Source organism: Scytonema hankhaensis NUACC26 (assembly GCF_045865695.1).
GTDB lineage: Bacteria > Cyanobacteriota > Cyanobacteriia > Cyanobacteriales > Nostocaceae > Scytonema.
The window spans coordinates 57,672-115,342 of the sequence record NZ_BAACAP010000240.1 but is presented as its reverse complement, the minus strand read 5'-3'; the positions used below and the strand labels follow the sequence as shown (position 1 = coordinate 115,342).

Here is a 57,671-nt window from a genome sequence, read left to right as displayed (position 1 = left end):
TCCCCGAACCACTACGCCCTACAATGGCTACTGTTTGCTCCGGATGGATTTCAAAGCTTAAATTTTGTAGAATGTTAGTTTCATTTTGTGAGTTATAGCGGAAAGTTACGTTCTCAAAGCGAATGTGACCGCGAAATTGTCCTATGGGCTGACGGGGATGATTTTCTAAGTCTTCTTCTGGTTCAGCTTCCAAAACGTCATTGATGCGTTCGGTAGAAATCATGATTTCTTGCAATCCATTCCATAGCAACGCTAAACGTTGGAACGGACCGAGCACATTGCCCAATAACATATTGAAAGCAACAAGTTGTCCGATGGTCAGTTGTTGGTGAATCACTAACGACGCTCCATACCACATCAACGCTGTACTGGACAGAAGATTAATTGAGGAACTGATAATCTGTAAGCGGTTGCCAATAATTTGTGCAAAAAAACCCTTTTTAACGACATTATTTAACAATTCTTCCCATTTCCAGCGTACTGTCTGCTCTACTCCCATGGACCGAATAGAGCGAATTCCTGTCAGGCTTTGAATTAAGTAACTACTTTCTTCGGCTCCTGCATGAAACATCTCGTTGGAAATCCGGCGTAAGATACCCGTACTAGCGAGTACCAGAATACAAAATGGCGGTACAGTCAACAGCGCCAGCAATGCCATCTGCCAACTGTACACGAACATGATGACCAAATAAATGCTTAGCGTTAGCAAGTCAAGAATGACCGACAGTGTCTCGCCAGTAAGGAAGCGCTGAATTTTGTGATTCTCTTGAATGCGGGAGGTGATGTCGCCGACGTAACGCGACTCGAAAAATGATAAAGGTAGGCGCAAGGTATGTTTAATAAAACCAACCACCAACGCTACACCGACGCGCTTAGCAGTGTGATCCAGGAGATACTGGCGCACTGCATTCACAACAATGTTAAAAAAACCAAAAACTAGCATCCCTAGAGCGATCGCATTTAAAGTTGAGATGCTTCCTTGGACAATAACTCGGTCAAGCAACATCTGGGTGAATATTGGTGAAACCAGTCCAGACAACTGAATCAGCACTGAGGCGACGAATATTTCTACCAGTACCCAAAAGTGTGGTCTAACTAGCTCGTAAAACTTCCAAAAGCCCTTAATCTCTTCCTTGGAGTCTTTTAATAGGGCTGTTGGTTGTAGTAACAAAGCATAGCCACTCCAATCTGCTTTAAATTCAGCAGCAGTTAAAGTGCGTATTCCGATGGCGGGATCGGCTATAATGACCCGCTTGCGAGTGATTTCATAGATGACAACAAAGTGTTTGCCTTCCCAGTGGGCGATCGCTGGTAGGGGTTGCTGTGCTAACTTTTCAAAAGTCCCTTTGACTGGACGAGTTGCAAAGCCGAGGCTTTCTGCTGCGGTGGCTAAGTTCCGTAGTGATACCCCATCTCGACTCGTGTTCGCTAAATCCCGCAGTCGATTGAGACTAAACCGTTTACCCCAATAACGACTAATCATGACAAGGCAAGCTGCACCACAATCAGAAGCGCTATGTTGTTCAAAGAACGGGTATTGTTTGCTAACACGTCCCCACCAATGCTCTGCTCTAATTTTAGGGCTGGGGAAATAGGGCTTGAGCCTTTTTTGCTTTGGTTGTGACTCTGGAATGCGTTGTGGAAAGGGAATAACATTGCCAACAGAAGTACTGCGTTCCGATCTAGATCTAGTAGGGCGTTGTTTAAACTCCTTTGCATTAACTGGGCGATCTTGAGGAGCGACACACTCCGCTAATTGCTGCCAATGTTCTAGTGCAGGAAGCCAATTGGCATCCCTAACAATATACGCAATGGTTGGTTGCGCGACTTCCCAACTGTCTTGTTGTGGCGCTGGATAGATTTTGCCTGGTGTTAAAAGCGATCCCCGAGAATGACGCAGTTCTCCTTTGAGCAACAGCAAACACTTACAATCTTTTGGTAGAGTGGCTTGTTGATTGTGACTTAAATCGTGTCGCTCAAACAACGATAAAGCTTTAAGCATTCCTGGTACATCTGATATACTGTCAGCCTCTTGCCAGTTTTGGCGGCATAACATAACCAAATCCCATAGCTCTGCGCGTTTGAACAGGCGATCGTTAATGGTAGGATTGCGATCGCTCAAAGCCTGTAGTGTCTCTTGTTTCAGGTAGCAAAGCTTGAGGTTAGTCGAAGCTCTTGCTGCATATGGCTGAAAATCTTCTTGTGGAAACAGGGTTGTTTCACCAAAAGACGATCCCGCACTCAGGGTTGCAATTAAGTTCTCAGTACTGTCTAATAGTCTGACTTTCCCTGACAGAACTATATATATTCCTGGATGAGTCGTTGTTGTTTGCCAGAACTGCTTTGTGGCTGGTGGTTCTACTATTTCTACCATTGCCAAACAGCCAGCCAGTTCTTGGGAAGTCAATGTCTCACCCAAAGTTTTAGCGACCAACTGACTCAGCAGTTGTTCGGAAAACACTGATGGCATTACCTCACCTCCACCAAAAGTAGTCATCTTTGGTCTAAATCAGATCGAACAACCAATGTCAACCATGTTTTGGTTGGAGAGTCAGTAGCGGATTGTAATGCTACCAGTTCTTGGGCGATCGATACATTTACCGATCTTTTGCTCGAAAGGCTCTAACAAAGCCTTATAAGCAAAGTCGTAACCTTCAAAAAGTTGTCGTTGAGTGGAAGAGTGTGACATAATTGTTACCAGTTGCCGTCATGGTGTAACGCGGGCATAGTCGGTCTGCGACAGCTGTTGCTGAAACCTAAGCGCAAATGTTTCACAGCTGTACATTTGATTAGCTCTCGAAAGCTAATCGATTCGGTTACCTTTGATGTGTAATAGCCCTGGAAAGTCCCCCCTGTGTTTAGGAGTATAGGGGGGTTATTCCTGGGTTATCTCATACCTTTGGAGTTCCCCCCTAGTGTTTTAGGAGTATAGGGGGTCAATCCTAGATTTCCTTATCTATGAGTGTTAATAAGTTTAACTTCAAAGAAAAGGAAAGCCAATCAAGGCATCAACACATCAAATGATTTTTAGATTTTGTGAAGTCAGCAGAACCTGTATTCGGAAATCCACTAAATAGAAAGTTATAATACCTATTCCATAAGTGGTAGAAAGCGCCCCTAGTAAAATTTGTTAATAGCATGGCTTTATATCTATGAAAAACATCAAGATTACCAATGCTCTGACAAACAGTGAACTGTTAATAAATGATTGCAAAAGTTACAAAAAGTATCAGACAAGATATATTTTAACTGCTGTTAAGGCTCTTAACCTGCTTCACAAATCTAGTTATCTAAATATACCTAATAAGTATTACTAGGTACATTAAGTTTTATGGCAAAAAGATAAAAATCTAAATTGTGTAACTGGAATTACAGAACTTGCTAAAGCAAAGCAGATACCCTTGTCAGAGAAGAGGCAAACACTGTGAGTGGGAATCCATCCATGAATATGGAGGAGAGCGAGCGGGGAATTAGGGTAAGGAGAAAACTTCCACGAACAAACTCGGGAGCTTATGACCTAATTACACGGACGCGGGGCTTCCCCAAATACTGATTTTCTTTACGAACTTTTCTCCTTGTCCTCTACACCCTCGCGTAATTCGGTCAACTTTTGAAAAATTGCAGCCTTATCTTAGTTTGTACTAATTTTATTTTTCACTATTTAGTCAGGAGTTTCTCATCAAAAACCCTATCTTTACGAAAAATTTATAATTAATTTATTAGTTATTCATATTATTAATATTTGTATATTACAGTAACATCTCTTGCCGATAAAAAGATAAATTTATATTCCGATATATCATATTAAAATTTTTTGATATAAGTTAGGGAATTTTAGAAATTATCAATGACTTGTGAAGAAACCTAGGTACTGTAGGGTGGACAAAGCCCACCGTATAAGCTTTTGAGAGCATTGCCCACCCTACGTGTAATTTAAAAATCAAAGAGGACTTCTATGTAAAATTGAAAATAACCCGTACTAAAAAAATTATTTGTAGCGGGAGTTATAATCTAAGTTTATTTTTAAACATCTATCTATAGTCATAAATAGGGAAGTAGATTCTCACCCAATACTTGTCGGGTTTTGCCTTTTTTTCCTCCCCTGCAATCCCTGCTAAATACGTAGTAGGGTGGGCTATGCCACACATTAGCTGTTGTGTGGCATAGCTCTACCTACTTAACCGAGTAGTATTGGATTCTTATCTATCAGATAGAACGGGCTAGGGCGTGTTGTCAAAGTGTTAGCTCCCCCTAAATCCCCCTTAAAAAGGGGGCTTTAAGAGTATCCTCGTCTAACCAGGAATCATGGTATCAACTTGAACCAGTTCAAACTCACAAGCTCTAGAAGTCAGTTCAGCAGAGAATGGTTCAAAAGTCACAAGTGGTAAAAGTGCGGGATTTTGCAATAATTCTTTTGCCAGCAGGAATCCAGTAATTGTCCAAGTTTGATACTTTCTAGCTTGTTTCCCGATTAATCGACCTTTTTTACCGTCGTAGTACTCCGGCCACTCATCATAGTGCAATCTTTCTTGTGCAATTTCAAGAGCTCTATTTGCCAGTTCCGGTCTATTTGTTTTCACAGCTGCTGCTGATAGCAACCACAATAAAACAGGCCAACTTCCGCCATTATGATAAGACCAAGGAATATTTTTAGGATCGCATCCAGTCACAATTTTATACTCTTCGTCTTTTAAAGCAGGGAAACAAATCTTCACGGGCATATCTCCTATCAAGTCCTCCCAACGTTCGTCAAAGAGATTCATGATGGCTTGCGATTGTTCTTCACTTGCCAGATCTGAGATGACAGCCACTAAATTTCCTAAAGTAAAGAAGCGAGTATCTAGCTGAGAAGGTCCTACATTGCCTACAAGATAACCCCCTTTTCTGGGTAACCATTTGTCCAATTCATAGTAAGGCAGAGAATCAGCATATATATTGAAGAGGTTGATTGCTTCTTTGCCGTATTCCTCACTCTTGAAGCGATAAATCTTGTTCAGACAATTTAAATCCATCCAATAATGTTGACGGATGTGAACCCGTAAGAGTGGTAAGCGATTATCAATAGCCTCCACAATATCTTCATTACCTTGGCAAATGAGGAGTTCTCTTGCCGAACGTAATGCAGTAAAAAATAAAGACTGAATTTCCAAAGGATGACCGTAAATACCCATACGACGGTCTATCATACAAGCACCGTCTGGAACTAATAAAGTTGGGTACATATCAAACCTTGTTGCCAAGCACAGTTCCATAATTAACCGGATACCGTATTGAAATTCAGGTTGATAGGCTAAAGAAAAATCTTTTGTAGCAACTACATATGCACGTAATATAATTATCCACCAAAGGCAGGAATCGACTGGTGTGACTCTAGCGATCGCATGTTCGCCAAAATCGGGTACTAGATATTCTTCTTCACCCTCTGAAACGACTTTGAAGCTAGCTGGTATCAACCCTCGACCCGGTTTGTAAGCATTTAACTGCCTTTCCTTGGGCTGTAACTTTAAGGTTTCTTCTAGAAAATTACGGACAATATCTGTTCTTCCTTTAATCAGAAAAATTAGAGCTGATGATACAAAATCGCGAACAAAACATTGGTCATAATTTAACGCTTCTACTGAACTATCATAGGCAGCTACTGTCCCTACAGGACGCCCTTTATAGTAAAGAATGGAATTTTCTATCGCTTTCCAAGCCTCTTTCTCTATGTTATCAATAGGAACAAAGTCATCTAAATACATTGCAAGAACAACTCCAGTAGTTTAGTAAATGAGTAGTTTGGGATATTGTGGTGTCTACTGCTATTTAGATCATAACAATGATGATTCGTTCAATAGCAAATACAACACTATGCTGGGAATTAATAGCAACAGCAACAGCTTCAAATACCGTCCTTTTGGCAGTATAGTTGACAGTTATTTGCTTTTTTAAATAGTCTAACTGTGAGTTAAAGCTATTTTTTCATATCAAATGATTTAGTCATGATATGTTGTTATATCCAAGCGTCAAAAATATTTTTTGCCGAACAAAAAACATATCTTAAATACTATGTCATTATTGAATGAATTAGTGACTTTATTTAAGTAAAATTACTTAAAACGAGCGAGTTTATTGAGAGCTAAAATGAAATAATATGTCCATGCCTATAAATAAAAATCTATAACGAATTTTTGTAGGATGCAATATGATTTTGGAAATTCATAACTCTTTGTGCTTAAAAAAATACACATTCTACCTCAAATATGACAGAATTAGGAATTTTAGCGATCGCAAGGGTTCTATTGATTTTTGCCTAGCAAATTTTCTCCTAATTGAAGAATACCTGTTAATAGGTAGCTAGAGTAATCCTATTGAATACTCCTCTCAACGCAGGAAACCCGCGAATGAGGATAGCTCCCCTACAAGACTTAATATTTTTCATGAATGCTTTGGGATAACTATATGTTTTTTGTCAAATGTTAATTGCTAACAGCGAACAATTGACCTCTACTTCCAAGAAAGGATAGAAGAAGTCTATTGTACAGCTTTTCTTGAATACAAAATGTGACATAGAAGCCCACAGCAAAATCACAAATTGTGCTATCCAACCACTGTTTCGATCTTAGTAGTACAAGCGCTCTTTCGACTTTGGCTACATCACATCTCGATAATGGGGAACAAAAACTGTAGCTAACTACACAGATTTTACACCAAATGTACCTGTTGGGCTATATCAACAATATAAATTTTTCATGATTCTGAGTAACATACTTGTAAATTTTATACATCAATTATAATTGGCGATCGCCATGATGCCTCAGTAAAAATCCGTAGATTATTCCGGATTCTTGTTAAAATTTCTGTAACTTATGATATTGGATTTCTTATATCTACACAATTGAGAAGATCGGTAAAGTTCAGGTTTACTGTCAAATCTTGTTATTCAACCAGATGATAATATAAGAGTTCTCAATTAATATATAAAACAAAGAATCATTTTGCAACAATTAGTAGGTAGGGCTAAAGCCCACCATTAAACGTCACAGTTGTATTTATTCATTTAAAATATGTTTAATAATTTCTAAAACTAAAGTACTACAGAGCGGTAGAAATAAGGCAAACATGAGTAACAGACAACAAGCTTTCAATAAGAGCTTTTACGCCTTGAGTACTTTGCCTCCTGACTTCTGCCTTCTTGCAGTAGTTTAACTTGTCAGATTTACAAAAAGATTGCAAAGGTTAAAGCCATGTTAAAAACTTTTCCGGCTCGCAAAACTGAATCTGTAGAAAATTTGCTCAAACTGTGGTTGCAGCGTTTTACCCTCAATAAATTTTATCTCTCTATAGGAAATCCACTCAGTTCCAATGAGCTATTACAAGCTAACTCTTTAAAAGGCAGAGCTATTACAGCTGTAAAGCTAAAAGATACAGTATTAGATGTTAATTGCCAAATGGCATGGATTCAAACAAAAGCTCTTTACAATTATATTTCTAACATTCTCGACCTAAATGAAGCAAGGCGAATCACTCAATTTGCCTTTCGCGTATACCGGAAACTCCTAGAGGTATACCAACAACATTCTATAGATGAGACTATACACGCAGCAGAACAGAAAACCGCTTTACCCATATGGGGCTTAGCAGAACTCGAACAGTTGTTATACGAACTAGAACCAATATTGACGATCTTTCAGGAACAACACGTCATATCCAAAGACTGGCGTGCGCTTGGTTTTATGACTTCGCAGTTGAACTTCAGCAACCAGTTAATCTTAAAAAAACTTGCACCAGCCGAAAAAGTTTTGCTCGCTCCCTATCTCAAGTTTGTCGAAGAACAAGTTGCAATGCCCTGGCAAAGAGTATGTCACTCCGCCGCCAAGCACGAGCAAAACTCCCCTATGGTAGCACTTGTTGAACAAATGCTACCTGAATCTGAGAATATAGCTCGAACTGTTTACCGCCAACTCACTGAATTATTGCCCAACCATCGAAGCCGTAGGGGTGGTTTAGCAGATCCAGGAATCACACACTCTTGTATTCGAGACTTGAGTATGTTCCAAGCTTACCTCTGGCTGTGCTTTTTAGAAAGAAGCGTTGCTCCCATAAAACAAGAACTCCTTCCTTTGTGTGTGATGGTTGTTCAAGGTGTAGAAATTCAATGGGAGATGACAGAGAAATGGTGTCAACTCCTTGGAGAAGAAATTGTCAGCCGCATTCAACCAGAACAGAGAGAGTTATTAGAACCTTACACTCAAGCACTACAGCAAATATTTTTTGAGGAACGTCAGCGTTTGCATTTTCCATTAAAAGTGGAACCAGTTTCCGAATGGTAGGAGTCAAAAAGGGACGAATGCAATCGCCCCTATGTGTAAAACTATTTGACCCAACGATTGGTGACTTCAGCAATACGTTGTCCAAAACGTTCGGCTGTCAAGCGATCGCCAGAATCAAGCACAGCTTCTTTACCACTCATATCAAGCTGACTTTGACCCATTGCGCCAAGAAATCCTCCTAGTCGATTGACTCCATCATCCTTACCAAGTAAAAAGCTTTGCAAGTCCCCCAAATTCACCCAAATCATACCATGTTGAGCCGCATTAGTAACTAAATATAAGAGAGTTCCTTGTTTATCACCACTTGGCGAGCTAGAGTGAGTGAAACCAGCAGCAAGCTTGTCTTTCCATCCATGATGGAACCAAATACTACTAGCTGCATCAATAAACGCTTTGAATTGAGCCGCGACACCACCCATGTAAGTTGGCGAACCAAACACAATAGCATCAGACCGATTCAGCTTTTCTATAATTGCATCATCTTTCCAGCGACCATTCACGATTTGCTCGCCAACAATCCGTAAAAGTTCGACAGTTGTGCCTTCAACCTTACCAGCACCTTCAGCAACAGCTTGTGCCATCAGATGAGTATGACCGGAGCCAGAAAAGTAGACAATCGAAACGGTAGGCATGGGATACTTTACTCAATTATGATTACTGATGCACATCATAATTATTCTTGATGGTAGAGTAAATACTCCTTTCCCGCTCTAAAATTCCACTCCAGTATGTAGGGTGGGCAATGCCCACCAATAGCAAACGGTAGGCATTGCCCACCCTACTTGTTTAACTAATCATAAGAGCACCGAAGGGAGTGGCAGCGATGTGTTGACAAATACTTTTTAGCGCTTTCAATTGGGTGCAATACATAAAAAAGTTATGGAACCGCTGATGAACGCAGCCCGTAGCAGATAAATTTGTACTTCATTCAAGTGAAAATTGCTATATTTCTTGTAGTTCCCTAAGTTGTCCGTGTTTAATTGCTGTTCCAAAGATGAATGATACCCTCTGTGCTAGCACTATTATTCAACCAAATGAATCCAAGGCAAAGCAGAATGAACCGTGTTAAATAGACGTTTATCACCTGTGTAGAAGTTTGCTTGGAATCGTTGAGCTAATGCTAAATAATGAGCATCATAAGCAGCAGGGAGGTTAAATTGTTGCGCGACTTGACTTTTTGTTGCTAATTTTATCTATCATGTTATGGTTGATAGATAAAGGTTATTGACCATATTTTTATACAAACTTTACATATGCCTAGCAAATATAGACACAAAACGACATCAGTCACACTCATCAACTATCACTTTGTTTGGATACCAAAGAGAAGGAAAAAAGTACTACATGGACTAGTTGCAAGACGACTAGAAGAGTTGCTTTATGAAAAAACATTCATAGCTAGATTGTGAAATCGTAGCCCTTGAAATCATGGAAGACCATGTTCATCTATTTTTGAGTTGCTCACCAACACTTGCGCCGGATCAAATAATGTTTCGGTTAAAGGGGTACACATCAAGGATTCTTAGACAAGAATTTCCTCATTTGTTAAAACTACCTTCGATGTGGACGCTTATGTTACTTTTGCGGTACTGCTGGTGATGCATCATCGGAAACAATTAAAAAATACATTGCCAACCAGAAAACACGTTAAAAGCTGGATTGCCCCTTTAGGGGCTACGCATTCATGAGCGAAAATGCGGTGTGGCTTTGCCTCCCGCATTATTCGCGTCCCACACCTGAAGGACTGTTGAAACACTACGTCACACTTCGTGTTTCAACCTTGTGGGCTTTCTGCTTTTAATGTTGTAAATTCAGAGCATTACTAAGATATTGTTGGGCTTCTGCGTTCTGTAACTGTTTTGCCAGTTGCATTCGATAAAATACATTTGTAACTTCGTAACATAAGAGGGTGGGAGCAATAATTTTGGTTTTGGTTTGCTCCCATGTATCCCATAATCTTAGATAGAGTGATGTTTCTGAAGGATTATTACAGCAGTTTCGAGGTAAATGAAGTACATGAGTAGGGGCGCAATGCCTTGCGCCCTTACAAGAATTTGTACCTCAGTTAGTTACAATCTGCTGTGATTAACTTAACTACGAAAGAGCGCATCTACACAAATCAATTGCATAGTCATAAGTTTTCTTTATTAGAAAACAAACCTGTCATCAATTCTCGCTCTCTTTCTTCTCGCATTTGATGAATAATTTCATCAATATCTGGTTTGAAGGGTTGCTCGCTACGCCTTTGCTGAATAGCTTGAGCATTAGCTAAGATTGTTGAGCGTAAGTTTTGCCAATTCGATTGATGTGTTAATTTTTGGTTTAATAACTCTCGTTCTTCAGGAGACAAAGCTTTGATTACATTAGCTAAAGATTCAACAAGCTGAATATTCATAATATATTTCCTGTCTTATTATCAAAGCGAAAGAAGTAAATATCCTTCTACTGTTCAACTCATCTTGATAATCGCTAAGGTTTGTAGATTTTTCCATTAGGCATCTTTGCCCCAGTAAGAGCGGAGCTAGCCAAGTCTACTCCACCCAATTTTACCCGGATATAAAGGCATAATAATTGCCTTGCTGTAATTTTTTTCTCTCGTGGAATCTCGCTTCATCTATTTGGGAAGAATAATAACAGAAATAATTTGAAAATTTAGAGAAATGACTTATATCTCATCTGAGTTACCTTCAAATTACATTATTCGTCCAATTCAACTGACAGACTTCGATGTCTTATCGCTGAGAATGATGCCTAACGATCCTCGTCGTTTGCCCTCTTGGGTATCTACAAAGATGATATTAACTCTTTACAAAATTAAAGAGGGTATAGTTCTGGCTGCTTTGCCTGGTAGTTTACTTTATGTGCTGATTTTATTTTATGGAAGTCTCGATCTACCAATTAATTGGTTATGGATATGGGTTAGTTGGTTAATTCTCTTAGGAATTTGTATCTATTATGCCCTAACTCATCCCCATGATTGGCTGTTTATAAAGTAAATCTTCAATTGCCAAATGTATTGTATGGGTTGGGTCGAATGAAGTTGGGTTTCGTTCCTCAACTTATATATGTTGGGTTTCGTTCCTCAACCCAACCTACTAACTAACCCGCTTTTACCAAAACCTCATCCCCTTCAACCTTGGCTGTATACGTAGGTATAGGCTTGTCAGCCGGACCATTAAGAACTTTTCCATCAGCAGCAAATTTAGAACCATGACACGGACAAACAAAAGAATTTTCATCTTTTTTCCATCCGACATCACAACCTGCATGAGTGCAAACGGGATTGACAGCTAGGACTTGACTCGTGTTTTTTGGATCTCGAATTACCAACACTTTGCTACCAGCAAATTTCTCATTGAGAATTTGACCATTTTTGTCTAAATCTGCTACTGTACCAACAGCCTGAAACCCATCAGCACGAGGAGGGCTTGCAGGTGACTGAGTGTTTTGAGAAGTACAGGAAGTGATGACTCCTGGTAAAGAACTCGCAACGCCTGCTACACCAACCCAACCGATAAATTCACGACGTTCCACTGAAATACCTGCCTTGGTTAATTGATTTTCTAAAGAGCTCTTGGATACATTGAGCTACTTTAGCTTAGCTCGATCGCACAGAGTATTGTAATTAACGCTTAATTTAAGTTTCACAACGTTCTCTTTGCTGGAAGCGCAATCGTTAAAATCCATGAAATATTCCTTAATGTTTCTCAAGTTTGTGTAAAGTAAAGGTTTGGGATATCTTATGTTTCTAGTTAATAAATTACTCTTAATATGACCTCGCTGTCCCCTCACAATAAAGCCAAAGCTCTCAAACCCGGTAGTCGTCGCCCTGCAAAGGAACTGTGTAGTGAATGCGGGCTGTGCGATACATACTATATTCATTATGTCAAGGAAGCTTGCGCGTTCATTAATCAGCAAATAGATACTCTCGAACAACAAACCCACACGCGATCGCGCAACCTAGAAAATCCCGACGAAATCTACTTTGGCGTCCACCAAGATATGATGGCGGCGCGGAAAAAGCAACCCATTCCCGGTGCTCAATGGACTGGTATTGTCAGCACCATAGCAATTGAAATGCTAAATCGCGGTCTTGTGGAAGGTGTTGTTTGCGTCCAAAATACCAAAGAAGATCGCTTTGGTCCCATGCCTATCATCGCTCGTACCCCAGAGGAAATACTAGCAGCAAAAGTTAACAAACCAACTCTTTCACCTAACCTTTCCATTCTCGAACAAGTAGAAAAATCTGGGCTAAAGCGACTGTTAGTCATTGGCGTTGGTTGTCAAATTCAGGCATTACGGGCTGTGGAAAAACAACTCGGCTTAGAAAAACTTTACGTTTTGGGAACTCCTTGTGTAGATAACGTCAGCCGTGAAGGATTGCAAAAATTCTTAGAAACCACCAGTAAATCCCCCGATACTGTTGTACATTATGAATTTATGCAAGACTTTCGAGTTCATTTTAAACATGAAGATGGCTCGATTGAAACAGTGCCATTTTTCGGGCTAAAAACTAACAAACTTAAAGATGTTTTTGCCCCTTCTTGTATGAGTTGCTTTGATTATGTCAATTCTCTTGCCGATTTAGTTGTGGGGTATATGGGAGCACCTTTCGGTTGGCAATGGATTGTTGTGAGAAACGAAAAAGGTCAACAAATGCTCGACTTGGTAAAAGAGCAACTCGAAACTCAAGCAGTTATGTCAAAAGGCGATCGCAAAGCTGCAGTCCAACAAAGTATACCAGCCTACGATAAAGGTGTTACCCTTCCCATGTGGGCAGCAAAACTGATGGGCGTTGTTATTGAAAAAATTGGTCCTAAAGGTCTAGAATATGCCCGATTTTCCATAGATTCCCACTTTACCCGCAACTATTTGTATGTCAAGCGAAATCATCCAGAGAAATTAGAATCACACGTTCCAGAATTTGCCAAGCGTATTGTTGGGCAATATCAGTTACCAGAGTCATAGGCTAATAATTCTTTAACTTGCACAACCTCAGTCAGACTAACTCTTGCTCTTGTGGGACGGGCGTCCTCGCCCGTTCTGCTTCAAACCATAATTTTATTTTGATTACAAGACCATTTTACAAAATTTTATATGTAGCTATTAAATGCTGATTCTTTTCTTAAATATCAGTAAAAAATATTGTAATACTGAATTATTTATAAAATTATTTATCAAATCATGCTGTTGGTGGGCATTGCCCACCCTACATTCATAAATATTCTGCCACCAAATCATGCTGTTGGTGGGCATTGCCCACCCTACATTCATAAATATTCTGCCACCAAATCATGCTATTGGTGGGCATTGCCCACCCTACATTCATAAATATTCTGCCACCAAATCATGCTGTTGGTCGGCATTGCCCACCCTACGCTTATAGATAATCTTCTGGCGATCGAGGAGTAATTTATAGAGTAATTAACACTGTCATTAACTAAGCTTAACTTTCAAAGTCTATTCTCTGTTTGGAAGAGTTCAGTGAGTAGGTGTAATAATAAGGATTCTTATTTTAAAAAGTGAGAAATCGAGGAATTTTGTCATCCATAATCAGTGATTGGTCTAGATATGGAAAATTGACAAATCTTATCAATCTTTATTCTAAGGATTGCATGAAATCTACTCATATTTTTAGATGCAGATATTAGAGAGGAGACTATGGCTTTCTCAAGAAGAAAATTTTTTGCCCTAGCAGGTACAACTGCTGCAACTCTAGTTATTGGAGAGAACTTAAAAGGTCTTCATGCAATAGCACAAGGAGCATCGTCACAAGCTTATGGTTATGGACCTCTCATCAAAGACCCTAATGGCTTGCTAGACTTACCTGCTGGATTCCAGTACAGAGCCTTTTCTCGCACAGGCGATCTTATGAGCGATGGTAATCCTGTACCTGGCGGTCATGATGGAATGGCAGCTTTCCCAGGACCAAATCGTTCTGTCATCCTAGTTCGCAACCACGAACTCAGCCCAAACTCCTCAACTGGAGTTATCGGTAACAAATATGACGAGCTTTGTAAGGGTGGTACAACAACATTGGTTGTTAACCCGAACCGCGAGCTTGTTAAAGATTATGCAACACTTGCAGGAACGTATCGTAACTGTGCTGGAGGTCTCACTCCTTGGGGATCGTGGATTAGTTGTGAAGAAAATACTTCCACTCCAGAAACAACTCCACCTACGATAGAACAGCCTGCTAATTCTGGTATTTTCGTACCTAACCCAAACAGAGTTACCAAACGCCACGGGTATAACTTTGAAGTTCCAGCACTTTTAAAACCCAAAAACGGTACTGTAGACCCCGTACCTTTGGTAGAAATGGGTCGATTCAACCACGAAGCTGTGGCTGTAGATCCCAGAACAGGAATTGTCTATCAAACAGAAGATTCAGGAGATAGCCTCTTCTATCGCTTTATTCCTAACAAACCGGGCTACTTGCAAGAAGGCGGTGTTTTAGAAGCTCTTGCGATCGTCGGTTTATTTCAAGAAAACACCAAGACTGGTTTCCCTGTAGGTAAGAAGTACCAAGCCGAATGGGTTCGTATTGAAGATTACGATCCTTATGACGACACCGTGCGGAAAGAAGGTTTTGCCAAAGGAGCCGCACAATTTGCTCGTGGTGAAGGTATATGGTATGGCAACGGAGAGTTCTATTTCTGTTGCACGAGTGGCGGTGCTAATAGTGGCGGTCAGGTATGGCGTTACATCCCTGGTAGAACTGCTAAAGAGGGTGGCACTATTGAACTATTTGTGGAGCCAAACGATAAAAGTATACTAGATATGCCCGACAACATTGTTGTTGCTCCTTTTGGAGACCTGATCCTTTGTGAAGATGGTGATGACGAGCAATTTGTTGTTGGGGTAACTCCTGAAGGTGGACTTTATCAGTTTGCTCGCAACGCATTAAATGATAATGAGTTTGCTGGTGCTTGTTTCTCGCCAGATAATCAGACTTTGTTCGTGAATATCCAAACTCCTGGTATCACTTTTGCTATCTGGGGACCTTGGAATAAATAATTATTCAATTTTGGATTTGGGATTGAGAAAGTCTTGATTGACCACCTCGTTCCCAGGCGGAGCCTTGGAATGCCTTTTAAAAGGCTCCGCCTCCAATACTTGTCGGTTAAGCGTTTTTTTCTTCCCCTGCTTGCCTTAATGGAAAATTTTCTTAGATCTTGCAGTATTGACTCCGCTCTCTTCAATCTGCCAAGCGAGGCTCCGCCTCGCAGACTGCATTCCCAGGCGGAGCCTGGGAACGAGAGAAGGGGTCCGATCCCCTCGAAATAACCCTCTAATGATAACTACTTGCTTGACGGGTAAACATGAGGTGGTACTGTCCGCCCAAAGCCATCAGATCTTCATGAGTTCCGACTTCTATAATTTGACCGCGTTCCATAACAACAACTCGGTCTGCTATTTTAGCCATTGCAAGGCGGTGACTCACAACAACTGCCATTCTTCCTTTGGCTATCTTACGAAAAATACCGTAAATTTCATTTTCTGTTTTCGGGTCTAGATTGGCTGTCGGTTCATCAAGCACGATCAATTCTGCTTGGGACATTCGGAGTAAAGCACGCGCAATAGCTAAACGCTGCCATTGTCCGCCAGATAAATCTACGCCTCCTTCTAACTGCTTGCCTAAAAGAGTTTCTAGTCCTTGCTCTAGCTTCTCGACAACTTCAGCCATACCCGCTTCTGCAATTGCTTGTTGAATAGTCCGTTCATTTTCAAGTTGGTCAAGATTGCCAAAGGCAACATTTTCTCTTACTGTTGTGGGAAAACGAGCATAATCTTGCATCACAACCGCAATACGGGAGCGTAAATCTTCTAGTGAGAGCGATCGCAAATCTTGTCCGTTCCAAAAAACCTTACCATGGCTCGGATCGTAAAGGCGACATAACAGTTTAGCAAGAGTTGTTTTGCCTGCACCGTTTTCACCCACTAGCACAATCATCTCGTTAGGATGAATTGTCAAGTTAATTTCATTGAGAATAGGGCGATCGCTATTAGGATAGGTAAACGAAAGATTTTTGATTTGAATGCCAGATACACTCGAATGTGTGGTATAATTATACGAATCGTTATTCTCCTCAGATAACTGGGGCTGTAACTCCATAATTTGAAAAATTGGTGTAGTTGCGAGCGCTACATCATACAATTCTCCACCACCATCTATCAGTGCGAACAAACTCCTTCTCAATTGCAGAATCACGCCGCTATAAAGCGCTAAATCTCCCAAAGTATAGGTGTTATTTAGCACTCCTATAACTACGTATGCATAGGGTAGTGCGACACCCAATCCACTCAGCAACGACCAAGCAAATATCATTATCGTACCTTGACGGCGAATTTGTTCCATTGCCTGAAACATAGTGTTGAAGAGTCTTTGCCAGCGTTCGAGAAGTACTGTTTGCAGATGAAATAGGCGTACTTCTTTTGCGTATGTTTCCCCAATTAATACTGTCTTATACAAGTCCATTTCACGCGCAAGAGAAGCTTGAGTTTTTTCCACTCTCCAACTTTGCTTGCGGTATTTTAAATCTACATAGGCTGCTGGAGTTGTACACAGTAATAAAATTAGAGGTATCCACCACGTTAAAGCTCCAGAAAGTACAACGGCTGGAATAAAGATTAAAATACCTTGTAACGTTTGCACTAAGCGGAATATGAGTTCTCGAAGTCGCTGTACTCCCTTTTCTGTCAAAGTGACTAAATTGAGCAACTCTGGTGTTTCAAACAAAGCAATATCCTTAAAATTGGAAACTTTGTCCAGCATTAATCCTTCCACCACACCTTTAACGCGATCGCTCAAGGAAGTAAATGTAAAGCTGGTAATTGTGGAAATTGAATCACCTAATAAATTTAGGAGTAGCAAAGCCACTATACTTACCAGTAATTGAGGTTGAGAGAGTATTAAATTAATAGCATTCCCAGTAGTTCCCCTAGTAATGATACGAGTTGCTTCATCAATAATTAATTTATTAAGCCAAAGAACTATAGCGGGAATAACACCTCCAAGTAACATGAGAATTGTAATATTGCGTACTTGTGCTGGGGCTGCTTGAAGTACAATAGCTATACTACGACGAAACGCTTGTAAAGGATTTAACTCAATAATTTGCATATACAGTAGATTGCAACTAAGTGAGGTACAGATTATTGTAAGGGCGCTCTTGCCGCCGCGCCCCTACCGATATACTTCATTTTCATAATTACTATCTACATAGGTGATTTTATTGAATACAGGACTCACCATGCAATAATCCCCTAACAGAGATTAAAATTTTGATACCTATGGCAGCGTTAAAAACTTCTCCTAAACTTTCTTTTACAAGGTTTTTTCAGCAACTCGATCCTCTCTCTAAATTTGTCTTTATCAGCCTTGGGCTTTTTAGCACGGGCTTACTTACCTTTAGTCTGTGGAGGCTGGCAGGGCGCTTGACAGCACCTGAAATCATTCTTGCGGCTGGCGATACGGAAGGTGAAAGCTATATTATCAGTCAGGCAATTGAGAAAGTTGTTGAAAGTAGGTCTAATATCAAAATTACAGTAAGGGAAACTGGAGGTACTTCCCAAAGTTTGGAAATGCTAAAAATAGGTCAAGTGCAGATGGCTGCTGCACAAGCAGATGTTGCTTCTGAAGAAATGGATGTGTCCACTCGCAAAACGAAACCATCAAAGTCAGAGGGGAAAAATGCTGGATTGAGAACCGTAGCTGTTTTATATCAAGATTTATTTCAGTTAGTTGTTAGAGATCCTAGCATTAAGGAATTTACTCAATTAAGGGGAAAAATTGTTGCTTTGCCCGCACAAGGAGGTCAATATAAATCTTTTCAGAAAATAGCAAAGCATTATGGTTTAACTGATATTACAATTACCGGAAATTTAAAAGGTCAACAAGATTATAATGATACAAAAGCAGAAAAAGACTTTGAATCTGGAAGAGCAAACGCTTTGTTTCGCGTTCGTGCTGTTGGAAATAGAGGGATCGCTACACTTGTAGAGAATTACGATGGCAGATTAGTTGCTATTCCACAAGCAGAAGCTATGAAAATTAAGCATCCTGCTTTTGAAAGTACCACAATTCCTCAAGGTGCATATAGGGGAAATCCTGCCGTACCGGATAAAGATTTACCAACTGTAGCAGTCTCAAGACTTTTAGTTGCAAGCGATACGGTTGATAAAAGTGTAATTCGAGAAATCACTGGCATTATATTTGAGAACCGGCAAGCGATCGCAGATGCTGTTTCCCAAGAACATCCTGAAGTCAAACCCCTCATTGCTAACATCAAAGACCCCAGAGAATCAAAGAGTGCAGGTCTTCCCCCACTGCATCCGGGTGCGCTAGCTTTTTATGAGCGCAATCAGCGTTCTTTTGTTCAAGAGAACGCTGATTATTTAGCTTTAATTTTAACAGTTATTCTGCTTGCTTTATCCTGGATTCGACAGGTAAAATCCTGGATGGAAAGTAGCAGAAAAAATGAAGCCGATGAATACATTCAATCAGCCATTAATTTAATGAAAGCCAGTGCGGGCAATTTAGAGAATAACCAAAAGCAGCTTGATGAAATCTTCAAAAAAGCTGCTGATGCCCTAATTGATGAAAGAATTTCCCAAGAATCCTTCCGGACATTTAACGAAGCTTACAAAACTTCGCGAGAAGCAATAGAGCGTGAAAGAGAATTCAACCAAGAACAAATCGAGCAAAAGCAGAGAGAACTTTCTGCCAGTTACATCAAAGCAATAGTTGAGCTATTAAGAAATAGTAATGTTAGTAAGGATATACTTCAGCAAAAAGTAGACACTATTCTTAAAGAAGTTGCAGAGAAATTGGTTATAGAAGAAATTTCCCAAGAATCATTCCGAACCTTTATTGAAGCTTATAAAACCACAAGAGACGCGATTGTTGGTAGGTTGGGTTGAGGAACGAAACCCAACAATTTGAGTCAATGTTAGGTTTCGTGCCACAATTTTCCAACATGAGCGATCGCTCGTTAATGTAAACTCAACAATTCGAGTCAATGTTGGGTTTCGTGCCGCAATTTTCCAACAATTCGAGTCAATGTTGGGTTTCGTTCCTCAACCCAACCTACGTTGATTGGTCACTGCCTCAATCGCTGCTTCTAAAGCGATCGCAACATGAGTCCAATGCGTTCCGCCTTGACAGTATACGACATAGGGTTCTCGTAAAGGACCGTCGGCGGAAAATTCAGAGGTGCTACCCTCAATAAAAGTTCCCCCAGCCATAACGACTTTACTTTCATAACCGGGCATTTCATCTGGAACGGGGTCGAGATAGGAACCTATGGGTGAATTTTGTTGTATTGCTTTACAAAACGCAATTAATTTCTTGGCAGAACCTAATTTAATGGCTTGAATCACATCCCGACGGGGAACAAGGGGTGCTGGATTGACGGGGTAACCCAATTTGTCAAACACGTATCCAGTCAAGTGGGTTCCTTTCATGGCTTCTCCGACCATCTGTGGGGCAAGAAATAGCCCTTGAAAGAGCAATCGATTTTGGTCGAGGGTTGCACCGCCGTAACTGCCAATTCCGGGTGCTGTGAGGCGACAAGCACTGGCTTCTACCAAGTCAGCACGTCCGGCAACGTAACCACCAGCTGTTACAATGGTTCCACCGGGATTTTTAATTAACGACCCTGCCATGAGGTCTGCACCAACGTGTGTCGGTTCTTGAGTTTCAATAAATTCGCCATAGCAGTTGTCAACAAAGCAAACTGTGTTGAGATTTTGCTGTTTGACTATGCTAATAATTTTTTCAATATCGGCAATTGATAGGCTAGGACGCCAAGAATAGCCACAAGAGCGCTGAATGAGTACTAAACGGGTACTGTCGTCTACCGCACGGCTTAAAGCTTCCCAATCTATCGTTCCTTCCCCAGTCAGATCCAACTGTCGATAACGGATGCCAAACTCTATAAGGGAACCTTGTCCGTTCCCACGCAGTCCAATAACTTCTTCCAGTGTATCGTAGGGTGCGCCCACCACAGCTAGCATTTCATCACCGGGGCGCAGGACACCAAATAAGGCACAGGCGATGGCATGGGTTCCTGAAACAAACTGTACCCGCACAGCTGCCGCCTCAGCGCCCATAACTTGGGCGAAAACCTTATCCAAAGTTTCTCGCCCTAAATCGTCGTGTCCGTATCCCGTAACACCTGCAAAATGGTGCGATCCTACACGATAATAGCGGAAGGCGTCTAGCACTCGTTGAAGATTTTGCTTGACCTGAGCGTCAATTCCAGAAAAAATTTGTAACAGTGCCTGTTCTGCTTCACGCAGCTGTTCCAAGCTGTTCATCGGTTCCTCTTTTTAAGAAAACATAAAAAACTTGCGGATTTTTGAATCGCGCAGATTAGGCTGAACAATTCCTACTTCGGGTTATTGCATGACACTCGCTACTCCAACCAAACACCAAATTCACTGGGTCAATACCCTCTTCTTCATTGGTTTGCACATCGGAGCATCGTTTGCCCTGCTTCCCAGTAACTTTAGCTGGAAAGCGTTGGGTTTTGCTTTCGTTCTTTACTGGGTGAGTGGTGGTTTAGGGATTACTCTAGGATTCCACCGTCTTGTTACCCACCGTAGTTTTCAAACTCCCAAGTGGCTGGAGTATTTCTTAGTCTTTTGTGGGACACTTGCCTGTCAAGGGGGACCTATTGAATGGGTAGGGACTCACCGCATGCACCATTTACACTCTGATACGGAGAAAGATCCCCATGATTCCAACAGGGGCTTCTGGTGGAGTCACATGGGTTGGTTAATTTATCAAAGAAAAGAAGATGAAGCAGAAATCCCTCGCTTTACTAAAGACATTGCAGACGATCCAGTTTATCAGTTTTTAGAAAAAAATATGATTTTTCTCCAGCTTGCCCTCGGTGCAGTTCTTCTGCTTTTGGGTGGCTGGTCTTTTGTTGTCTGGGGAATTTTTGTTCGCATCGTTTTTGTTTACCATTGCACCTGGCTAGTCAATAGCGCTACCCATAAATTTGGTTACCAAAGCCATGAATCGGGTGACAATTCCACAAATTGTTGGTGGGTAGCGCTCTTGGTGTTTGGCGAAGGATGGCACAACAACCACCACGCTTATCAGTACTCCGCTCGTCATGGTTTGCAATGGTGGGAACTAGACGTTACTTGGATAACAATCCAATTGCTTCAATTTCTCGGTCTAGCTACAAATGTCAAATTGGCAAATAAGTAAACATAAAGTGTGAAGGATAAAGGATAAAAGTTAATTTTCGATCTTGTAGGTGAGAAACCTATATGAGCTAGAATACTAGGCTCTCAGTAAATCTTTTATCCTTCATCCTTGATTTTTCATCCTTTTTTTGCGCTTTGGTGGATTAGATTGTTATAATCCGAACGCTAGTTTTACAAAACTTTGCGTCAAGGCGCTTTTTTGGTGACTTGGTAGTGAAGGTGCTTTTTTAGGTATTCATGATTACATCAACAGCAAACAGCCACAAACCAAATTCTGAGTTGGGTCGCTCCGAACTGACGCTAAAAGATATTATCAAAAGCTTGCCCCAGGACTGTTTTCAACAGAATTCCCGAAAGGCTTGGATACAATTAGTAACTAACATCTTGATGGTTGGCTTGGGTTATGCCAGTCTGGTATTTTCTCCTTGGTATCTCCTCCCCTTTGCATGGTTTTTCACGGGGACTGCCTTGACAGGTTTTTTCACGATTGGGCATGATTGCGGTCATCGTTCATTTGCCAAAAGCCGTTGGATTAACGATTTGGTAGGTCACGTAATGATGATGCCGTTGATTTACCCCTTCCACAGTTGGCGCATCGGTCATAATTATCACCACACCCACACTAATAAATTGGACGAAGATAACGCTTGGCATCCCATTAGAACAGAAGTTTACGAGAGTTGGGGAAAAGTGTCACAATGGGCTTTTGAATGGTTCATGCGCCTGAAATTATGGTGGATAGCTTCGATTTTTCACTGGGCGGTGACCCATTTTGACTGGTCTAAGTTTCAAGAGAAAGACCGACCCAATGTCAAGCTTTCTGTAGGGGTCGTCGTTCTGTTTGCTGCGATCGCATTCCCAATTCTAATTGCCACGACTGGTATTTGGGGATTTATCAAATTTTGGTTTATCCCTTGGCTAGTTTACCACTTTTGGATGAGTACTTTTACCTATGTTCACCACACTACCTCAGATATTCCTTTCGTTCCAGAATCTAAATGGAATGCTGTGACTGCTCAGCTTCACGGAACAGTCCACTGCGATTATCCTCGTTGGATAGAATTTCTTTGTCACGATATCAACGTTCACGTTCCCCATCACGTGTCAACCGCAATTCCCTCATACAATTTGCGTCGTGCATACGCCAGCATAAAAGAGAAGTGGAGTCCTTATCTGCATTCCGAATCTCAATTTTCTTGGTCTTTAATGAAAGAAATTACAGATGAATGTCATTTGTACGTTGTTGATGACGGCTATCTATCTTTCAAAGACTATCGTCAATCACCTGACCAGTGACCAGTGACCAGTGACCAGTGACCAGTGACCATTGACCAAATAAAGTAGGGTAGGCAATGCCGCACAAAAGCTAGTAATATTAATTGTTTGATAAAGTGGCAATGCCCAATCAAAGCTAGATATGGTGGGCAATGCTCGCCCTACTAATCCTTATCATTTCAACTGATAGGAAAGATTGTCATGCAAATATAAATGCGGGTTAACTTTTGCTGACCCGCAAGCAAAGTCATGCTTTGCATTCACACCAGATTACACCCAAGAACAAAATAAAGTGCAAACCAATACCGTTGATTCAACTAAGATTCGCAATAGCTGTGAGCTATCAGAAAATATCACCCAGTTACCATTCAGCCTAAGTACTATAAAAGCTGCAATTCCATCTGAATGCTTTCAGCCAAATGTTGGAAAATCATTGTTTTTCTTTTTCCGAGACATTCTAATTATCGGTTTGCTCTACGCAGTTGCTCATCATTTAGATTCTTGGTTTTTCTGGCCTATTTTCTGGGTTATGCAAGGGACAATGTTCTGGGCTTTATTTGTCGTTGGACATGATTGCGGACACCAATCTTTTTCTAGGAAGAAATGGCTCAACGATACGATCGGTCATCTTTCCCATATACCAATTCTCGTTCCCTATCATGGTTGGCGAATTAGTCACAGAACTCACCACCTCAATACTGGACACCTAGATAATGACGAAAGTTGGTATCCTGTCAGTGAATCTCAGTATAAGGTAATGCCCTGGGAGCAAAAGATAGGTCGATACTATCTATTTTTACTTGCTTATCCAGTTTATCTATTCAAACGTTCTCCAAACAAAGAAGGCTCTCACTTTTCTCCAAACAGCCCACTCTTTAAACCTTCTGAAAAATGGGATGTTCTTACTAGCACTGTGCTTTGGACTAGTATGGCAGGTTTACTTGGTTTTCTAACCTATCAATGGGGTTGGATGTGGTTACTTAAATACTATGTTGGACCCTATCTTGTGTTTGTTATGTGGTTAGACTTGGTGACTTTTCTACACCACACTGAACCAGATATTCCTTGGTATCGTGACGAAGAATGGACTTTCCTCAAAGGTGCGCTTTCAACAATTGACCGGGATTATGGTTTTATCAATCACATACATCATGATATCGGTACTCATGTTGCTCACCATATATTTCTTAACATCCCCCACTACAATTTGAAGAAAGCAACTGAAGCGATTAAACCTGTCTTGGGTGAGTATTTCCGCAAATCTGAAGAACCAATTCTCACTTCACTATGGCGTTCTTGTATAAGTTGCCATTTTGTACCAGATACTGGAAATAAGGTTTACTATACCAGTGACCAGTGACCAGTGACCAGTGACCAGGTTTCTGGTACCTGGTTTTAGGAAATTATCTTTATCTTGTGGTACGGGCGTCCTCGCCCGTCTTTTGCAACTAGTACACCATGGCATAAATAAGGCAACTATTAGTAACAGAGAAAAAGCTGATGTTCAAAGCTTTTGCGCCTTCTGCCACGCCACTTGCTGTAGCCGGTGAAACCCGTCCACCGCAGTGGCTCCTCTGCCTCCGGACTTCTGCCTTCATGTACTAAAACCTTCCATTACCCAAAACAATATGCTTTGTAGTTGTCAAACTTTCTAAGCTAATTAATCCTCTCCGATGACCTTTCTGATTTGACATTCCTAGAAAAACTGAATCTCCTCGCGAAGGATTTCGGGAAAACCGGGGAGAAGCATTGATATAACTAGAAGCACTATTCACTCCTAAAGCAAATTGTCTGCTTTCCTGATAGGATTCGGTTGCAATACAATCAGCATGTCCGCTACTGTACTGGTTAATCCAAGCTATTGCTGCTTCTAAACTATCTACTAATTTGAAAGAAACTGTTTTTGTTAAATAAGGGCTTCCCCATTCTGTGTCTTTTGTTAGTTGCAACTGAGGAAAAGCATCGACTAGTTCGGCATCTCCCTTGATTTCAAAGCCCTTTTCTTTCAAACTGTTCCATAATGTAACTAAGGATGATGGTAAGGCTTGGCGATGAATTAAAACTTTTTCAATAGCGTTAACTGGATCGGGTTCGCTTTGGTGGCTGTCCACAATCATCCAGCGTACCATTTCTAAACTGCCATTGGGTGACCAGTAGAGGTAACAGTTACCCATAGCCGATCTGAGCACTGGAGATGTTGAATGCCTTACAACTTGCTGTACTAAGCTAGAACGTCCGTAGGGAATCACGAGGTTTAAATAACGATCTTGGGTAACTAAATCCCTAATGGATGTTCCGTGTTCTTCTGTAATTAGCTGTATGCAATCTTCTGGAAGACCAACATCGGCTATGGCATTTGTGAGTGCGATCGCAATTGCACTGTTAGAATGAATTGCTTCTGTACCACCTCTGAGTATGATACTATTTCCAGTCTTGATGCACAAACCTGCAGCAATTGCTCCTAACTCAGGAAATGCTTCATAAATAAAAGCGATCGCACCCAAAGGCATTAACTGTGAGTAGGTTTGCGAGTCTTCTAATTGATAGTCAGCGTGTCTCACCCGCCGCAATGGATCTGATAATTCCCCCAATCGTTGGAGAATTTCCACTGTCATCTCTAAGCGTTTTGGAGTCAGTTTCAGCCATTCCAACATTAAATCTGGTAATGCCATTTCGCGGCTGGCTTCTAAATCCAAGGTATTCGCTTCTAAAATATCATCAAACAAGCGAGCGAGCGACTCTGCCATTGACAGCACAGCGCGACTCCTATCTATGCCTTTTGTCGTTCCTAATTTTAAGGAAGCATGATGGGCACGTCTCGCACTCATGACTATTGGTTCGGAGTAATTGTCAAAATCATCCACTGTCGCCTCGTTATCGTCTGTAGGTGAGCCAGACCATCAGTGCTGGTAGAATAGCCAACAGAACTGCCACCATCGCCCAAGCAATAATGCTGTAACCACTTGCCAATCTTAGTGCTAATGGTAACCATATAATCACTAACACAAAAATTATACCAAGGGCTACTGGCAAATAGTTTTCTCCCCAACGAGGATGGACAACTTGCCAAGAATTTCCCATCCAGCGCCAAGCTCGCTTGTATGGATAGGTGGTGGATAGCTGCTCGAGTACATATCCATTATCTTCTACTACGAATATTTGCGGACAGCGATCGCATCCAAAGGCTTCTGTCAGCGTAATTGGAACTAACCGTCCCCGGCGACGGCAGGGGCAAAGATATTCCGTATTCAAATCTATTTTTTCTGGTTTTTGAGGTTGCACAAGCGAACTTTTAACTTGAGCGTGTTTGCTGTTGGTTAAGAGGTATAGTCTCCTTTCACATTATTCATCAAGTTAACTATCCTCTCCTGAACTTTTTATAACATTAGCCAGATTGGGTAAGTCTTGCTCCCCAACTATTTATTTAATTTTACTCACCGATAAGACTGCTTTGGCACACTATCAACTAGAGTTTTCATCAGTTCCAAGCAGTAAAACTATTAAATGAAATACAAAATTAAAATTATTGGTTTAGATTAAGACAAGGTTTTCTTATAAGTCCGGCGTCCTCCTTTTCGTTTTCAATATTCCACCTTCATAGGAGCTACACAAAGTTAACTCGTATCGCATAACTATATTGTAGTTTGTGAAATTACACATTTCGGTTCATTTAAGTATATTTACTTTAAGTTATTTAACATTCGACCTTCACAAGCAAAATTTTAATCTTTACTTTATATTTTGCCAAAAAGAGCGCTCTACGCAACCTCAGTATCATTTATTCTATCCGGATAATCTTTACTGAAGTTTAACAATTTTTTCACTTATGGCTTGAGGAAGCACTAGCTAGAAAAAGGGAGTCGGGAGTCGGGAGTGGAAAATAGACATTCATTCTTCATTTTTCATCAAGAGGAGTTGATGAATTGAATTTTTCCGAATCTCCACTAAACCATGAGATATTTCCTCAGCCCGTGATAGTACAGCTATACTCAATAAAGCTACAATTCCTAAGACAAATAAAACAAGTGGCTTATTTCTGGTAAACTCACTTTCTTCTTTTTGGACGGGTTGTTTGAGTTCTTGGAAGATTTCTTTTTTCATGCAAGAATCCTTTTTATTTCCACCATCCCACCACAAATTCTGTTCGCATAACTCCTTCAAGTCTCTATATTTCTTTCTAAGCTCGCAAGTATTTTTATATGACATTTTTCCGTTCCTTTCAAAAGAAAAAACCTAAATTGTCCCTAAAAATTTCTCATTAGTTTTCTTTACCTTATTTATCCATTTTTGATAAGTTTTTAGAATTTCTGAATAAGGAATTGTACTTTCTGTTATCAAATCAAAAAGAAAAGGCTGAAATCGTTTGGGAAATATTTTGTGCATGAGTTTAGCAAAACTCGTTCTCACAAGAAACTCAATAAACAACTTTTGAGATAAAGGCAAAGTGTAGTTACTAAGTTCAAGTAAAGCATAAGCATCCGGTCGGCGACGAACAGTAAACTGTTCTAATGCTTCTACCAAATTGTCTGAATACTCATCCAAAAGACGGTCGAACACAACTACATCTTCAAGGGCAGAATTACAACCTTGACCAATAGAAGGAGGTACGGCGTGAGCGGCATCTCCAATTATCAACACGCTATCACCGTGATGATAGCGGTTGCAACTAACTGACACAACTCGTGATATTGGTCTTGATGCAAAAGCTTCAGCTTCTTCCTCTGCGATCGCGCCTGCTATTTCTGGAAAATTCTCCTGAAAATATTGAAGAACTTTTTGTTTACTACAAAGTTCAGCTATTTGATTTTTCCCATGAGGAAAATTAATGACCCCACTCCAGCTTCCATCTAGTTGATACAGCAACAATAAATTAGTTGCATTGTTTAGTCTTAGCCTCCACGAATGTAAATTACTAGGTTGAAGGTGAAGTTTTAACTTGGGATCGGGAGGAGAAATAAAAATAGATTTATAGTCTTTATAAAAATACTTTTGCTGAGACTCAAAACCATCAGTATTAAGTAACTCTTCTCTAACCGCAGAACTCGCTCCATCTGCACCGATCAGTAAATCGTAGTTTACATTTTTGAATTCAGTTTGCCCAGTAGAATTATTTTCAAATTTTACTATCTTATTAGCAAAATCTACACCAGTACATTTAGAATCAAAATGAATTTTGACTCCGCTACTGTCGTAACTAGAAACAAGCTTTTGTAGAATTGCGATCGCTAAATTAGTGCGATCGAGAGTCAGTTGAGGAGTTCTGATACGTCTAAATACAGTTTTACCGTTTTTCTGATGAATGATAGTTCCCGAAACTTCCACACTCACAGCCCTAACAGCTTCCTCTAGCCCAGGAATATGACTCAAAGCATTGATTCCCCTAGGTGAAAGTGCTAGAGAATAAGTTCTGTATTTAGGAAACGACACCAAACGGGGATCTGCGCGACGCTCGTAAATTTCGATTTGGTATTTGCGATCGCTCTTAGCGCAAGCTGTACCCGGCTTATCGCGACGTAACAAATAGTGTGCAAGTAGAAGACCGCTCGGTCCAGCGCCAACGATAACTACTTTCTTAGTCATAATTTTCTTGAAATGAGAAGACTTCTAAAATCGACCTACCACACTTTTAGCCCATTCTGTGCTTCAAAAACCTCCTACCTTAAAAATACTTAAAGAGTAAGCCCCAGACCGGGATTGACGGGAATATAGTCAGAATACTTTACTCCCTCTATCGTCATTAATAGGAGGCACTTGGTTGAATTATGCAAAGTTAAAGAAAATTCCCAAAAGTGTATTATAATGTTGTATAACACTACAAATTGTCTGTTGATGCGTGACTACTCGAAAACCTTGCCATGGAAAGCCTTCTTTTTCAGAGAAATCCTCTAAACCAAAAGCAGTAAGGAAAACACTACCTATGGAATCGTAGTTTCCACAAAAGAATAAGATATTAATATTTGCCAAAATGTAAGTTAAAAGTGGATTTAAAAAGCTATGAAAGTTTTTAAAATTTTTTTAAACCGTCACTGGTAAGTGGTCACTGGTAACTGGTCACTGAATTTGTTAAAACTACGTTAATATTATGCATATGACAGACGATCTCCAAAAATTACTGGAGATTTTGCCACCAGAAATTCAACAGGTTGTACAACAACATCCACAGCGCGATAATTTAATTGAAATCGTTTTGGATTTAGGTCGGCGTCCAGAAGCACGTTTTCCAAATCAGGCAGAATATCTTTCGGAAACAGCAGTTACCCGAGAACACCTCAACTATTGCGTTCAAAGAGTAGGAGAGTTTGGCGGAGATAACCGTGCAGGAATTGAGCAAACTCTACACCGCATCAGTGCTATCAGAAACCGCACGGGAGATATTATCGGTCTAACTTGCCGAGTAGGTCGGGCAATTTATGGCACAATCCACATTATCCGTGACTTAGTAGAAAGCGGTCAATCAATACTCATGTTGGGTCGTCCCGGTGTTGGTAAAACAACAGCTTTGCGAGAAATTGCTCGCGTGTTGGCTGATGACTTTAATAAGAGAGTAGTCATTATTGATACTTCCAACGAAATTGCTGGTGATGGAGATGTACCTCATCCTGCCATTGGTCGCGCAAGACGCATGCAAGTAGCCCGCCCAGAACTTCAACATCAGGTAATGATTGAGGCTGTGGAAAACCATATGCCTGAAGTTATCGTTATTGATGAAATTGGTACGGAATTGGAAGCTTCAGCAGCTCGTACTATTGCCGAACGTGGGGTACAACTTGTAGGAACTGCTCACGGTAATGAAATTGAAAATCTCATTAAAAACCCTACTCTGTCCGATTTAGTTGGTGGAATTCAATCTGTCACATTGGGGGATGAAGAAGCGAGAAGGCGACGCACTCAGAAAACTGTTTTGGAAAGAAAGGCTCCACCTACTTTTGATATTGCAGTAGAAATGTTAGAGCGACAACGTTGGGTAGTCCACAGAAGTGTCGCTGAGACTGTAGATAGTTTGTTAAGAGGACATCAGCCGAATCCAGAAGTCAGAACTGTTAATGAAAACGGTCAGGTGACAATTACACGGGAGTCGCCTAGTATTTCTAGTCTCAACTTTTCCCAACAATCTCAAAAGCGGCAAAGATCGGGTAAAATACTACCGTTTTCTCAAACCCAAGATCGAGATGCATTTTCAGGAGAATTAAAATTTGAATTCTCCTCGGATACATCCTCCAAACAATCCCAACAGTTCTTTGGGGAGAGACTAGATTCGCTTGACGAAGATGAAGTGTGTCACGTTTACCCTTATGGTGTTAATTACCACCAATTGGAAACAGTAATTCGCGAACTCAACTTGCCAGTGGTGTTGACAAAGGATATTAACAAAGCCGATGCAATTTTGGCGTTGCGATCGCATGCGAGAAAACACACAAATCTCAGGCGGATGGCGGAGGAAAATCAAGTACCCGTGTACACCCTAAAAGGTAATTCCTACACTCAAATTACCACTACTTTACAACAGATTTTGGGTCTGGAAGAACCTACTGTAGACGATGAACCCGAACCCAATCGTTTTACCCGAAGTGGAAGTGAAGATGATGAAATTGATGCATTAGAAGAAGCTAGACTTGCTGTAGAGGAAATTGTGATTCCCAAGAAACAGCCTGTGGAATTACTTCCCCGTTCTGCAAAAGTTCGCGCCATGCAACACGAACTTGTTGAAAGGTACAATCTCAAATCACAAAGTTTTGGAGAAGAACCCTTTCGTCGCTTGCGAATTTATCCAGCATGAGAATGTTTTAAAATACAAAAACACATCTGGGTTTGAATATGGTAGCTTCACCTGAAATGTACCTCACCTCTGAGGAATACCTCCAACTGGAGGAAAATAGTGACATCAAACACGAATTCATTGATGGCTATGTCTACGCAATGGCTGGGGCGCTTGACCCTCATGTCACAATTGCTCTCAACATAGCTTCGCTTCTTCGGAATCATGTACGCGGTACGGGCTGTCGTGTTTATATGGCGGACATGAAAGCGCGTATCGAATCTTTGAATCGGTATTACTATCCTGATGTCATGGTGACTTGCGACCAACGAGACAGGGAAACTCCAGCGTATAAAAGATTTCCCTGTTTAATTGTTGAAGTTTTATCTGATTCCACCGAAGCCTTCGATCGCGGAGACAAATTTGCTGACTATCAAACCTTAGAAACTCTCAAGGAATACGTTCTAATTAATACCAAACGTCCGCGAGTCGAGTGTTTTCGCCGGAATGACGAGGGATTGTGGGTGTTACAATCTTATACGGCAGAAAGTAAATTGTTTCGACTACACAGTGTTGATTTTGAAGTCACCATCGCCGACTTGTATGAAGATGTGGAGCTTTAAGAGACTTCCAAAAAAAATCTCCCAAAATTTCTTGTGGTGTGGAATTTCTAGCCTACCACTAGTATAAGACGGGCGAGGACGCTCCGCAGTCGCCTCAACGGGGGGAACCCCCGCACGGCGCTGCTCTCCGTCCCACAAGATTGCATAGTCCTACAAGATTGAATAGTCCTACAAGTCCTACAAGTCCTACAAGATTGAATAGTTCTACAAGATTGAATAATTTTTTCTTGGAAATCCCTAAAGCATTTCTACTTATTTAAGAATCTACTTGTGTCTTTTTTTACTAGATTTTTATCCTTTATACTTTTTCTAAACTTGGCAGAACTAGTAGAATGACTAACGTTACTATTTAATAAATTTGATAGCGTTTTTTCTATGAATTCTTCCACAGATCGGGTTTATTCCATTATTTGGCACAATGACTCAGTTTCGCTGATTGACCAAACCCGTTTACCAAATGAATACACATTCGTAGAAATTAGTCGTTGCGAAGATATGGCGCGAGCGATTAAAACTATGATTGTGCGAGGCGCACCAGCAATAGGTGTGGCTGCAGCCTATGGAATGTATCTTGGAGCGAGGGAAGTTGAGACTGGAGACCGCGATGAATTTTTGACTCGTTTGGAGAAAATAGCAGAACTATTGCGATCGACACGCCCAACGGCGGTCAATTTGTTTTGGGCAATTTCGCGGATGATGAAAACTGCTTATGAAACTCTGGGAACGATTGAAGAAATCAAAAAAACTCTTTTAGAGACAGCTCAAGCCATTCATATAGAAGATTTACAAACCTGTCAAGCAATTGGCGATAATGGCTTAGCTGCATTACCCAAGACACCAGAACAACTGACAATACTGACTCACTGCAATGCTGGCGCACTAGCCACAGGAGGTTATGGAACTGCTTTAGGTGTGGTGCGTTCTGCTTTTCGAGAAGGGCGATTAGCGCGGTTGTTTGCTGACGAAACTCGTCCTCGTATGCAAGGAGCAAGATTAACTGCTTGGGAGTGCGTTCAAGAAGGAATTCCTGTAACAGTTATTACTGACAGTATGGCAGCTCACTGCATGAAGCAGGGTTTAATTGATGTTGTCGTTGTTGGTGCCGATCGAATAGCTGCTAATGGTGATACAGCCAACAAAATTGGTACGTATAGTTTAGCACTTGTGGCTAAGGCACATAATATTCCATTCTTTGTTGCTGCACCTCTTTCCACTATTGATTTTTCTTTGTCCGACGGTAGTAGAATTCCCATTGAGGAGCGCAATCCAGAAGAAATATATCAAATTGGCAACACTGTTGTGACAGCATCAGGCGTAGAATTTTACAATCCAGCTTTCGACGTGACACCAGCTGAATTAATTACATCAATTATTACAGAGCACGGTGTATTTTCTCCTGAAGAATTAATAAAATATCAGGAAAAGAAAGTAGTGTCAACTATTTAGACTGACACCTTCGGGTACAGTGTAGGCTTGTAAGAATCAGCTTACAACTAAGAGATGCACTAGCTCAAAAGCCATTACCTAATACGTACTTCCGCGTGTTTCCCTAGGGCGGATTCCTCCCACCACTGAATCAATAGATTACAGTGGGGGACTCCTGACTAATTAGTTGAAAATGGGGAACTCGGGGTCCCCTCTGGGGATAAGGGGCGATAGGGATTGGGGATTGGAGATTGGGAAAGAGACATTTTTATTAAAACTTTAAACCAACTCCACCCTGTAAAGAGAAAGCTGTACCACCATCGCGAATAGCATCGAAAGCAATAATAGCGTTGCCAAATATTACTGTGTTGCTATTGGGAACCATGTAGTCAACACCTGGTTGTAAAGCAAAGCTGATTTTATTACCAACAGGCGATGGATCGTCCCCACTCGCTAGCACTACACCAGCCCCTAAGTAGGCATCCGTTTGCCAGTTGATAGGAACATCATAAGAAACTGTTGGCACAAGGGCAGCACTTTTACCAATAAAAGCTTGAGCGCGAAGAGAAATTGGTAATTCTAGAAGTTTATAGCGACCAGCAATGACCGCTCCCACTTGAACGCCATCTCCAAAACCAATTGCTGGACCGATACCAACATAGCTACCGTATGCAACTTGAGCTTGCGCTGGTTGAGCGAATTGAGTAAAACTGAAAACCGAACTAGCTACCACCAGAGATGCTAAATACTTTACGTGCCTCATTCCCCAACTCCTTCAATTTTGGATTAACCGATTTTGAATTGATTTTAAGATTATGCCATTTTGGTAATAAGAGCTAGAGAGTGGGAAGTAAAAATTGTAACTTTTTTTCTACTCCCCAATTCCCAATCGCCAATCCCTAATCCCCACTAGGGACAACGAGGATGAATACCGCCTTGAGTACAAATGTAAGCTATTTGCTTGGGATCTAAATTCTTCACTTGAGTAAAATCAACTCCGTCTACTGCAGCAGATTTTGTACCGAGAGATGGGGTCTGTACAAATTGATCTGTGGGATCTTGTTTATTTGGAGACAGGATTGCTCCTTGAAAATCAGCACCGTTGAGATTTGCTCCCCTCAAATCTGCAAGACTCAAGTCAGCATTTCGCAAGTTAGCATTCTCCAAATTAGCAGAGTTCAAGACAGCACCTGTCAAGCGAGTTGCACTCAGGTTCGCATCGCTTAAATTAGCACGATCCAAGTAAGCACCTGAAAGATCCGAACCTTGCCAATCAGTTTTTACAAGATTAGCAAAAGACAATTGCGTTCCAACAGCAATGACACGACCTAAACGAGCAGCGTACATATCGGCTTCATTCAGTTTTGCATCCCCTAAATCGGCTCCAGTGAGGCTGGCGTTTTGCAGAACTGCATTCCGCAAATCTGCCCCTAGGAGTTGAGTGCTACTGAGGTTAGCACCAGATAAACGAGCATTGGATAAGTTAGCTTTGTTGAGGATAGCGCGACTTAAATCGGCACGAATCATTGAAACGCGACTGAGGTTCGCTTCAGAAAGATTCGCTTGTGTCATTCGTACTTGATTGAGATCGGAAACCGAATCATCATAAGTATCCCAGCGTCCATCCTCTCCCAGTCCCCGGAAACGACTGCCTCTAAAAGTGCCAAAGGATAGATTCGCACCTCTAAACTTAATTCCCCACAGGTCAGCTTTGTCTAATATCAATCTGAAAGTACTATCTCCAGATCCGCTTGGACTCAGTTGAGCGTTACTTAAATCGACATCTTCTAGCTTACCGTGATATGCAGACAGAACCTTGTTAATTGCTCTTTGATTTGCATAAATTTGTCTCTGCCTTACTTCTGGAGATTGCGATCTATTGCTGCCGTCTAGTTCGCTAACCAGGACTTGATTAATCCGCTTTAAAGGAGGAAGGGCTTCAGGACCAATACCAACAAGTGCTTGCTGGATTGTATCAATGAGAACGGGGTTAGTTTCGCTAACTAGCAAATCGGCAAGATACTGAGCCGCTTGGGAGTCATTGAGGGTAGCCATAGCTGAAATTGCACTGCGGCGTTCCTCAACGGTAGCAGTAGAGCCAGGGTTTAACTGTTTTACTAGTGCAAGAAACTGCTCGCTATTGCGCTGTCCCGTACCGCCATGGTTTTGTAAGCTATGAATGTAAATTTGTGTCCCAACTAAAGTGACAAATAATGCACCTAAGCTTGCGATCGCAACTCCTAATAACGTCTGGTTTGGATTTTGTTGCTGTATCCAGCGTAACAAATTTGGGATTTGGTTAGATTCTTCAGGAGTTATCACAACTGAGGCAATAGCAGCTTCTTCATCGCCTTCTGTCCATGAAGATTGACCGCGTTTGGCATCTTTTACGCTAAGAGGTGTAAATGGTTTGTGAGCATCAACAGTGAAAGTTCCGGCAAGGCGATCGTGAAGTGCGCGACGGTCTTGCTGCCAGGGAAAGCCCGTTCCTTCTAGCAGCAGCACAATACCAGCCAAGCTCATAAAAGCACTCAAATTGGGAAATAAGAAACTGTAACGCCACAAAAGATAGGCGACAGACATTGGTACAGCCCAACGACCAATTCCTTCCCGCACCAAAATTGGTCCGAACCCAGGGGGCATACCGTTCGCAGTCACTACTTTAATCCCCAACCATTTTTTAGGAAGCGTACTTCCTGTTTTAGCAAGTAAGTACAATTGCCATCCCGAAAGTGTCAGAGGGATTAACAAAGAGAGCGTCCACAAAAAATTGGTAGGCCATGCCACGTTACGAACACCATAGTTGACAGGTAAAGCCAGTGGGCGAGCGATCGCACGTTCCGTTTGTACCAGTATGGGATTCAGAGGTACGCGGTTGACATCACCTTTAGAATTTAAATAAGTACCGATACTATAGGGAACCAACCCACTTGTCACAACCAGAGCCAATTCTGCTGCCCATGCAGCAACTCGTCTTGTTGTCAAGGGTATAGATTTTCCCTGTTGATTTGCGTTACTATTTCTCCTCACACTTGGGGTAGCCATTAGATAAATTCCTTTAACTTTAATTTTTACGTCACTCTCTCCTCGTTTAAAAACTACTGTTTGAGTTGAGAGTTACCAGATATGAAAAATTTGTATCCAAGGTACACTAAGATTGACAAGACCGCCAGACTAATAACAGCCGTCACGAGCTTAAAAATTGCTTGCAGTACGGAGAATGCCAATAAAAACCCAACTCCCAAAACAACGATCTTTGTTATTCCAGTCTGAGTTTTGTACCAAGCCAGAACTCTCTGTGTATGGTACGAGAGAAATCTGAGTGCCTTATTGCTTGATGAAGTTGATGAATTCGCTTCTTGTGATTGTGGAGTCACCCCAGATGGGGAGTTAATCTCAGCCTCTAGCTTGTCAAGGCGGCGTTGCAAGTCATCGTTAGGTTGGCGATTCATATGTTTTTACCTCTACTCGGATACTTTACAAACAACAAACCAACTCTTACTCCCTTCGGTGCGCTTAGGATTAGCGACGTAGGATTAGGCATTGCCCACCAATATTAAATTCAGATAGCGGGGCAATGCCCACCCCACGAGAGCGGTGGAAAGGAAATATCTTAATTAGTTAGTAGTTAACACTGTGATTTTAGCGAAAGTCTTTCCTTTAAAAATCGCTCCTAATCGTTAAAGATCGAGCTTTTGGCATTATAAATGTTTGCTAACTTTATTTTTTTTAATATTTGTTTGTGTATACTTTTTTCTAGTGACAAAAATATGACAAACAATTAGGAACAGAAATTTGGCAGAATCGTCATTATGCACTAGATATTAAGTGTATTAATAATCGCTTTATAAAACTTGGGAAACATAATGATTTTATGAAGAAAAGTACATTGTTAAAAAGCATCTCCATAGCATTCTTCAGCAGTTTATGTCTGATTAATACTAGTTGGGCAGGGGAAGTCGTGCAAATTACTCCTAATCAGCAGCCAGATCCCTTAGTAGTCAATGGTACATCTGGAGGAAAACAAGCAAGTAACTGTGGTAAGATTGCGGAACAACCCAGTCAAGTCATAAAAGTTACAAAAGCACTACCTTACCTGAGACTAACAGTAGAAAGTGACGGAAAGCCAACTTTGTTAATTGATGGTCCGGGAGGGAAGTTTTGCGTACTAGCAGACAGTTACTCTGGAGGCAAGCCAGAAATTTCTGGTTTTTGGCAGGAGGGAAACTACTCCCTGTATGTGGGTGAGTTATCTCAAGGACAGTATAACTATAGACTTTCCATATCGCAACAAAAGCCAAGGTAGGTTGGGTTGAGGAACGAAACCCAACACTCAAACATCTTATCTTTATTGGGTTTCACTCAAACATCTTGTCTAGGTTGGGTTTCACTCAAACATCTTGTCTAGGTTGGGTTTCACTCAAACATCTTGTCTAGGTTGGGTTTCACTTCGTTCAACCCAACCTACCAAAACATTCATGGTAGAGGATTGAGAAATAAGCAAAGTTTGAATCAAAATTTCTTTTTCCGATAAGCGATCGCTAGAATTCGATTCCTTGTGAGATAGCAAAGTCTCTTCCCAAGTGACATTTTCTACGCCCAATAATCGCGCCATCGCTTCAGTGGTTTGTCTCGTATTGAACAGTAATTGCCGCACTTCCATTTCTTGAGCGCTCAGTGCTGGCATAATTTGTTTTTCAGAAGCCCTTGACTGAGAATCTTCTACCTTAGCAGTCCAAGCGGGTTGCCATTTGTCAAAATCACTCAAATTTTGAGGAAAAATCCTTGCTGCTTCCTTAAGCAACACTTGTAAAATCTGAGTATGAGGTCGCAAGCGTAAAATTAAGCTGGGTAGCCACGGTAATAATATTGAGTCTGGAACTGTAGCAAAGAGTTTACTCAGTAGTTCTACAACTAACTGACCGATCCGAGGAGCAAAACCCAGCGCTAGGATAAACCCATTGAGATAGTCAGGAAAAGCAGCTATCTGTAGTTCATTGTCAAGCACGCGATCGAAGAACTCGCGAATTTGTTCTATAGTACGCAGTCCTAACAACAATTCCGTTGTCCACAACAAACCTAGCTTTGCTCGATCTTCCAACTCCTGGCTTGCTTGCTTTACTCCTATTAATAATTGGCTGCGATTGCAACCTAAAGAAAGTGCTAAACTTTCCAAAGTAAAGATAAAGCCTAACATTCCAGCAATTTGTTCGGGTGAAGTTCCTCGATCTGCAAAAGCTTTGGGCAAAAGTGTTGCATAATGCCCGTAACCAGTGACGACAAATCGTTCGATCCAAGTTGGTAATCCTGTTGGTGTGGTGCGGTAGTAATGCACCAAACGGCGTACTCTCTCAAAAATTTTAGGAGCATCTTCAGCTCCTGTTTCTTGAGAAAGTAGTGCGATCGCGTGTTCTCCCAATTCTTGAGTCAATCGCAAGCTATAAAGGTATAAAATACTATTTTCAGCAGCTTCTAATACAGAACTTGTTTTTGCTTGCTCTCCAAAAGCCAACTGTTTGAGCCGTTGTTCCAAAACTTGCTCGATAGTCACGCCTTCATAACCGAGCATAATAATCTCTCGTTGGTTCTTACCAATCCGAATTTCCCAAGATTCCTGTAATGGCTTAAAACCAAGAGTTCGCTCTCCCATAATTGGTTGTACGAGACGATCGCCCACCAAATAGTGAAGTCGCCACAAAACATCAGAACAAGCCAACAATTCGGGCTGTTGCTTAAAGTCCATCAAAGCACGTTGATTGGTTTGGCTCAGTAAATTCACCCCAAGTGGTGTTAAGCGATTGTAAACATCCTGAGCTAACGGCGGTAGGGAAGCATAACCTACCGTTCCAATGCGATCGCCTCCTAGTAAAATTCGACACAATTGAGCAATATTGCGTTTTTTAGGAGTACGATCTTTTTCCAAACAGGTAATAGCTGCATCTTGGAAATCATAAGGGGTAGGATGAACCCGATGTCGCATTCCCGCAAGCAGCATTGAAGTTTGATAAATCGCTATAGCATCTGCCGTACTTGCCAAGTATCCGTTTTTACGTGCAGAAGCAACAATATCGGTACACCATTGCAAAAGTTGTTCTGTATCCCCTTCTGCAAATTCCGGCGGACGGTTGAGAAAACTCACAAGAGAAGGCGAGAGGGAGGACTCTCCGGGAATAGGGGGAGAAATTTCTCCTTGTGTTTTTGAATCTTGACGTTTCCCCGTTTGCTTCTTCTCCGATTTATTCAGAAGAAAGGGTTGTAACTTAGAGACTTTTAAACTCTTTTTCCAAGTCGCTTCAGCGAGGGAAATTGTTCCGGCTGGATGGTTAAACTGATATTCAATAGCTGCAAAACTTGAGGGAATTAACCCGTACAGCCATTTTGTTTGCGTGAGTTCGGGAATGTCATTCCATATTGTACTATTTGAAACTCCAAACTCAGCAACTTCACTAGCAGAATGTGCTGCTCCACAGATGTAGATAGCTTCATCAGGAGCAATATTATTGGCTTTCATGTGCTGCTTGATACGAGTCCACATATACCGTTCGCGCAGGCGATCGCTTTCCACATCTTTCTTGTTTGTTCCGAGTCGCCGCATCAAGCTACCTATGAAAAACATAACTTGGCGATAAGTTTCGCGATCGGCACCAATAATAGCTTGCTCAACATATTGATCCCACCATTCTGCAAAGTGGCGCGTGTTAGAATTCCGCAGCAAGAAATCAAGAAACTGCTCGAATGTAGGAACTAAACTACCAACTTCCACCCCAAAAGCCGTACCGTGCATTTTCGCTTCATCAGAAGGCGGTTCTTCTGATTCTTCTTGACTTTTCAACTCATCAGGTTCCCATTGAAAGATAAAATCAACCGCCCGATCCACAAAAACGAGTTGTGTGTTTGGATGCTGTAAAGTGTAAGCGATCGCTTGATACTCCGCTGAAGCTTCTGTGAGAGGTGCGACGACACTTAAAGGCATTAATTTAGGTGAAAAAGTTTGGGATTCAGCTGCAAATGCTTGTAATGCGACAGGTAATTTACAATCCCGTAAATTTTCTACAACAGGGAGTAAATCCTCACACATTTCCAAGTAAATTGCTTTGAAGGGTTTTTCATGCAGTCGTTTCACCATCTGCAAAGCTGAGGATGGAGAGTGGTGACATACCGGAAAAATTTCTAATGGTTCGGCTGCAGCCCTTTCTACATCTTGGACTAAAGCTGCTAAAAATTCGCTCAAAGGTTGAGCATCTGTGGCAAACTTTTCCGCCGCATCAAGCAGTTGTTGTTGGAGAGGTGCTAGTGTCTGTGGAAGCATTTTAGGGAGTAGGGAGTAGGGAGTAGGGAGAGGGAACGGTAGCAGTTATCTCTCAATGGTTGGAGTGTAGACCCCAATTCTCAATCATCAAACCATCAAAATCTTGAAAATCTGTCACATTATTTGTTACTAAAATCAAATTATTCGTAACTGCAATAGAGGCAATTTGACCATCAATAAAAGCAGGACTTTTACCAACCTTAGATAACCTTGCTCTCTCCTGAGCATGATATTGAGCCGCTTTGAGATTATAATCAAATAAAGGCAGTTGTGCTAAAATAACATTGCTTATATAATCTTCTATATCTTGACGTTTTTTAGACAGAGGAAGACGTAAACAACCGTATAACATCTCATGGATAACTACGGTAGCTGTGGCTGTTTATTGTCTATATAATTTTAACTTTTCCATTACCTTCTCATTTGGTTGAGGGCGTTTAGCCTCCGATAAAATGTTAGTATCTAGTAAATACTTGAGACTCATAAATTAACTTCTCTTCCAGGAGATTTATCCCGTAAATTTTCAAAAGTATCAACATCAATACTTTCTAAATCTACCCTTTGTCTGAAGTCTTGTAAAGCTGACCAAAAATCATTAATTTCTTGAGTTTCTGTTAAAACTTCTTGCAGATCGTATACAACAAGTGTTTTTTTATCTGATAATTTACATTTGAGAAATTGAATAAAATCTAAAACCTCTTGTTGTTTATCTGTGGGTAATTCTCGGAAGTTTTCTAAAACTGTTTGTTCAAGAGTCATAATTTTACCTCTATTCCTAACTTCTACTACTAAAATACAATTCTATTATCAACTGAATCAGAACCCCGATTTATTGAATTATTTATATTAATACATCGACAAATTAATAGTATAATCACTTAGTGGAATACCTCTGGTATCGCAGTAAGGGATGTCCAAGAAATAAATTATTCATCTTGTGGTCCGGGCGTCCTCGCCCGTTCTTGATTAGTGACGGGCTAGAAGCTCCGTAGTCGCTTCAACGGGGGAAACCCCTCTAACTCCTTACGGAATAGACACATGGTATGGGAGGTGGAACCTCTCAGTAGGCATTGCCAGGTAGAGCACCGGAACGAGAGGTACAAACGAGAGTACGGGAGTACGAGAAGGTCAAGCTTTATCCATCCCCTACTCCCTACCCCCTACCCCCTCTTCATCAACCCCATCGCCTGCTTTCCTCCTTCCAAAAAAGGTTGCCAATCTCCCTGTTGTTCCTGACAGCGCTTTTCTACTACAGTATGCCAAAACTGGTTAAGTACTGAAACGTCTTCAGGTAAGCGACGGACTAATGTACCAACAAGAGAACGTGCTAGTGTTCCGGCTTCTAAAGAAGTGACACCAAAGAAACGGCTGTGGAGAATAGCATCTTCTAAGACTCCTATTTGTTCGGCGGTAGATAGGGCAGATTCCAAACGTTGGTCGTCAGAACTAGCGGCTGCGCTTGTTTCTCGTAAATCGGCAAAGGTTTGTAGTAAAACATCAAGTAATGTGGGTGGGATGTCAACTTCAAAACCATGGCGACTCATAAGTTCTTGAGTGCGGAAAAGAATGATTTCTTTTTCTTGTTTCTTGTTTGTGACTACGGGCATATGGACAAAGTTAAAGCGGCGTTTTAAGGCTGAAGAGAGTTCGTTAACGCCTCTATCTCGACTGTTGGCTGTAGCAATGACGTTAAATCCTGGTTGAGCAAAGGCAATATTGTCTGTTTTCAGTTCGGGTATAGAAATATACTTTTCACTAAGAATGGAAATGAGGGCGTCTTGTACGTCGGATGTACACCGGGTTAACTCTTCAAAGCGTCCCATTGCTCCTGTTTGCATTGCTGTCATGATTGGGGAGGGTATGAGGGATTCTCTGGATTGTCCGCTAGCGATGACCATGGCTACGTTCCAGGAGTATTTAATTTGGTCTTCTGTGGTTCCTGCGGTTCCTTGAACGACGTAAGTAGAGTTACCGGAAATTGCTGCGGCGAGGAGTTCGGCTAGCCAGCTTTTTCCCGTACCGGGATCTCCTATGAGGAGTAAACCTCGATCTGAGGCTAGGGTAACGATGGCTCGTTCGGCTATTGCAGTGTCGCCGTACCATTTTTGTTCTATGGTGCGATCGAGTTTTTGGGAGGGGGTGCTTCCTAGTACGAAGGTTCTAACCATCTGTGGAGATAGTTTCCAGGAGAAGGGTTTGGTTCCTTTGTCGATTGAGGTTAGATATTCGAGTTCTTCTTTGTATTTGATTTCGGCTGGTTGCCGTAGCATGGTTGTGGTTTTTGTTTTTGCCATTTTTTTATTGGTGGTTGAAGTTTTTTTAAGAAAAATTTAACCGCAGATGAACGCAGACGGACGCGGATGAATTTGTACTTTGGCAGATTGGGAAATGCTGTTTTGAATGAATTGCAAAGACAGGAGAAGTGAATTTATGTTTGGTTTGGGAATTCTACTTTGTCGTAAAGATCTATGAGGGGTATTTGGAATGGAATGGAGGTTAGGTTTAAAATTGTGTTTTCTCCTTCATAAACTGAAAAGAGCCATCTATTCTCTTCGCTTTTTGAATATTATTCTGCATAAATTTCTGTTTGAGAAATTAGGATGTATTCTTTTAATGTGGGAATGCCACGATAAAGTTTGAATTTACCAACTCTGTCATATTTTTCTGTGGATTCTGATAAAACTTCTGCGATCGCCTTTGGCGCAAGCCGTACCCGGCTTATCGCAATTGGGTTGGTAATGATGTCTTTACGTCCTTCTACTAACTCTACTTGACCAGCAACGACCATGATGTCAGGGTATGTATATAAATTATTGCTTGGAATCCACAAGCGCATATCAGTCATGAAGACTTCGTAGGGTTGCTTTTTGAGGGCAAAGTTAAGTGCAGCCGAAAAGTTGCCTGCTATCCTATTATGATTTATGGTACTGTCTGCAATTGGAAAGATTTGACCGTTGTAATATTCGCTTCTGTACGTTGCAGCAGTTTCTAGATCTAGATATTCTTCAGTTGTGTAGTAGTATTGTTGTTGAGCTTGCATAGTTTTTGGTTTATTAAGTGACTATTACCTTCTTTAATTCTTGTATTAATTTCTTGGGACTACCAGTTAAAATCGGTGTGCCTAATTCTTTGAGTTTGTCTCGAAACCATTGGTGAACGCTAAAGTACCCGGAACTAGTTACAGCCCCTACAGGAATAAAATGTAAACCTGTTTCTTTCAGAGATTTAATATAGTCATACAGCACTTGGTCGCTACCACCTTCGTAAAAGTCGGAAATGAGGACAAGAACTGTGTTTTGTGGCTCAAGAATTTTCTGGGCTGCTTCTACAAGTGCTCCATAAATGTATGTTCCACCTCCTAGTTGAGTGCGTAACAAAACTTCAAATGGATCTTGTACCCAAGGTGTTAGATCGAGCACTTGTGTATCGAAAGCGAGTAAGTGTACATCGACGTTAGGAATTCCCGCAAAAATCGAGGCAAGAATCGTACACTGTACCATTGCATCTACCATCGATCCTGATTGGTCAACCACAACGATCGTGCGAGTGGGTGTCTTTTTTTTAGCAGTATGGTGGTAGTAAAGGCGATCTACTAATAATTGTTGCTCTTGCGGACTCCAGTTGGTTAGGTTCTTCCAGAGAGTTCGCTTTAAGTCCAGATTGCGGAAAACTCGTTTTGGGGGAACCGAGCGATCGATTTTACCAGTGGCTGTTTGCGCGACTTGTAACCGTAACACTTCTGCTAATTCATTAATAAATTCTTGAATGAGCCGTTTGGCATTTTTGAGGGAGTTCCCAGACAAATGGGCTTTATCGCGTAAAAGTTGTTCGACTAATGCCATTGAGGGAGTCAGTTGACTAGCCAATCGGTCATCCTTCAGTACCTCTCGTAACGCCATCCGTTCAATCAGTTCGCTCTCCATTGCTTTGAGGGTGGTACGTAACTGTTGTTCATCAACACTAAAACCTTCTCCAACACCAAGCCCTGCACCCATTCCCGCACCGCTACCCGCACCATCCTTATCTTTGCCACTACCAGCGCCCGCACTCATTCCTGGCTTTTGTCCTCGCAAGCCACCTGGTGCATAACCAAGAGCTTTTTCCAAATAGCCCACATCCTTCAACCATTGAGCATACTGTTGTGCTGTAATTACACTACTTTGAGTATTGGGACCAAAAGCATTCAGTAATAGTTTAGAAAAAACAAGCGCACGACGTAGAGTCGTAGTGTCATCGATTTTATTTTGAGACAAGGGAGAAGAATTAGCGTCCTGTCCATTGCCTCCTGTTATTTCAGATATTATTAGCTGTGTGAAATCTGGCTCCAATTCTGGATAGCGCTGTAGCAAATTCTCTATACTAATGTTGGGATCGAGAATAAGCTGTGGCAAACTCAACTCCAAAGCGATCGCACGACTCATCCGCTCAAAATTTTCCCCTTGTTCGGTATAGCCAAACATAGCTGTAAGCAATCGCCAGTAAAGCACTTGACGCCGTTGAGCAATCTGATTTCCATCCATAAATTACTCCCTTTGTACTCTAAAATTACCGCTCTTTGTAGGTAGGGCTAAAGCCCACCATTCTCTGTTGGTGGGCTTTAGCCCTACCTACGTGTTTGTGTAATTTTTTGGCGGGAAGGGAGTAATTGCAATAATTCAAAAAAATATTTATCGCCATATCAATTTCCCAATCGCCAATCCCTTATCCCCAATCCCCACATTTAACTCTTCTTCCGCAGCAAACGACCAGCACGTTCCTGTAAAACCGTCACCACACTATTCTTTGGCGGAGACTTCAAGACTTTAGCCGCACCTTGTCCTGTAAAAATAGTTTTACCTTGTATAGTTACAGCCAATGGTTGAACAGCCCAACAACCAGCATTAAAACGAAGAAACCCAAAAATTTCAGTCGATTTAGAAATAGCCTCTATATTAACTTCTGATAAAGAACTTATGCGTTCAGTTGCAATTGGCAATACCCCTCCATCTTTCCAATTCAGCATCAAGCTATTATCTTTACCAGCGATCGCATAACCTTCAAGAAACACAGGTTCAGCTAGTTGTATGGGATGGCGAGCGACAGGAGGAGTTGAGGGTAAACTCAAGTTCTTTGTAGCATTAATTGCAAAAAATTCAGACGCTTTTTGCATCAAATTATAATTCTTACCTAATTGAGCGTCACCCTGCCAAAGTAAATCCCCTGATGGTAGCAAAGGAACATCCTTAAGATGCAACGCTCTATTTTCAGCAAAAGCATTGAGTAGAACAGCCGCGTTAGGAAACAGCAACCAAATTTGGTCACCACTAATGGCATCAACTTTATAAGCAGATAACGTCAGTCGTACCCATTGAACTCGAGCATCAACCGTCAGTAACCCATAAGCAGTAAAACTCACCATATTAGAGTGATGGCGTAAATCCAAACCCAATAATTCCAGTGTCCCAGATACAATCCTAGGCTTATCAGTCACAGGAGGACGTATTGCACCAACCATCGCCTGAGTCCACAAATCAACCCAGCGATAAACGGGAATAGTACTGCTGTCAGCTACCGGAACCCGGCTCATAAGTTCGTTAAAAAACCCTGTTAACAAAGCAGCTTGACGCACCAGCAGTGGTTCTGACTGAATTTGTTCCAGGGTTGCCATAAAAGGAATTAAAGTTGGTGCTTCCAAGCGAGCATATCCCATCAAAGCAATTTCCATCAGCCAGTGACGAATGCTTTCCAACCAAACTCGTAAACGTTCATCTCCCTTATCTTCCTTGTCTCCCTCATTCCCCTCGTCCTCCACCACTCGTCCCAACACACTTCTAGCTTGCAGCTGCAATGTATCAAACAGTGCTCCTTGTAAAGAAGCACGTGCGGTTGCCAAAATCCCAAAATGTCGCTCGAAAAACTCATGGGTTTGAAGATCTGTACAAGTTTCAGAAACAGGTTGTTGAAGCGGTGTACCTGTAAATATTTGTTGAAGACGGTTGAGAGTTTGCTGGTGTTGAGTTTCAAGATTCGCAAAACCTACAACGAAGCATTGGTCAAAATCGGCAATCAATCCAAAAGTTTCTTGAGTTCCTTTCGGCAGTTGGTTCAGTAAATCTGGAAATGCCATAATTTTCTTCCTCTATACAAACCAACTCATTTCGGGTAACGGGTGATTATCGCTACTGAGTTCTAAGTAACGAAGGTAGTTGAGAAACCGACTAAACACTTCGCTCTTCTGTTCTTTTTTCACTGTCCCCGTGCGGCTTAGTATGTCATTTATTGCTTTAATTTGGCTAATGTCGCCAGGAACTTTGAGAGTATTAGCAACTTGCTCAATTCCATAGGAAGTCACAGCCTCTTGAAGTAAAGATTGCAAATGCTTACACGGGTATCCACGTAAGCCACCACAAGGACGATTGTTATTTGTGCTACAGTAGTAATCTATGGTATTAGCTTCAAAAAAAGAAACGTAGACTCGTTCGATATCAGAACCGCTAGAAACGACTCCTTGCAAACGCCCGTTAAACAGTTCCACAAAAGGGACATCTTTGATATTTCGCTTTCCAGAAATAGTATGGCGTTCCGAATGAACGAAGGATGAGTTAAGCATATAAAGCAGCACTCACGCTTGTATAAAAATTCCAGTATATTCTGTCATTTGTCATTTGTCATTTGTCATTGGTCACTGGTCATTGGTCACTGGTCATTGGTCATTGGTCATTGGTCACTGGTCACTGGTCACTGGTCACTGGTCACTGGTCACTGACACAGTACCTATCGCGTCCTTGTTGCTTTGCTTGGTACAGTGCCGTATCTGCTCTTGCAATTAACGCTGAAGGAGAACTGTTTTCGTGGGGAACCATGCTGGCTATACCCAGACTTACCGTGACATAATCTTTAACATCTGAGGAGGGGTGAGAAATCTGAAGTTGAGCTAATTGTGCTTGAATACGTATAGCAACTTCCACTGCTCCTGTCTCAGCAGTGTTCGGTAGAACGATCGCAAATTCCTCACCACCGTAGCGTGCGACTAAATCTGCGGGGTATTGCACGGCGCTGGTAATTGCTCGTGCAATTTTTACTAAACAAGTGTCTCCTGCTGGATGCCCGTAGGTATCATTGTAGCTTTTAAACTGGTCTATATCACATAAAATCAACGATAGAGGTCTTTGCTCTCGTGTCAATCGCTGCCACTGTTGCTGTAAGTACTCATCTAAACGGCGACGGTTAGCAACATGGGTTAATGCATCAATTTTGGCAAGAAGTTCTAGTTGCTGTTTTGCCTGTTGCAGTTTCTGGTAAAGTTCTGATTGCTGAAGGGCGATCGCTAAATTACTGGCAATTCGCCGCAGTAAATCTACTTCCTCTGTTTGCCATTGCCGATGAGCGTAACAAGCATGAACGATGAGCAAACCCCATAATTTTACTGTTTGAGATTTAGGAATTGTTGCATCGCTGCTTTCTGAAGTGTTTTCCTCAACACTACTTACAGTGACTAAATGTTCTGAATGTTGAAGGATGGGAGTAACAATCTTGGATTTCACCCCTATCTCCTGCATAAAGCTCTTCAAACAATTGCTCAAATCGTCTTGATTTGTATCAAAAATGACTTGTGAGTTTCCCCGCGAGTAAAAGTCATAACACTCAGAGGGAAAACATTCATCTGTGAATTGAAGTCCCAATGTTGAAGAAAATGCAGGCTCTAGAGATTCTTGAATCACAACTCCCGATGCATCTGAATTAAGCTGAAGAATTAAGACTCGATCTACTTGAAGAATTTGACGGACTTGAGTGACTGTTATAGTCAAAATTTCATTGAAATCCAAAGATTTATGAATTTGTTGGGTAATTTCAGCTAATAATCGCTGGTGCTGCATTTGGCTTTGCAAGGCAAGTTCTGTAAGTTTGCGCTCGGTTATATCTTCTATTAACCCATCACAAATAACTTCTCCATTATCCTGTTTAGTAGGGCGGCTAGCAATCTGAATCCATTTTATTTGCCCAGAAGGAATCACAATGCGTCCTTCCCATTTAAAGGGTTGTATCTTTTCTACAGCAGCGCGTATCACTTCATTCAAAGAACTAATATCTTCGGGGTAAAAGGAAGCTTCTATACATTCACCTGCCTGTTGGAAAGACACAAGATCTATTTCAAACAGGTTTTGAAAACCGGGACTGATGTAAAGCCATAGATTCGATCCATCTAGCTGATGCAACACGCTATAAATTACACTAGGTAGGTTAGCTGCTAGCTCTTGAAATTTAGCTTCACTCATTTGTAGCTGTCTTTCCAACTGAGAACGCCGCAAAGCTGTGGTGATAGTTGTGTGCAGTTCGGTACGTTTAAAGGGTTTAATCAGATAACCGTAGGGTTCGGTAGCCATCGCTCGCTTTAAAGTTGGCTCATCAGCATATGCGGTTAAGTAAACAATCGGAATATACCAGCAAGCGCGAATTTTTGCAGCTGCTTCTATACCATCCATACTTCCCTGTAGTCTGATATCCATCAGTATCAAATCTGGTTTAAGCGTTTCCGCTAGATCGACTGCCTTTTCACCAGACGTAATGTTACCCGCGATGGTATACCCCAACTTTTCTAAGGAAGCTTGAAGATTCCAAGCAACGACTCGCTCATCTTCAACTATTAAAATCCCTGCCATACTTAGCTTAGGACAGCTTGAAAAAGGTGAGATTCTATTTTATTCTTTTTATCTGTCGAAAAAAATTCGCTTTTGTGTGATTTGTATGTAGTTAATATTTAGATGGAAAGATTTTAATTCTAAACCACGTGACATCTCCCCTTTCTATTTCAAGCTTACCCACCAATTGTTCAACCAACAGCATAACTAGTTTTAGCCCCATCGAAGCATTTTGCATGATGTCAAAATCGTTGGGAAGGCTATTACCATCGTTACCAACGGCTAGTTCAATCGAATCATCAGTCAAATTTCTCATATGGATGTAGATGTTGCCACAACTACTGTCACTAACACCGTGTTTGAAAGCGTTTGTGACTAGTTCATTGAGCAACAATCCACAAGGAATGGCTTGGTCAAGACCGAGAAAGACAGGTTCAGTATCAAATTTGACAGTTGCTTGACTTCCAAAGAATATGTATGTATCCAGTAAATCGCTGACAAGTTGTTGTATGTATTCGGCAAAATCGACACCAGAAAAATTGTTTGTCCGATACAGATTTTCGTGTACTAATGCCATTGAACTTACCCGGCTGCAGCTGTCCTCTAAAGCTGCTTTGGCTTGTGAATCGCTCACTCTATCCATCTGAAGCTCGAGCAAACTGCAAATGACATACAGGTTGTTTTTAACCCGATGGTGAACCTCTGCTAGCAAAACTTCTTTTTCTTGCAGTGAAGCTCGCAATCGATCTTCTGCGCGTTTGGCTTGTGTTATATCCTCGGTAAATCCTAAAACAAACTCTGGATGTCCCTCTCCATTACAAATAGCTACTTTTTTGTTGCGAACAATCTTAGTTTTTCCTTGTTTTGTCCAAATCAATTCTTCGGGAATTTCCACAACTTGGCAGTTTGAAACCACTTCTCGATCTTGAACCATGCAAAAATCTGCCTGTTGTTTTGGGAAGAGGTCATATTCAGTTTTATCTAAAACTTCTTCTGCTGTATAATCCATTAACGACTGACACGCCGAGTTCCAAAGCACAAAACGAAAATGTTTGGTCTCCTTAGCAAAAACTGCAACGGGTAAATGTTCTAAAACTGATTGTAAGAAATTACGAGTTTGTACAAGTCTTATTTCTGCCTGTTTGCGCTCGCTAATTTCCTTGTTTAATTGCTCGTTGATCTGGCTCAACTTAGCCGTTCGTTCTACCACTCTTTGCTCTAACACTTCACTCAAAGTACGGTATTTTTCCTGACTCTCTCGTAATTCCTGCTCGGTTTTCTTGAGTCTTGTGATATCTGTTGCCGTCCCAACGACTTGCAAGGGAGAACCATCACCATCTCTATTCAATACTACGTTTCGGATGTAGAGCCAACGCCACTCTCCACTACTGTGACGCATTCGATATTCGGCTTCTACAATTTCTTCATCTTGTGCTGTAGCAAGCTGCTTGAAAATTTCTGCCACTACAATCTTATCATCGAGATGGATTAAAGTTTGTACAAATTCTGTTCCCCTTGTCTGAATAACTGTGGGAGAATAACCCAGAATTTCAGTTAGTTGTCGATTTGAGTAGACATTTCGCCGTTCGCACAGGTCGTAAACATATAGAATTGCTGGTGTTGATTCTGCAATCTGCTCGAGCAATCGCTGTTTCTTCAACAAATCTGCTTCCATGCAATCCCGTTCTGTTTCAAGTTGCTTGCGATCGCTTGTCAGATCGGTTACTAATTTTCTAAAATTAATGTGTAGTTGTGTAAAAATTTGGGAAATTTCAGCAGATTGCTCTAGAGTTTGAGGCAGTTTGTGGATTTGCAGTTCTAAAGTGCTCAAGCAATCCTGGAACGACTGGATAACCTGAGTCAATGGCTTTGCAGTCATAAGTCCTCATGATAACTCCTGCTAATTATTAATTTTTTAAGTACTTTCTGCTACCACTTGTCAGTTAAATTTTGTTAAGATTAAACTCGGTACTAACACTTTCGCCTTAAGCGCCGATACCCTACCTTGGAGAGACTCAATGCTGCGACTAGAACACATAAGTAAAATTTACCCTACAGGCGAAGTTCTCAAGGATATAAACTGGGAAGTGAAACCGGGCGATCGCATAGGTTTAGTTGGTGTCAATGGTGCGGGAAAATCTACCCAACTCAAAATTATCTCTGGGGAAATTGAACCCACCTCCGGTGAGATCGTTCGTCCTGCTAGCTTGCACATTGCCTACCTCAATCAAGAATTTGAGGTCGATCCCACTCGTACCGTTCGGGAAGAATTTTGGACCGTCTTTAAAGAAGCAAACCAAGTACAGCAAGATTTGGCTCAGGTACAGCGAGATATGGAAAGCGCCAATCCAGAGCAACTCGATCGCCTGATAAATAAGTTAGACCGTCTGCAAAGGCAGTTTGAAGCATTAGATGGCTACGTGTTGGAAACACGAATAGGTAAAATTTTACCAGAAATGGGTTTTCAGCTAGAAGATAGCGAGCGTCTTGTGAGTGCTTTTAGTGGTGGTTGGCAAATGCGGATGGGTTTGGGAAAAATTCTTTTGCAACAGCCCGATTTGTTACTATTAGACGAGCCAACAAACCATTTAGACTTAGAAACCATTGAATGGTTGGAGAGTTATCTCAAAGGTTTAACAACTCCAATGGTGATTGTTTCCCATGACCGGGAATTTTTGGATCGTCTTTGCACTCAAATTGTAGAAACCGAACGCGGAGTTTCTAGCACCTACCTTGGCAACTACTCAGCATATTTACAGCAAAAAGCTGAAAACCAAGCTTCCCAGTTATCCGCTTACGAACGCCAACAAAAAGAACTCGAAAAACAACAAGCCTTTGTCGATCGCTTCCGGGCTAGTGCGACCCGCAGTACTCAAGCAAAAAGCCGGGAAAAACAACTCGAAAAGATAGAGCGTATTGATGCACCAACATCAGATGTAAGAACGCTTCACTTTCGTTTTCCTCCCGCACCCCGTAGCGGGCTTGAGGTAGTGAAAATCAAAGATTTAACCCATACTTACGATGATAAAATCTTGTTTTTAGGTGCAAATCTTTTAGTTGAAAGAGGCGATCGCATCGCTTTTGTTGCTCCTAATGGTGCAGGCAAATCCACGTTATTACGCCTAATTATGGGTCTGGAAAAACCCACAGAAGGTAAAGTGGAACTGGGTCAACATAATGTGATTCCAGGTTATTTTGAACAAAACCAAGCAGAAGCTTTGGATTTGAAAAAAACAGTCATGGAAACGATTCATGATGAAGTACCAGATTGGAAAAATGAAGAAGTTCGGACAATTTTGGGACGATTTTTGTTTAGTGGTGATACGGTATTTAAACAAGTAGCAGCATTAAGCGGTGGAGAAAAAGCCCGGTTGGCATTAGCAAAAATGCTTCTACAACCAGTGAATTTGCTAATCCTAGATGAGCCGACAAATCACTTGGATATTCCTGCGAAAGAAATGCTAGAAGAAGCCATTCAAAATTATGATGGTACAGTCATCGTCGTATCCCACGATCGATATTTCATCACGCAAGTCGCTAACAAAATTGTGGAAATTCGCGATGGTGAGTTCCGTGTATACTTAGGAAATTATCACTACTACTTAGAGAAAATAGCAGAGGAAAAAGAACAAGCAAGGTTGGCAGCGATCGCCGCCGAAAAAGCAGCGAAAAAAGCAGCAAAAGCATCAGGGAAGAAAAAGTAATAAGCAGAAATTCACTTGCGGTTGTGATTAGCAGTGGTATCATTCGGGTATTACAAAAAGTAAAGGGCAATTATATTATGACCAAAGCACCTATTGCTCCCGTGGTGCTAGTCATTTTAGACGGATGGGGCTATTCTGAGGAAACTTATGGAAATGCTATTGCCGTTGCTAAAACCCCGGTAATGGATAGCTTATGGGCAGCTTATCCTCACACCCTCATAAGAACGTCAGGGAAAGCGGTGGGATTACCAGAAGGTCAAATGGGCAACTCAGAAGTTGGTCATTTGAATCTGGGCGCAGGAAGAGTTGTACCCCAAGAGTTGGTACGCATCTCGGATGCTGTAGAAGATGGTTCCATCCTCAGAAACCCAGCACTTGTCAAAATCTGTCAGGAAGTGTCTAGTCGCCAAGGCAAGTTGCATTTAATGGGTCTTTGTTCGGAGGGTGGAGTGCATTCGCACCTCAGTCATCTCTTCGGATTAATTGACTTAGCTAAAGTACAAGGAATTTCAGAAGTTTGCATACACGCTATAACCGACGGTCGCGATACTACTCCAACTGAGGGAGTAAAAGCGCTAGCACAAATTCAAGACTACATTGACCGTATAGGTGTTGGGCGCATAGTGACGGTTAGCGGTCGCTACTACGCCATGGATCGCGATCGCCGTTGGGATCGCGTCAAACGTGCTTACGATGTGATGACGCAGCCAGAACCGGGTGATGGTCGTAAAGCTGTAGACGTTCTCCAAGCATCCTATGCCGTGGGTATTACCGATGAATTCGTCGTTCCAGTGAGAATCGCACCTGGAGCGATCGAACCAGGCGATGGAGTCGTTTTCTTTAACTTCCGTCCCGATCGCGCCAGACAACTCACCCAAGCCTTTGTCAATCGAAAATTCGACGGTTTTGAAAGACAGCAGATAAAGCCACTATCTTTTGTTACCTTTACACAATACGAACCAGAATTAGCCGTTGGGGTTGCCTTTGAGCCTCAAAATTTAAGCAATATTCTGGGTGAAGTTATTGCTCAGAACGGTCTGAAGCAGTTCCGGACTGCAGAAACAGAAAAATATGCTCACGTTACCTACTTCTTCAATGGTGGTTTAGAAGAACCATTTGAAGGAGAAGACAGGGAATTAGTGAATAGTCCGATGGTGGCGACTTATGATTCCGCCCCAATAATGTCAGCGCCAGCTGTCACAGCTGTGGCTGCTTCAGCTATTGAAAAGCGTATATACTCTCTAGTTGTCATTAACTATGCTAATCCAGACATGGTGGGACATACTGGAAAAATTGATGCTACAGTCACAGCACTGGAGACCGTTGACAATTGTTTGGGTCATCTCCTTGCAAGTATTAGCAAAGTAGGTGGTACAGCAATTATTACAGCCGACCACGGAAACGCCGAGTACATGATAGATAGTAATGGTAATCCCTGGACAGCGCATACTACCAACCCCGTTCCTTTAATTTTGGTGGAAGGAGAAAAAGCAAAAATTCCAGGGCATGGCACAAATGTTGTTCTCAGAAGCGATGGTAAACTAGCTGACATTGCTCCTACAATTCTGGAGATTTTGCAATTGCCTCAACCACTGGAAATGACGGGGCAATCTTTGATACAACAAACAGGGTACGAGCTGCAAGCTTCTCGCACTCCCGTACAACTAGGTCTGTAAAAAGAATGATGAATTATGAATGATGAATGATGAATGATGAAACAGGAGTTACCAGAACTCACAGTTCAGAATTTATGCATCTCAATTCATAATTCATACTTCATAATTTATAATTTGTATATCCCAATTCATAATTCATAATTTATACTTCTTAATTCCATGACCATCACTAACGTTGTACAGGGCATTTGGGCATTTTCTGCAATTGGAATGATTGTTTTAGTTTTACTGCACAGCCCCAAAGGAGATGGCATAGCAGCGATCGGGGGACAAGCTCAATTATTTAGCAGCACCAAAAGTGCGGAAAATACATTGAACCGCGTTACTTGGGCGCTTACAGTCATTTTTCTGGGTTTAACAGTGGTTTTAAGTGCGGGTTGGCTGCCAAAATAAACAGTGACCAGTGACCAGTGACCAGTGACCAGTGACCAGTGACCAGTAAATGTATCGGGTCACTGATTTTGCTATAAAATTGGGTATTTTTAGGAAAATAAATATCAAAATGTTTATTTGGCAGCGCTTAATTATCTCTGTAGTGTTGGGGATCTTTACAGCACTGCTTATTATTTTGCCTAGCTTCCCAATCCTCGTTGATTATAAAAGCCCATCCCCTCAACTCCCTCACTCCCTCACTCCCTCACTCCCCCCCTCTCCCCCTCTCCCCAAACCCCATCCTCTACCACCAACACTGGCACAATGGCAAGACTCGACAAACAGTGGAGATTATTTTGCACAAGTGACACCAGTTGAAGAAGGTTATTTAGTTTGGTCGCAATTTCCCGTTCGTGTTTATGTGGAACCACCAAGAACAGTCAATAACCAACAAGCAGAGGCATGGGTTAATTTTGTTGTACAAGCAGTACGGGAATGGAATGCGTATTTGTCTCTAACAGTTATTGAAAAACCAGAGGAAGCGGATATTACTATTGTGCGAAAAGCTCCTCCACTTCAAACTTCTCCAGGTAGCAAAATTCCCCGTGCGCGTTCTGCCCAAACTAACTACAAGTCATACATCAGCAAAAATAATCTTTTGTCTCATCGCTTCATAATTTTTCTGAGTCCCAGCCAAACAGGTCAGTACGTATTGGCAGCTGCTCGACATGAACTCGGTCACGCCTTGGGCATTTGGGGACATAGTTTGCAACAAACTGATGCGTTATTCTTTTCCCAAGTTCGCAATCCACCGCCCATTTCTCCTCGAGATGTGAATACATTGAAGCGGGTTTACGAACAGCCTACGACTTTAGGATGGTCTGTAGAACTTTCCAATAAAAAATATTTCAAAACCTCCTAAATTGACAATTTGTACAAAATTCACAAAATTCTTCGCTAAGATAGTAGAGCAGTGGATTTGCAGTAAACTTTAAAAAATCAACTAATGACTGTAATAAGCGCAACTGATGCTCGTGCAAATTTTCAAGACTTAGTGAATCGTGCTGAGTATGCTGGGGAACGTATTGTGATCCAGCGTCATGGCAAAAATGTTGTAGCGCTCATTAGCATCAAAGATCTAAAGCTTTTAGAAGCCATAGAAGATGCTATTGATTCTGCTGAACTGCGACGTGCTATTGAAGAGAACGATGGATTTACCACATTAGAAGAGATTATGGTTCGTCGTGACGATGAGTGAACGTTACACTCTTAGAATAGCTAAAACTGTGGAGAAAGATTTGTTGGACTTACCTGCTAAGCATTATAAGCAGGTTGTGTCAAAAATATTTTCACTTCAAAGCAATCCTCAACCACACGATAGTAAAGCGTTAAAGGGATATGAAGGTGGTTATCGTGCTGATTCTGGGGAGTACAGAATCCTATATACCATTGATGAAGTCAATAAATTAGTTGACATATTTCGTGTTGGCAAGCGTAATGATGATGAAGTTTATAAAAATTTATAGTTATCACAACAAAAGTGCTTGAAACCGCTTATTTTTTCGCAAACTATCTAAATCCTTATCGTTTCTAGCAGTCGGTAAATATTTTGTTGGATTAAGTTTGATAGCTCGGGCAATACAATCCACAGCTAATGCGGCTTTTCCTTGACACGCATAACAATAACCCTTGTTATAAATACCGTTCGCATGATCGGGTTTGATTTCTAGAGAACGGTCTATGCTTTCATGGGCTTCGCGATATTTGCCTAGTTTTGCAAGAGCGTATCCCCGGTTATCCCAAGCTTCAAAATTATTTGGATCGGCTTTAATTGATTTATCGTAAGATGCGATCGCTTCTTTAATTCTGCCAAGTCTTCGCAATGTAATACCGTGGTTGTTCCACGCATGGGTATCTTGCGGAGCGATTTTCACTACATAGTTATAGCAAGCTAATGCTTCCTCTTCTTTATTCAGTTCGCCCAGCATATTGCCTTTGTTGATCCAAGCTGCTAGGTATTTGGGATCGAGTTCAATAGCTTTGTCAAAACTATCAATTGCTTCTTCTGGTTTGTCCCATGCCATAAAACAACAACCTCGGTTGTACCACACAGCCGGGTCATCTGGTTGAATGCTAATTGCTTGCTCGAAGCTACGGAGAGCTGTCTTGTAGCGTTTCAAATTAACTAAGGCACAGCCACGGTTAGTAAAAGCTTTGTAATAGTCAGGATTAAACTCTATACTACGTTCGTAAGCATTGAGAGCTTCTGTGTATCTTTCTAAAAAAACAAGAGAGTTGCCCTTCGAGTCCCAAGCTTCATAATCATAGGGGTATAATGAGAGTAATTGGTCGTAGCCTTCCAATGCTTCTTTGTGCTTACCCCATTCACTCAAGACTAAGCTACGATCGCTCAAAGCACGGCGATCTCTAGGACTGAGAGCAAGAGCGCGATTAAAACTCTCCAGGGACTCTGCATATCGCTTCAAATGTCCTAGAGCCAACCCATGACAGCACCAAGCATCAACGTAGGTAGGATCGAGCTTCAGAGCTTCTTCCAAGGAAGCGATCGCCATAGTATACTTCCTTGCCTCAAAAAGCCGAATACCTTCATCAAACAAAGTTTTAGCTTGTGCTTCCGGATGTTCGTGCATAGGTGTTACAAAACTGAGATGAAAATCAGGATAACATGGTTAGCATTCTCGTTTATTCTAGAAAAAATTCACCCAAAACGACTAAGGATAGCGAGGAGTCTAGCGCAAACAGTCATGTTCGATGCAATCTCTTTCTTCAGATGTACGCCCTCCAACGCAATGCTTAACTCCTGACAGAGAAATTGCTTTTCTGCCTCCGCTAGAACGGATAACAAAATGTAGTGAGGACAAATAATGATTTATTTGGGATATGCCACTTTTTTTCTGATGCTACTGCTAGCCCTGTGTGGAGCAATGATTCAAATGAGTAATGCTCTGGATGAAGCTGACATTCAGGGCTTTTCTGTTTGGACAAGTATTGCGTGTGTTATTGCTGGGTTACCGATAATACTTTGGTAGTTGACTCGGATTATCGTAAATGGTATTGATTTGATACAGAAACAATTTTTTGTAGGACAGGCAAGAATGCCGTCCCACAAGAATTAGATTGGTTTTTTCTATTTGGAAGTCCCCGATGATTTAAGCACGGCGACTGAACTGAAAGCTACGCTGCTTTAGAACTTCAGTATAAAGATCTACCAATCGAGAGATGTTTTTATTGAGAGTATAGCTATCTAACACTCTTTGTCTGGCTTTTTGCCCTAACAAAATTGTTAATTCTGGATGGTCTTGGAACAATGGCAGAAGCGTTCTCAATTGAGAGCGTACTGTTTTAGGATTGAGAAT

The 57,671-nt window shown here is 41.4% G+C and carries 47 protein-coding genes and 1 pseudogene (2 of these 48 cut by a window edge); 21 read left to right on the top strand and 27 right to left on the bottom strand.

All coding sequences use genetic code 11. From position 1 onward, the window contains the following. From ACKTT2_RS40455 to ACKTT2_RS40445, 3 genes are all read right to left on the bottom strand, one after another. Window positions 1–2,470 carry the 5' portion of a peptidase domain-containing ABC transporter gene (locus ACKTT2_RS40455; RefSeq protein WP_407897150.1) on the bottom strand. It extends 608 nt beyond the left edge of the window, so only the first 2,470 of its 3,078 coding nucleotides appear in the window; it begins with the start codon at window positions 2,468–2,470; the stop codon falls past the left edge of the window. A gap of 81 nt (window positions 2,471–2,551) precedes the next feature. After that, complete coding sequence (locus ACKTT2_RS40450) at window positions 2,552–2,689, bottom strand: hypothetical protein (RefSeq protein WP_407897114.1); 138 nt, start codon at window positions 2,687–2,689, stop codon at window positions 2,552–2,554. Window positions 2,690–4,292: 1,603 nt separating this feature from the next. Further along, window positions 4,293–5,741 (bottom strand): glycoside hydrolase 100 family protein, encoded by a 1,449-nt coding sequence (locus ACKTT2_RS40445; protein ID WP_407897112.1) that lies wholly within the window; start codon window positions 5,739–5,741, stop codon window positions 4,293–4,295. 1,485 nt (window positions 5,742–7,226) lie between these two features. On the opposite strand from ACKTT2_RS40445, the gene ACKTT2_RS40440 reads away from it, so the two are divergent. Further along, window positions 7,227–8,312 carry a hypothetical protein gene (locus ACKTT2_RS40440; RefSeq protein WP_407897110.1) on the top strand — a complete coding sequence of 362 codons (1,086 nt, stop codon included), beginning with the start codon at window positions 7,227–7,229 and terminating at the stop codon, window positions 8,310–8,312. A 41-nt stretch (window positions 8,313–8,353) separates the two neighbouring features. Here ACKTT2_RS40440 and ACKTT2_RS40435 read toward each other — a convergent pair whose 3' ends face one another. Further along, window positions 8,354–8,944: a flavodoxin family protein gene (locus ACKTT2_RS40435; RefSeq protein ID WP_407897108.1), complete on the bottom strand. Its 591-nt coding sequence runs from the start codon at window positions 8,942–8,944 to the stop codon at window positions 8,354–8,356. 621 nt (window positions 8,945–9,565) lie between these two features. Here ACKTT2_RS40435 and tnpA point away from each other — a divergent pair. After that, a pseudogene (tnpA, locus tag ACKTT2_RS40430) lies at window positions 9,566–9,963 on the top strand (IS200/IS605 family transposase). 480 nt (window positions 9,964–10,443) lie between these two features. On the opposite strand, the gene ACKTT2_RS40425 reads toward tnpA, so the two are convergent. Continuing rightward, window positions 10,444–10,707, bottom strand: coding sequence for a hypothetical protein (locus ACKTT2_RS40425; protein WP_407897106.1), 264 nt, complete (start codon window positions 10,705–10,707; stop codon window positions 10,444–10,446). 265 nt (window positions 10,708–10,972) lie between these two features. Here ACKTT2_RS40425 and ACKTT2_RS40420 point away from each other — a divergent pair, with 265 nt between their 5' ends. Beyond that, a complete protein-coding gene (locus ACKTT2_RS40420) occupies window positions 10,973–11,308 on the top strand; it encodes a hypothetical protein (RefSeq protein WP_407897104.1) in 336 nt (111 codons plus the stop codon). A 103-nt stretch (window positions 11,309–11,411) separates the two neighbouring features. Here ACKTT2_RS40420 and ACKTT2_RS40415 read toward each other — a convergent pair whose 3' ends face one another. Beyond that, window positions 11,412–11,846 carry a QcrA and Rieske domain-containing protein gene (locus ACKTT2_RS40415; protein WP_407897102.1) on the bottom strand — a complete coding sequence of 145 codons (435 nt, stop codon included), beginning with the start codon at window positions 11,844–11,846 and terminating at the stop codon, window positions 11,412–11,414. Window positions 11,847–12,083: 237 nt separating this feature from the next. Between ACKTT2_RS40415 and ACKTT2_RS40410 the strand changes: the two genes are divergently transcribed. Both ACKTT2_RS40410 and ACKTT2_RS40405 read left to right on the top strand, forming a co-directional pair. Continuing rightward, window positions 12,084–13,280 carry a Coenzyme F420 hydrogenase/dehydrogenase, beta subunit C-terminal domain gene (locus tag ACKTT2_RS40410; protein WP_407897100.1) on the top strand — a complete coding sequence of 399 codons (1,197 nt, stop codon included), beginning with the start codon at window positions 12,084–12,086 and terminating at the stop codon, window positions 13,278–13,280. Between the two features lie 693 nt (window positions 13,281–13,973). After that, complete coding sequence (locus tag ACKTT2_RS40405) at window positions 13,974–15,329, top strand: alkaline phosphatase PhoX (protein ID WP_407897098.1); 1,356 nt, start codon at window positions 13,974–13,976, stop codon at window positions 15,327–15,329. Window positions 15,330–15,603: 274 nt separating this feature from the next. Here ACKTT2_RS40405 and ACKTT2_RS40400 read toward each other — a convergent pair whose 3' ends face one another. Further along, window positions 15,604–17,436: an ABC transporter ATP-binding protein gene (locus ACKTT2_RS40400; protein ID WP_407897095.1), complete on the bottom strand. Its 1,833-nt coding sequence runs from the start codon at window positions 17,434–17,436 to the stop codon at window positions 15,604–15,606. A gap of 170 nt (window positions 17,437–17,606) precedes the next feature. Here ACKTT2_RS40400 and ACKTT2_RS40395 point away from each other — a divergent pair, with 170 nt between their 5' ends. Next, the gene (locus ACKTT2_RS40395; protein ID WP_407897093.1) at window positions 17,607–19,235 is read left to right on the top strand and encodes a TAXI family TRAP transporter solute-binding subunit; all 1,629 of its coding nucleotides are present in this window, start codon (window positions 17,607–17,609) and stop codon (window positions 19,233–19,235) included. Between the two features lie 156 nt (window positions 19,236–19,391). Here the strand turns inward: ACKTT2_RS40395 and ACKTT2_RS40390 are convergent, their stop codons facing one another. Then, window positions 19,392–20,633: a methionine gamma-lyase family protein gene (locus ACKTT2_RS40390; protein WP_407897091.1), complete on the bottom strand. Its 1,242-nt coding sequence runs from the start codon at window positions 20,631–20,633 to the stop codon at window positions 19,392–19,394. Window positions 20,634–20,721: 88 nt separating this feature from the next. On the opposite strand from ACKTT2_RS40390, the gene ACKTT2_RS40385 reads away from it, so the two are divergent. From ACKTT2_RS40385 to ACKTT2_RS40370, 4 genes are all read left to right on the top strand, one after another. Continuing rightward, window positions 20,722–21,537 carry an acyl-CoA desaturase gene (locus ACKTT2_RS40385; protein ID WP_407897089.1) on the top strand — a complete coding sequence of 272 codons (816 nt, stop codon included), beginning with the start codon at window positions 20,722–20,724 and terminating at the stop codon, window positions 21,535–21,537. A gap of 236 nt (window positions 21,538–21,773) precedes the next feature. Continuing rightward, window positions 21,774–22,832, top strand: a complete 1,059-nt coding sequence (locus ACKTT2_RS40380) for a fatty acid desaturase (protein ID WP_407897087.1) — start codon at window positions 21,774–21,776, stop codon at window positions 22,830–22,832. Between the two features lie 271 nt (window positions 22,833–23,103). After that, entirely contained in the window at window positions 23,104–24,171 is a 1,068-nt protein-coding gene (locus ACKTT2_RS40375) for a fatty acid desaturase (protein WP_407897084.1), read from the top strand. A 10-nt stretch (window positions 24,172–24,181) separates the two neighbouring features. After that, window positions 24,182–24,361: a hypothetical protein gene (locus tag ACKTT2_RS40370; RefSeq protein WP_407897082.1), complete on the top strand. Its 180-nt coding sequence runs from the start codon at window positions 24,182–24,184 to the stop codon at window positions 24,359–24,361. A 51-nt stretch (window positions 24,362–24,412) separates the two neighbouring features. On the opposite strand, the gene ACKTT2_RS40365 is transcribed toward ACKTT2_RS40370, so the two are convergent. The 4 genes from ACKTT2_RS40365 to ACKTT2_RS40350 all read right to left on the bottom strand — a co-directional run bounded on the left by ACKTT2_RS40365 (window position 24,413) and on the right by ACKTT2_RS40350 (window position 28,391). Further along, window positions 24,413–25,639, bottom strand: a complete 1,227-nt coding sequence (locus ACKTT2_RS40365; protein ID WP_407897148.1) for a glutamate-5-semialdehyde dehydrogenase — start codon at window positions 25,637–25,639, stop codon at window positions 24,413–24,415. 46 nt (window positions 25,640–25,685) lie between these two features. Beyond that, window positions 25,686–26,093: a hypothetical protein gene (locus tag ACKTT2_RS40360; RefSeq protein WP_407897080.1), complete on the bottom strand. Its 408-nt coding sequence runs from the start codon at window positions 26,091–26,093 to the stop codon at window positions 25,686–25,688. Between the two features lie 606 nt (window positions 26,094–26,699). After that, a complete protein-coding gene (locus tag ACKTT2_RS40355) occupies window positions 26,700–27,017 on the bottom strand; it encodes a hypothetical protein (RefSeq protein ID WP_407897078.1) in 318 nt (105 codons plus the stop codon). Window positions 27,018–27,044: 27 nt separating this feature from the next. Continuing rightward, the gene (locus ACKTT2_RS40350; protein ID WP_407897076.1) at window positions 27,045–28,391 is read right to left on the bottom strand and encodes an FAD-dependent oxidoreductase; all 1,347 of its coding nucleotides are present in this window, start codon (window positions 28,389–28,391) and stop codon (window positions 27,045–27,047) included. A 502-nt stretch (window positions 28,392–28,893) separates the two neighbouring features. Here ACKTT2_RS40350 and ACKTT2_RS40345 point away from each other — a divergent pair. From ACKTT2_RS40345 to mtnA, 3 genes are all read left to right on the top strand, one after another. Then, entirely contained in the window at window positions 28,894–30,588 is a 1,695-nt protein-coding gene (locus ACKTT2_RS40345) for a R3H domain-containing nucleic acid-binding protein (RefSeq protein ID WP_407897074.1), read from the top strand. A 38-nt stretch (window positions 30,589–30,626) separates the two neighbouring features. After that, on the top strand, window positions 30,627–31,190 hold the full coding sequence (locus ACKTT2_RS40340; protein WP_407897072.1) for a Uma2 family endonuclease: 564 nt from the start codon (window positions 30,627–30,629) through the stop codon (window positions 31,188–31,190). 375 nt (window positions 31,191–31,565) lie between these two features. Beyond that, the gene (mtnA, locus tag ACKTT2_RS40335; RefSeq protein ID WP_407897070.1) at window positions 31,566–32,636 is read left to right on the top strand and encodes an S-methyl-5-thioribose-1-phosphate isomerase; all 1,071 of its coding nucleotides are present in this window, start codon (window positions 31,566–31,568) and stop codon (window positions 32,634–32,636) included. Window positions 32,637–32,886: 250 nt separating this feature from the next. Here mtnA and ACKTT2_RS40330 read toward each other — a convergent pair whose 3' ends face one another. The 3 genes from ACKTT2_RS40330 to ACKTT2_RS40320 all read right to left on the bottom strand — a co-directional run bounded on the left by ACKTT2_RS40330 (window position 32,887) and on the right by ACKTT2_RS40320 (window position 36,067). Continuing rightward, complete coding sequence (locus ACKTT2_RS40330) at window positions 32,887–33,378, bottom strand: hypothetical protein (RefSeq protein ID WP_407897068.1); 492 nt, start codon at window positions 33,376–33,378, stop codon at window positions 32,887–32,889. 146 nt (window positions 33,379–33,524) lie between these two features. Then, window positions 33,525–35,660 carry a pentapeptide repeat-containing protein gene (locus ACKTT2_RS40325; RefSeq protein ID WP_407897066.1) on the bottom strand — a complete coding sequence of 712 codons (2,136 nt, stop codon included), beginning with the start codon at window positions 35,658–35,660 and terminating at the stop codon, window positions 33,525–33,527. A 53-nt stretch (window positions 35,661–35,713) separates the two neighbouring features. Next, on the bottom strand, window positions 35,714–36,067 hold the full coding sequence (locus ACKTT2_RS40320) for a hypothetical protein (RefSeq protein ID WP_407897064.1): 354 nt from the start codon (window positions 36,065–36,067) through the stop codon (window positions 35,714–35,716). A 422-nt stretch (window positions 36,068–36,489) separates the two neighbouring features. On the opposite strand from ACKTT2_RS40320, the gene ACKTT2_RS40315 reads away from it, so the two are divergent. Continuing rightward, a complete protein-coding gene (locus tag ACKTT2_RS40315) occupies window positions 36,490–36,921 on the top strand; it encodes a hypothetical protein (RefSeq protein ID WP_407897062.1) in 432 nt (143 codons plus the stop codon). A 114-nt stretch (window positions 36,922–37,035) separates the two neighbouring features. On the opposite strand, the gene ACKTT2_RS40310 is transcribed toward ACKTT2_RS40315, so the two are convergent. The 10 genes from ACKTT2_RS40310 to ACKTT2_RS40265 all read right to left on the bottom strand — a co-directional run bounded on the left by ACKTT2_RS40310 (window position 37,036) and on the right by ACKTT2_RS40265 (window position 50,421). After that, window positions 37,036–39,924 carry a DUF5682 family protein gene (locus tag ACKTT2_RS40310; RefSeq protein WP_407897060.1) on the bottom strand — a complete coding sequence of 963 codons (2,889 nt, stop codon included), beginning with the start codon at window positions 39,922–39,924 and terminating at the stop codon, window positions 37,036–37,038. 52 nt (window positions 39,925–39,976) lie between these two features. Then, a complete protein-coding gene (locus tag ACKTT2_RS40305) occupies window positions 39,977–40,285 on the bottom strand; it encodes a PIN domain-containing protein (RefSeq protein WP_407897146.1) in 309 nt (102 codons plus the stop codon). A gap of 119 nt (window positions 40,286–40,404) precedes the next feature. Further along, complete coding sequence (locus tag ACKTT2_RS40300) at window positions 40,405–40,683, bottom strand: hypothetical protein (RefSeq protein WP_407897058.1); 279 nt, start codon at window positions 40,681–40,683, stop codon at window positions 40,405–40,407. Window positions 40,684–41,084: 401 nt separating this feature from the next. Then, the gene (locus ACKTT2_RS40295; RefSeq protein WP_407897056.1) at window positions 41,085–42,218 is read right to left on the bottom strand and encodes an ATP-binding protein; all 1,134 of its coding nucleotides are present in this window, start codon (window positions 42,216–42,218) and stop codon (window positions 41,085–41,087) included. Between the two features lie 272 nt (window positions 42,219–42,490). Then, on the bottom strand, window positions 42,491–42,964 hold the full coding sequence (locus ACKTT2_RS40290) for a Uma2 family endonuclease (protein WP_407897054.1): 474 nt from the start codon (window positions 42,962–42,964) through the stop codon (window positions 42,491–42,493). A gap of 13 nt (window positions 42,965–42,977) precedes the next feature. Continuing rightward, the gene (locus tag ACKTT2_RS40285) at window positions 42,978–44,444 is read right to left on the bottom strand and encodes a VWA domain-containing protein (RefSeq protein ID WP_407897051.1); all 1,467 of its coding nucleotides are present in this window, start codon (window positions 44,442–44,444) and stop codon (window positions 42,978–42,980) included. A gap of 200 nt (window positions 44,445–44,644) precedes the next feature. Beyond that, on the bottom strand, window positions 44,645–46,030 hold the full coding sequence (locus tag ACKTT2_RS40280) for a hypothetical protein (protein WP_407897049.1): 1,386 nt from the start codon (window positions 46,028–46,030) through the stop codon (window positions 44,645–44,647). Window positions 46,031–46,042: 12 nt separating this feature from the next. Next, window positions 46,043–46,513, bottom strand: coding sequence for a hypothetical protein (locus tag ACKTT2_RS40275; protein WP_407897047.1), 471 nt, complete (start codon window positions 46,511–46,513; stop codon window positions 46,043–46,045). A gap of 142 nt (window positions 46,514–46,655) precedes the next feature. Then, complete coding sequence (locus tag ACKTT2_RS40270) at window positions 46,656–48,563, bottom strand: diguanylate cyclase domain-containing protein (RefSeq protein ID WP_407897045.1); 1,908 nt, start codon at window positions 48,561–48,563, stop codon at window positions 46,656–46,658. 91 nt (window positions 48,564–48,654) lie between these two features. Further along, on the bottom strand, window positions 48,655–50,421 hold the full coding sequence (locus ACKTT2_RS40265; protein ID WP_407897042.1) for a sensor histidine kinase: 1,767 nt from the start codon (window positions 50,419–50,421) through the stop codon (window positions 48,655–48,657). A gap of 139 nt (window positions 50,422–50,560) precedes the next feature. On the opposite strand from ACKTT2_RS40265, the gene ACKTT2_RS40260 reads away from it, so the two are divergent. The 6 genes from ACKTT2_RS40260 (at window position 50,561) to ACKTT2_RS40235 (ending at window position 55,820) form a co-directional block, all read left to right on the top strand. Continuing rightward, entirely contained in the window at window positions 50,561–52,246 is a 1,686-nt protein-coding gene (locus ACKTT2_RS40260; protein ID WP_407897040.1) for an ABC-F family ATP-binding cassette domain-containing protein, read from the top strand. 77 nt (window positions 52,247–52,323) lie between these two features. Next, the gene (gpmI, locus tag ACKTT2_RS40255; RefSeq protein ID WP_407897038.1) at window positions 52,324–53,922 is read left to right on the top strand and encodes a 2,3-bisphosphoglycerate-independent phosphoglycerate mutase; all 1,599 of its coding nucleotides are present in this window, start codon (window positions 52,324–52,326) and stop codon (window positions 53,920–53,922) included. Between the two features lie 159 nt (window positions 53,923–54,081). Then, entirely contained in the window at window positions 54,082–54,315 is a 234-nt protein-coding gene (gene secG, locus ACKTT2_RS40250) for a preprotein translocase subunit SecG (RefSeq protein ID WP_038078830.1), read from the top strand. A 109-nt stretch (window positions 54,316–54,424) separates the two neighbouring features. Beyond that, entirely contained in the window at window positions 54,425–55,216 is a 792-nt protein-coding gene (locus ACKTT2_RS40245; protein WP_407897036.1) for a peptidase, read from the top strand. A gap of 84 nt (window positions 55,217–55,300) precedes the next feature. Next, window positions 55,301–55,552: a type II toxin-antitoxin system Phd/YefM family antitoxin gene (locus ACKTT2_RS40240; RefSeq protein ID WP_407897034.1), complete on the top strand. Its 252-nt coding sequence runs from the start codon at window positions 55,301–55,303 to the stop codon at window positions 55,550–55,552. Continuing rightward, entirely contained in the window at window positions 55,545–55,820 is a 276-nt protein-coding gene (locus ACKTT2_RS40235; protein ID WP_407897032.1) for a type II toxin-antitoxin system RelE family toxin, read from the top strand. The genes ACKTT2_RS40240 and ACKTT2_RS40235 overlap by 8 nt, the downstream gene beginning before the upstream one ends. Before the next feature lie 3 nt (window positions 55,821–55,823). Here the strand turns inward: ACKTT2_RS40235 and ACKTT2_RS40230 are convergent, their stop codons facing one another. Further along, the gene (locus tag ACKTT2_RS40230; protein WP_407897029.1) at window positions 55,824–56,945 is read right to left on the bottom strand and encodes a tetratricopeptide repeat protein; all 1,122 of its coding nucleotides are present in this window, start codon (window positions 56,943–56,945) and stop codon (window positions 55,824–55,826) included. Between the two features lie 234 nt (window positions 56,946–57,179). Here ACKTT2_RS40230 and ACKTT2_RS40225 point away from each other — a divergent pair, with 234 nt between their 5' ends. After that, window positions 57,180–57,344 carry a hypothetical protein gene (locus tag ACKTT2_RS40225; protein WP_407897027.1) on the top strand — a complete coding sequence of 55 codons (165 nt, stop codon included), beginning with the start codon at window positions 57,180–57,182 and terminating at the stop codon, window positions 57,342–57,344. Between the two features lie 120 nt (window positions 57,345–57,464). Here ACKTT2_RS40225 and ACKTT2_RS40220 read toward each other — a convergent pair whose 3' ends face one another. Beyond that, a protein-coding gene (locus ACKTT2_RS40220) for a glycosyltransferase family 4 protein (protein WP_407897025.1) crosses the window boundary here: on the bottom strand, window positions 57,465–57,671 show its final stretch. 942 nt of this gene lie beyond the right edge of the window; 207 of the gene's 1,149 nt are visible here — the last part of the coding sequence; its start codon lies beyond the right edge, outside the window; its stop codon occupies window positions 57,465–57,467.

Bases quoted from the DNA above. Each gene is read 5' to 3' on its own strand.
- ACKTT2_RS40420 (WP_407897104.1), top strand. From the start codon at position 10,973: ATGACTTATATCTCATCTGAGTTACCTTCAAATTACATTATTCGTCCA.
- ACKTT2_RS40355 (WP_407897078.1), bottom strand. From the start codon at position 27,017: ATGTCATATAAAAATACTTGCGAGCTTAGAAAGAAATATAGAGACTTG.
- mtnA (WP_407897070.1), top strand. From the start codon at position 31,566: ATGAATTCTTCCACAGATCGGGTTTATTCCATTATTTGGCACAATGAC.
- ACKTT2_RS40280 (WP_407897049.1), bottom strand. From the start codon at position 46,030: ATGGCATTTCCAGATTTACTGAACCAACTGCCGAAAGGAACTCAAGAA.
- ACKTT2_RS40365 (WP_407897148.1), bottom strand. From the start codon at position 25,639: ATGAGTGCGAGACGTGCCCATCATGCTTCCTTAAAATTAGGAACGACA.
- ACKTT2_RS40410 (WP_407897100.1), top strand. From the start codon at position 12,084: ATGACCTCGCTGTCCCCTCACAATAAAGCCAAAGCTCTCAAACCCGGT.
- ACKTT2_RS40345 (WP_407897074.1), top strand. From the start codon at position 28,894: ATGCATATGACAGACGATCTCCAAAAATTACTGGAGATTTTGCCACCA.
- ACKTT2_RS40325 (WP_407897066.1), bottom strand. From the start codon at position 35,660: ATGGCTACCCCAAGTGTGAGGAGAAATAGTAACGCAAATCAACAGGGA.
- ACKTT2_RS40390 (WP_407897091.1), bottom strand. From the start codon at position 20,633: ATGAACAGCTTGGAACAGCTGCGTGAAGCAGAACAGGCACTGTTACAA.
- ACKTT2_RS40300 (WP_407897058.1), bottom strand. From the start codon at position 40,683: ATGACTCTTGAACAAACAGTTTTAGAAAACTTCCGAGAATTACCCACA.
- ACKTT2_RS40445 (WP_407897112.1), bottom strand. From the start codon at position 5,741: ATGTATTTAGATGACTTTGTTCCTATTGATAACATAGAGAAAGAGGCT.
- ACKTT2_RS40260 (WP_407897040.1), top strand. From the start codon at position 50,561: ATGCTGCGACTAGAACACATAAGTAAAATTTACCCTACAGGCGAAGTT.
- ACKTT2_RS40330 (WP_407897068.1), bottom strand. From the start codon at position 33,378: ATGAGGCACGTAAAGTATTTAGCATCTCTGGTGGTAGCTAGTTCGGTT.
- ACKTT2_RS40405 (WP_407897098.1), top strand. From the start codon at position 13,974: ATGGCTTTCTCAAGAAGAAAATTTTTTGCCCTAGCAGGTACAACTGCT.
- ACKTT2_RS40285 (WP_407897051.1), bottom strand. From the start codon at position 44,444: ATGGATGGAAATCAGATTGCTCAACGGCGTCAAGTGCTTTACTGGCGA.
- ACKTT2_RS40275 (WP_407897047.1), bottom strand. From the start codon at position 46,513: ATGCTTAACTCATCCTTCGTTCATTCGGAACGCCATACTATTTCTGGA.
- ACKTT2_RS40310 (WP_407897060.1), bottom strand. From the start codon at position 39,924: ATGCTTCCACAGACACTAGCACCTCTCCAACAACAACTGCTTGATGCG.
- ACKTT2_RS40435 (WP_407897108.1), bottom strand. From the start codon at position 8,944: ATGCCTACCGTTTCGATTGTCTACTTTTCTGGCTCCGGTCATACTCAT.
- ACKTT2_RS40385 (WP_407897089.1), top strand. From the start codon at position 20,722: ATGACACTCGCTACTCCAACCAAACACCAAATTCACTGGGTCAATACC.
- gpmI (WP_407897038.1), top strand. From the start codon at position 52,324: ATGACCAAAGCACCTATTGCTCCCGTGGTGCTAGTCATTTTAGACGGA.
- ACKTT2_RS40380 (WP_407897087.1), top strand. From the start codon at position 21,774: ATGATTACATCAACAGCAAACAGCCACAAACCAAATTCTGAGTTGGGT.
- ACKTT2_RS40425 (WP_407897106.1), bottom strand. From the start codon at position 10,707: ATGAATATTCAGCTTGTTGAATCTTTAGCTAATGTAATCAAAGCTTTG.
- secG (WP_038078830.1), top strand. From the start codon at position 54,082: ATGACCATCACTAACGTTGTACAGGGCATTTGGGCATTTTCTGCAATT.
- ACKTT2_RS40340 (WP_407897072.1), top strand. From the start codon at position 30,627: ATGGTAGCTTCACCTGAAATGTACCTCACCTCTGAGGAATACCTCCAA.
- ACKTT2_RS40225 (WP_407897027.1), top strand. From the start codon at position 57,180: ATGATTTATTTGGGATATGCCACTTTTTTTCTGATGCTACTGCTAGCC.
- ACKTT2_RS40440 (WP_407897110.1), top strand. From the start codon at position 7,227: ATGTTAAAAACTTTTCCGGCTCGCAAAACTGAATCTGTAGAAAATTTG.
- ACKTT2_RS40350 (WP_407897076.1), bottom strand. From the start codon at position 28,391: ATGACTAAGAAAGTAGTTATCGTTGGCGCTGGACCGAGCGGTCTTCTA.
- ACKTT2_RS40395 (WP_407897093.1), top strand. From the start codon at position 17,607: ATGGCAGCGTTAAAAACTTCTCCTAAACTTTCTTTTACAAGGTTTTTT.
- ACKTT2_RS40315 (WP_407897062.1), top strand. From the start codon at position 36,490: ATGAAGAAAAGTACATTGTTAAAAAGCATCTCCATAGCATTCTTCAGC.
- ACKTT2_RS40235 (WP_407897032.1), top strand. From the start codon at position 55,545: ATGAGTGAACGTTACACTCTTAGAATAGCTAAAACTGTGGAGAAAGAT.
- ACKTT2_RS40295 (WP_407897056.1), bottom strand. From the start codon at position 42,218: ATGGCAAAAACAAAAACCACAACCATGCTACGGCAACCAGCCGAAATC.
- ACKTT2_RS40245 (WP_407897036.1), top strand. From the start codon at position 54,425: ATGTTTATTTGGCAGCGCTTAATTATCTCTGTAGTGTTGGGGATCTTT.
- ACKTT2_RS40400 (WP_407897095.1), bottom strand. From the start codon at position 17,436: ATGCAAATTATTGAGTTAAATCCTTTACAAGCGTTTCGTCGTAGTATA.
- ACKTT2_RS40240 (WP_407897034.1), top strand. From the start codon at position 55,301: ATGACTGTAATAAGCGCAACTGATGCTCGTGCAAATTTTCAAGACTTA.
- ACKTT2_RS40450 (WP_407897114.1), bottom strand. From the start codon at position 2,689: ATGTCACACTCTTCCACTCAACGACAACTTTTTGAAGGTTACGACTTT.
- ACKTT2_RS40270 (WP_407897045.1), bottom strand. From the start codon at position 48,563: ATGGCAGGGATTTTAATAGTTGAAGATGAGCGAGTCGTTGCTTGGAAT.
- ACKTT2_RS40320 (WP_407897064.1), bottom strand. From the start codon at position 36,067: ATGAATCGCCAACCTAACGATGACTTGCAACGCCGCCTTGACAAGCTA.
- ACKTT2_RS40230 (WP_407897029.1), bottom strand. From the start codon at position 56,945: ATGCACGAACATCCGGAAGCACAAGCTAAAACTTTGTTTGATGAAGGT.
- ACKTT2_RS40290 (WP_407897054.1), bottom strand. From the start codon at position 42,964: ATGCAAGCTCAACAACAATACTACTACACAACTGAAGAATATCTAGAT.
- ACKTT2_RS40265 (WP_407897042.1), bottom strand. From the start codon at position 50,421: ATGACTGCAAAGCCATTGACTCAGGTTATCCAGTCGTTCCAGGATTGC.